Genomic DNA, 57537 nt, shown 5'->3' with positions numbered 1-57537 from the left:
GCATCGGCGCGGAGGCTGAAGACGCCTTCAGCTTGTCGAAGGATTCGACCGGAATGGAATCGACGTAGTCGTACTGACCGGAAACGGCCGCCTCGACGCGGGTATTCGGATCGGGAACCGGCACGAAGCGGATCTCGTCGAGATACTGGTGGCGGGCGCCGCCATAGCCGTCGCTTTCGCCGGAGCGGGGCTTGTAGCCCTCGAAGCGGGCAAGCTGGATATACTGGTCCGCCTTGCGCTCCTTGAGCATGTAGGGACCGGTGCCGACGAATTCCGTCATCGGCTCGGCCTGCTTTTCGGCCGGAACGACGATGGCGGCGGAGTTGTTGAAGGCAAGCAGGGAGACGAGCGGGGCGTAAGGCTGCTTCAGCTTGATGGTGACGGTTGCCGGATCGGCGGCGGCGATCGACTCGATGAAGCCGGCGGCCTGCTTGCCGCGCGAGGCAAGCTTGGTCCAGCGCTGCAGCGACGCCAGCACGTCTTCCGACGTCATGTCGCTGCCGTCATGAAACTTGATGCCGGTGCGCAGCTTGATCGTGTAGGTCTTGCCGTCGGCGCTGATCTCGGGAAGGCTCTCGGCCAGAAGCGGCGTCACCTTCCAGCTCGTGTCGAAGGTGTAGAGGGTCTCGAAGATGTGCTGCGTGACGATGCCCACGAGGTCGGCCGTCGAGACCATCGGGTCGAGCGTCGGCGGCTCGCCGATCGTCGCAACATTGATGACGCCGCCCTTCTCCTGCGCCATGGACAGCGAAGGCGCTGCGATCAGGGCCGTCGCAACGAGGAATGCAAGCTTCAATTTCATTGGAGTCTCCCGTTCTTTGTTCCACAATTATGATATATAAGACTTTATAACAGAATACAGGACGCGCGAACCGTGTCAATGCCGCACCGCCATCCCTGCGGTGGATCTCAAACGCACTGGCAGTGTCGCGATTTCGGGAAATGGGAATGGAGGGGAATGGCCCGGTCGCTGCGGGTTCTCGATGCCCTGTGGCCGGGCACGCGGGCAACGTGCCGGACGGTCGGCGGCAGGCTTCCGCCGTCGCGTCGCCACGGCCCTGGCGTTCGGTCTTCGGAAAGGGAGACGGGTCCATTGCCCGGACACGGGGACGGGTCCCGGACCGGTCGCCGGGAAGTCATGCGGCATCGATGGCGATATCGCGGCCGGCGTCACCGGGTGACCGCACGTCAATCGCCGGAGGCGGATCGAAAGGGCTTGCCTTGCGGTTTATGGCAGCGTTCCGGGCTTCAGCCCGATACCTGCACCGGCGTCTGCGGGAATCCGCCGAAATGCGTGCAGGTGACGGCCGCCGCGTCCCGTCCGGCTTCCAGACATTCCTGCAGCGACTTCCCCTTGAGGCGTGCTGCGATGAATCCGGCGATGAAGGTATCGCCGGCGCCGGTCGTATCGGAGACCTCGACCGGCCTGATGCCGGTTTCGGCGGTAGTGATGCCATCCGTGGCCAGGCTGCCCTGCGATCCTCGGGTGACGACGGCAAGGCGCGCGCCTTCATCGAGAAGCTGCCTGGCGAGCGCACTGGCCGCGCCGGGTTCCGAGCCGGCGGAGGCGAAGGCAATCGCAAGGCCGTCCGCGCCGGGATTGACGGTGATGTCCTGGGAAACGCTGACCCCGGCGGCATGCAGCCTGCGCCTGAGCACGCCGCCGTCGTCGAACCAGCCGATATGAACATGCCGCATGCGAAGCAGGAACTGCACCTCGTCTTCGGCCGGCCGGTAGCCGCGGCAGACGCCGAACTCCTCGAACGCGAAGATGCGGTCGCCGCCCTGGTCGAACTCGATCTCGGTATAGGCCGTCACGCCGTCGCGTATCTGCACATGATCGACCACCAGCCCGTTTTCACGGAAGCAATCCAGCATGCGGGCGCCATCGGCGTCCGGTCCCACCGCACCGAAATAGGCCGTCTTCAAGCCATGTTTTCGCAGATGCACCGCCACGTTCACGGCATTCCCGCCGACAGCCGACAGGCCGACCGGGGGCATGAACCTGTCGATGCAGTTGTCACCGACCGTCGCGACTTTGAATTCAGCCATGATGCTCTTCCAGTTGCAGAAACCGCCGCCGAAACCGGCGGCGGCAATATGAAGCAATCGGGATCAGTATGCGACCCGCTTGTAGTAGCGGCGGGTGACGAGCGGATGGTTGCGCATCACCTCGAGATGGGCGCTGACGCGTTCCAGCACCGTCGCCAGCACGATCGGCGAGACCAGAGCCCTTACCTCCTCGGAAAGCCCCGGCAGCGCGAAGTCCTTGCTGTCGAGGACCGTCAGCTTGTCGGTGTAGTTCGGAGCGAAGCTTTCGACCCGCTCGGCAAGCGGGCGATAGGCATCCTCACCCTTGAAGAGCATGACGCTGACGCCCTTTTCGACCAGCTCCAGCGTGCCGTGGAAAAAGTCCGAGGCATGGACGGGGCGCGTGCGAATCCACTGCATCTCCTCCAGGATGCAGGTGCCGTAGTAGAGCGCCGCCGGCCATACGTTCCCGCCGCCGGTGAAGATGTGGTAATCGGAGCCGGCGATCTTCGCGGCAAAGGTTTCCGCCTGCGGCTCGAAGCTGCGCTTCACCTCCAGAAGCAGTTCCGGCAGCGTCTGCAGTTCGGCGACGACGGCATCGTAACTGGCGATTTCCTTGCGGAACTTCATGACGGAAAGCGCCACGAACAGCGACTGGAGATAGAAGGATTCGCAGGACGTATCGTCCTCGGCGAAGTTGACGAAGACATGGTCGCCGCCCTTGCCGAGCGGGGTTTCCTCGTGGCCGACGAACGTCAGCACGGTCGCGCCGGTCTCCTTCAGCTTGGCGAGCATGGCGACGCTTTCCTTCGTCGTGCCCGAAAGCGAGGGCATGACGACGATCGACCTGGACGTCAGGTTCTTCGAGCCGCTGATGACCAGCTCGGCCGGATAATCGAGGAAGGTCGGAAAGCCCGAATTGCGCTGCAGGAGCTGGAAGGCGGGCTGCATGAGATAGGCGACACCGCCCGTGCCGAGGAAGAAGAGGTTCTCGGCGCCGCCGTTCAGGGCAGACGCGATGACGGTGTCGATCCGCGAGGCGAGCGAGGCGGCCCCCTTCTGGATCTTGAGGAAACGGGCTTCATCGAAGTTGAGCATGGGACATCCCTTTTTCTGCTTGGGGTAGGTATTGATGTTTCCGGGGTGATCTTCCGTCAGGCGGCCAGCGCCTCGGCCGCGTTCCGCAGCCGGACGGCAGCGGCCTCGACCGCCTCGCGGCGCGCCTTGGTCAGGCCGGCATCCTTTCCGCGCCTGGTCTCCAGCGCCTCCAGCATGCGGCGAACCTCCGAAGGCGCGGTTCCGCCGGGCGTCGTGCGGGCCTGCACGGACCTGACCGGATCGAGGCAATCCCGGACGAACCGGGCATCGATCGGCAGTGCGCGGCCAAGCTCTTCCTCGGCGGAGGCATTGATGATCTCCACCGTCATGCCGCCGGCGTCGAGGCCCGCGTCGATCGCCCGCTGCACCGCGCCGCCGACGACATGATGCGCCTCCCGGAAGGACAGGCCATGCGCGCGCACCAGCCCGTCGGCAAGGTCTGTCGCGGTCGAGAAATTCTCGTAGCAGCGCTTCTTCAGCCGCTCGGCATCGGGGGTCGCGGTCTCGAAGACCAGCCGCAGCAGCGCCATTCCATCGATGAAGAGGTCGAGCGACGGCCAGGCCTCGGCTATGCCTTCGCGGACGGAATCGAGGCCGATCGAATAGTTGCTGCCCTTGACGCTGGAAAGCGCGCCCGTCAGGGCGCCGATGCTGCGGCCGGCGGCGGCCCGGAAATATTCGAGCGCCAGCATGTTCTTCTTCTGCGGCATGATGCTGGAGGTTCCGGCCACGCGGTCGGGAAACGTCAGCGCCGAGAATTCATGCGTGCAGAAGACGTACATGTCCTGCGCCACGCGGCTCAGCACCGTCAGGGTGCTGGTGGCCGACCAGAGGAGCTCGGTGACGAAATCGCGCGAACCGACCGCCTCCAGGCAGGGTTCGACGATGCCGTCGAAGCCGAGAAGACCGGCCGTGCGCGGGCGGTCGACCGGAAAGGTCGTGCCGGCGAAGGCGGCCGCGCCGAGGCTGCTCCGGTTGATGCGATCGTAGACCGCGGCGATCTTGTCGTGCTCCCGCGAGAGGGCCGAGGCCACGTTCGTCAGGAAATAACCGAAGGTCATCGGCTGCGCGGGCTGCAGGTGGGTATAGCCCGGCATGATGGTTTCGGCGTGCTTGAGCGCCGTTGCCGCGCAGGCCGCGCGCGCCTTGTCCAGGCTCTCCATCATCCGCAGGCACAGGTTCCGCGCATGCATGCGGTCGAGCGTCGCGCCGATATCGTTGCGGCTGCGGCCGGTATGGATGAACCCGGTATCCTTCGCGCCCGCGATGGCCGAAAGGCGGTTTTCGAAGGCGAAATAACCGTCCTCGAACTGGGGATCGAGATCGATCGCCCCTGCCCCTTCCGCACGGATGCGGGCTATGGCCGCGGCCAGAGATTTCGCCACGGCCCGGTCCACCAGGCCCTTTTCGGCCAGCATGACCAGATGGGCCTCGTTGAGCTGGCACATCGCCTCCAGCGCGGCATCGTCGAATGTTGCCATGCCCGGGCGGTAGATGGCATTCGCGACTTCCTCGGCGGTCCGCTCCGAAAGACGGGAACTGACGGCATTCTTCATGGCTGTACCCTCTGTATTATCCGAATTGCGCTGCACCGGTTGCGGCAACCGGCGCCGGTGATGGCGCAAAAGCGCCGACAAGGTCCGAAAAGTCGTGGCAGGAACCGGACGAAAGCAGCAGTCCGAACAGGTGCTTCGCCTGTGCCTCGCCCAGGAAGCCCGCCGCGCAGGCGGTGAACTTGGCAAACAGGGCATCGTCGCCGAGCGGATTGCCGGCGCTGCCCGGAACGGCTTCGCAGAATGTCTCGACGCACCTGCCGTCCCTGAGGAAAAGCGCGACGCGGGAAGAAACGGATATGCCGCTCGGCCCCTTCGGCAGGTCCGCGTCGGCGACCGTCTCGACCCGTTCCATCATGTCCCGTATGGCGGGATCGGCGAGCGCTTCATCACTGAATTCCCCGATACCCGCCCGGCCGCGCACGGCGGCGACCGCGAGCGAGAACGGCAGGCTGAACTTCGCCTGGACCGGCGTCTCGGGCCGGTCGTAGATCAGGATGCCGGACACCGCCGGATCGATATGGCAGACGATGCGTTCGATATCGGTGCTGGCAAGCCGATGGGCGGCGGCAAGGTCGAGCACGCAGGAAATGGCGCTGTGGGAGGCGGTGCAGCAGGGATAGGCCTTGATGACCATGCCGCCGGCCGAGAACCCGTAGGGCTTGCCGAAACCGCCGACGATGCTTTCAAGGCGCGACAGGTCGCCTTCCTGAAGCGCGACATAGCCTTTCGGGCCGAACAGGCTGCCCGGCGCCGACTGCAATCCGGCCGCGGCGCATTCGGCTGCGAAAATCCCGCCGGAAACCGCCTGGCCGACCTGCAGCGGCTTGGTATCGCTGCCGAAATTGCTGCGGATGCCGGCCGCGAAGGAGGCCGCCATGCCGAGCGCATGGCGCATCTCTTCGACGTTCAGTCCGAGGAGACGCCCGGCCGCGGCGCAAGCGGCGAAGGTGCCGAGCGTTGCCGTCGCATGCCATCCCCGCCGGTAATGGCCGGGGTTCACGAGGCTGCCGATGCGCATCGCCACCTCGGTGCCGGTGAGATAGGCCTGCAGGACGGAGGCCCCCGCAATACCCTGCCGGCTGTCGCCGATGGCGGCGGCGGCGGTCATCGCCGAAACCGTGACATGGGCCATGGCAAGCTCGGTTTCGTCGTCGTCGAAATCGTGCCAATGCCCCGCAAAGCCGTTGACGAGGCCGGCGTCGCGCAGAGGTACCCGCCGATGCGCCCCCCATATCCTGGCCGACCCGACCGATCCGGCGGCATCCGGACAAAGAGCGGCGAGCGCGCTGACGGACGGTTCTGTGGCGGCGGCGAGCGCCACAGCGACGAGATCGGCGAAATGCCGGGCCGCCCTCGCCATCTCGGCTTCGGAAGCGGCAGGAACCGCCCTGCAGGCCATCCCGGCGAAAAGACGTTCCTGCTCCATGAAATGCTGTTCCATCGGTCCGGCTTTCAGGCGTTGGTCAGGTCGATCGGCTTTGCGGCGATGGCCGCAACGTTCGGCTTGCGGGTCGTGGACGCCTGCCTTGCATAGGGCTTGGCGAAATGGTTCTCGAACATCCGCCCCACCCGAGAAATCAGCCAGCACAGCACGAAGTAGATGACGAGGATGAAACCGTAGACGACGAATGCCGGGCTGCCGCCGCGTGAGATCGTCGTCTGTTCGATCAGCACCTGCGCGGAACGCAGCAGTTCATGGACGCCGACCACGGCGCCGAGCGAGGTCGCCTGAACCAAAGACGTCAGCAGGCTGACATAGGGCGGCAGGATGACCGGCATGGCCTGCGGCAGGATGACGAACAGCAGGCCCTTCCAGGAACGCAGGCCGAAGGCGGCCGCCGTTTCCCGCTGGGCCGCCGGCACCGACATCAGGCCCGCGCGGATGATCTGGGCGCCGTTGGCGCCGCCCCAGAGCGAGATGGAAAGCGACGTCGACCAGAAGGGATCGAGCGACAGCCCGATATTCGGCAGTACGAAATAGGTCAGGAGCACCGCCACCATCAGCGGAATGTCGCGCAGCACTTCCACGACGAGATAGAACGGGCGGCTGATGCCTCTGGATTGCTGCGTCAGTCCGAAGGAAAGAAGGATGGCGACGAAGGTGCCGCCGAACGCGACGACCAGCGAAAGAAGCAGCGTCTGGTAAAGGCCTTCCAGCAGAAAGGTTTTGTATTCGATGAGCAGCATGGCCTATCTCCCGGCGAACGGACGGTTGAGACGGCGTTCGAGCCGATGGCCGAGCCCGGAGAGAATGAACACGCAAAGCAGGTAGATGACGCAGATCGAGGCGAACATCTCGACCGTGCGGAACTCGTAGGCGATGCGGTCGACCGCGACGAAGGTCAGCTCGACAAGGCCGATCGCCTGGAGATAGGCGGAGTTCTTGACCGTCGCGACGATGGTGTTCATCGCCGACGGCAGCGCGGCCCGAAGCGCCAGCGGCAGGACGATGAACCATGCATGCTGCCAGCGCTTGAGGCTGAGGGACGCGGAGGCATCCCGGATACCCTGCCCGACCGCGGCAAGCCCGGCACGAAAGCTCTCGATGTGAAAGGCGCTCGCCCAGATGGTGAGCGCCAGCGCGCCGGACCAGAAGATCGACAGCTTGAGCCCGATGCTCGGCAGGCCGTAGAAGATGAAGAAAATCTGCACCAGATAGGGCGTGCCGCGGATGAACTCGACATAGCCGGTCACCAGCAGTTCCAGGGGCCGGATACCGCTCGTGCGCAGAGCCGCGCCGACCACCCCCAGCAGGAGCGACAGGCAGATCGCCACGCCGCTGACGAGCAGCGTCATGCCCAGTCCGTTCATAAGGTCGGGCAGAGCCTTGTAGATATAAACCCAATCCATGTCTCAAACGCCTGTCGACAATCGGTTGAGGATGTCACCGGCGGCGGCGCCGCCGGTGACGCGGAAGCAGCCTCACTTGATTGCCGGGGGCTGCGTCGTGAAACCCTTCAGCATGGCCTGACGAACCAGATCGTTTTCGATGAACTTCCTCGCGGCGGCGTCGTAGAATTTGTCGGCCTTCAGCTTGGTGAGGGCGGCATTCACGAAGGCCTTCAGTTCCGGCTCGTTCTTGCGCAGGCCGATGCCATTGACGCCGAGATCCAGCCCTTCGTCAATGACGCGAAGGGCGGGATAGTTGCTGGCGAGCGTCCAGATCAGGCCGCCGTCGCCGACGAAGCCGTCACCGCGCGCCTGCTGCAATGCCTGCACGCCGTCCGCCGTCGTGTTGAGCTGCAGCAGCTGCACGTCCGGAATGTTCTCCTTCAGCCATTTCATCTGGGAGCCGCCCTTGACGATGAGGATGGTCTTGCCCGCGAAATCCGAGAGCTTCTGCGCCGGGCTGTCCTTCGGCACGATGACGTTGCTGGTGCCCCAGAAATAGATGTCGGAGAAATCGATGACCTCCTCGCGCGCCGGGAACCTGCCAAGCGTGGCGAGGATGAGATCGATCTTGCCGCCGTTGAGCGACGGTATGCGAGCCTCGCTGGTCACGCAGGTCAGTTCCGCCTTGTCGGGCGAACCGAAGGCATAGGCCGCGATCTGCCTGGCCATTTCGACCTCGATGCCCATCGGCTTGCCGTCGGGGCCGGTCGAGCCGAACGGCGGAGAGTCGCACTTGACGCCGAAGCGCAGCACGCCCGCGCTCTTGATCGCTGCCGGGAGCGGGGGAAGCTCCTGTGCCTGCGCCGGAACCTGAAGGAGAAGGGCAGCAGCGCAGGCCGCCGACGCAAAGACGCGCTGGATAGTCCGATAGAGTGTTTTCATTCGCTTGTTCCCTTTGGCTGGTGTTCGGTTCATGACGCGGACGTTGACCGTCCGACATTCTCGTTGCGCGCGCCGGGCGCGCGAAAAATTCTCCTCAATGCAGGATCTGGCTGAGGAAATTGCGGGTGCGCTCCTCCTTCGGATTGCCGAAGAATTCGCCCGGAGACGCGGATTCGACGATGCGGCCGCGATCCATGAACACGACGCGATCGGCGACCTGCCGGGCAAAGCCCATCTCGTGGGTCACACAGACCATCGTCATGCCGTCGCTGGCAAGTTCGACCATGGTGTCCAGCACTTCCCGGACAAGCTCGGGGTCGAGCGCGGATGTCGGTTCGTCGAACAGCATGATCTCGGGGTTCATGCACAGCGAGCGCGCGATCGCGGCGCGCTGCTGCTGGCCGCCCGAAAGCTGCGAGGGATACTTGCCCGCCTGGTCGGGAATGCGCACGCGCTCCAGATAGCCCATGGCCCGCTCTTCCGCTTCCTTGCGCGGCACGCCTTTGACCCAGCGCGGCGCCAGCACGCAGTTTTCGAGGACGGTCAGATGCGGATAGAGATTGAAGTTCTGGAACACCATGCCGACGTCTTGGCGGACCCGGTCGATGACACGGACATTGTCCGTCAGCAAGGTGCCGTTGACGCGGATCTCGCCCTGCTGATGGACCTCAAGACGGTTGACGCAGCGGATCATCGTCGACTTTCCCGACCCGGAAGGACCGCAGACGACGATCTTCTCGCCGCGCCGGACGCCGAAGTCGATGGAATTGAGCACCTGGAAATGACCGTACCATTTGCTCACCCCGATCATTTCGACACTGAAAGGCGCCTCGCCCGCCGGCGACTGGGCAATCTGAGGTGCGGTCGTCATCATGGTTTTCGGTTCCCTCCTGCGGCCACCCTCGGCGGGCGTCCTGCTTGCGTCTTCACGAAAGACGTCTGACGACTAACAACTATAAAAGCGGAGAGCTGTCAAGCGGCGGCGCCTCAAGAATCTCCGGGCACGATGATGAATCTGCAAATATTCGCGGCCGCCCCGGCCGTTCCCCGGAAGTCCGCATGCCATACATCGGTCTTCCGGCGCCACCGTGGCCTCGCCGGTCAAGGATCTGTTGAATTCAGGCGGTCCGATCACCTCGGGAAGGAGTGCACGAATTCAACGGCGTCGCTTACCGCCTGGCGAAACTGAACGTGAAATACTTGCCGTGGTGATAGTCCTTGGCAAACAGGATCGGCAGGCCCTCGGCCGTGAAGCACGTTTCCGTCACCAGGAGGACAGGCCCGAAATCGGCAAGCTTCCACTGCTTGACCGCGTCGGCGGGCAGAAGCGTCGCCGAGACGCTCGCGGTCGACGCGACGGGGGCCGCGCCCCGCCGGCGCAATATATGCACCAGCGACCCGGACCAGTCGATCGTGTCGATCGCATTGCCCGCCGTTTCCGCCTTGATGACATCGACCGAATAGAGGATGGGCCGCGTGCCTTCGCTGCGAAGCCGCTCGATCCGCAGAACGGGCGTTCCGGCCGCGCATTGCAGGCCGGCCGCGATCTCCTCGTCGGCCGCCATTTCCGTGAGATTGAGGAGCCGCGTCGTCGTGGAGTAACCGAAGCCCTCCACCATGTCCGTGACGCTTTCGAAGGTGGTGATCGGCCGCTCGATATAGAGCGCCGCCCCTGCCATGATGAACCGCCCCCGCCCGTGCTCCGTGCGGATGATGCCGTCCTGCTCCAGGATCTTCAGCGCCTCGCGAAGGGTCGGCCGGGCCACGCCGAATTCCTGCGTCAGCCGCTCCTCGCTCGGCAGCTTGTCGCCGAGTTCGAGCTTCCTCGTCTTGATCAGATCCAGCAAGGCATCCCGCAACTGGGCGACAACCGTGCGTTCCCGCCCCATCATTCTAATCATGACAGCTCCGTGCATCCTGACGACTCCATGGCTAATAGAGCCGGAACAATTCGGCTATCTCCTCCGAGGAGGAGGTTCTTGTCAAAGCCAAAGCAAGCAGCAGCCGCGCCTTCTGCGGATTGAGATCGTCGGCCGGAATGAAGCCGCTGTCGCGGGCGCGCCTGCTTTCGAACGTCCGGCCGCTGCCCCCGCGGGAGGCCTGCACCACGACGAGGCCGTCCTCCTGCACCGCTCTGGCGAGGACGGCTGCGTCGGCATCCCCCGTGTAGCCGGGCGCGAAACCGGCGGAAACCACGCCTCTTGCGCCTGCCCCCACGAAAGCGCGCGCGGCCGCGCCGTCCGACCCGGCGTAACAATAGAGGATATCGACCCGCGGCAGCGCCTCCAGGCCCGCGATGTCGAACCGGTCAGCCGGCGCCCGCCGGCGCACCGTCCTGCGGTAGATCGTGATGGCATCGCCGTCGACGAACCCGAGCGGCCCCTTGTCGGGCGAGCGGAACGTGTCCAGCCGCAGCGTGGAAACCTTGGTGACGTCCCGCGGCGCATGCAGTTCGTCGTTCATCAACACCAGCACGCCCATGTCCCGGCATGCCGGATCGCCCGCCGCGCGCACGGCGTTTGCAAGATTGAGGCCGGCATCGCTGGAAAGCGCGCTCGGCGGCCGCTGCGCGCCCGTGACGACGACCGGCTTCGGCGTCTCGACGGTCAGGGACAGGAAATAGGCCGTCTCCTCCAGCGAGCCCGTGCCATGCAGGACCACGAAGCCGTCGATATCCGGATCGTCCCTTTCCGTCTCGCGTATCAGCCGCAGCAGATCCCGCCATTCCGGATAGTAGATATTGAAACTCGGAACCGCCTTGAACCGGATCGGGAGGATATCCGCCAGTTCGTTCAGCACCGGAAACATCGCCACCACGGCATCGCATTCCAGCGAGCCGTTGGCGCCGTAGTTCAGGATCTCCAGCGGATGGCCGGCGAGCGAACTGATCGTCCCTCCCGTGCCAATGATTGCGATTTTCGGCTTGCGCATGCGGCCTCGTGACAGAGCTGGCGCCATCGATGACGATAGACGTCTGACATCTATAAAGAATATCCGCCGCGACCTCAAGCCGCCAATGCATCCGATGAAGGGCGGAAAGAAATCGCTGGAATTTCAGGGCCACAAGCGGCGGCAGGTAGGGAAAACCCGCCGCGCGGACGGGAGGCGCCGGCATGCCTCGCCATCCGGCTGCCGACCGGAATTCCCGGTCAGGCCGGCTTATGGGCGCAGATTGCAAAGCGGTCCTGCGTCAGGCGGTCGAGGGCACGCAGGAACGGCATCCTGCGCGCCTGCGCCCAGTGAATGTCGAAGAGCTGGCGGTCGACGGTGATATTCTCGAAACCGGCCTGTCGGAGCAGCGCCACGACCGCCTCCGCCGGCATCTGTTCGGAAAAATAGACCCTTGAGCGTATGCTTTGGTGACGCGCCATCATCTCCGGCTTCATGTGGCTTGCGGGCGCCTTGCCGGTCGCTTTCGTCCAGAATTTCTGAAGACCCTTCACCCAGGTCTCCTTGCCCATGTTGCCGTCCAGGATCAGGACCTTGCCGCCCGGCCTCAGGACGGAGAACCATTCACGAAAGGCGGCCGGCGGATCGACCAGCGTCCACACGAGATGCCGGTTCGTGATGACGTCGTAGCTCTCCCTCGGTTCCATCGTGTTTTCCGCATCGCCGGAAATGAAGCGGATGTCGGTGCCGCGCTTCCGGGCCTTGGCGCGCGCCTGCGCCAGCATCGCATCCGACCAGTCGAGGCCGGTCACCCTGAAGCCGACATCGTTCATCAGGTGCGAGACCACCGCCGTGCCGCAGGCGAGATCCAGCGCGGCACGTCCCTGCCCCTCGCCGAGGTGCTTCCTGATCAGCCTTTGCCAGCCCTTGCGCTCGGCTTCCGAAAAAATTTCATGGCCGACGCTCTCGTCGAACGTCGCCGCTCTTTCGGACCAGAAGTCACGGATTTCGTCACGGATAGAATAGTTGGTGTTCATCGAGTTCATTGCTGGCGCCCCGGGCATTCCGTTAGTTTGGAAAAGCTCTAAAACATAAATCTTGATTCACAAAATCATATTTCATATGCCTGCGGACATTATCAGACATCGGGGGAGTTTCCAGATGAATCTCTTGAGAATGCTCGCAGGATCTGCGGTTGCAATGGCAAGCCTTTTGCCGCTTTCGGCTCTGGCGGAGCCCTTCACCGTGAAGGACGTGGCGGGCCGGAACGTGACCTTCGAAAAGCCGGTGGAGCGGGTCATCCTCGGAGAAGGCCGCATGCTCTATGCCGTCGCCCCGATCGAGAAGGACGATCCTTTCTCAAAGATCGTCGGCTGGCGCAACGATCTGTGGACCACCGATAAGGATGGTTTCAACGCCTATGTCGAGAAGTTCCCGAAGGGCAAGGAGCTCCCCTTCCTCGGCAACCTGACGGATGGCACGCTGCAGACCGAAACGGTGGTCAAGCTCGATCCAGACGTACTGCTCCTGCCGATAGGCAACAAGGCCGCCGCCGACGAGGTCAAGCTCGAGACGATGCTCGACGGCATCGGCGTCAAGATCGTCTATATCGACTTCCGGGAGCACATCCTCGCCAATACCGAGCCGAGCCTGAAGATCCTCGGCAAGATCTTCGGCCACGAGGACCGCGCCGAGGCCGTCGCCGCCTACTGGAAGCGGCAGATGGCGCGCGTGACCGACAAGCTCGGCCAGGCCAATCCGAAGAAGCCGAACGTCTTCATGTACCGCGCCGCCGGCCTCGTGGAGTGCTGCGGCACCTTCGGACCCGACAATTTCGGCCTGATGGTGGAATGGGCCGGCGGCCATAACCTCGGCTCGGATTTCCTGCCCGGCTACACGGGCTCGATCAATGCCGAGCAGGTCGTCGCCTCCAATCCCGACATCGTCGTCGTCACCGGCTCCAACTGGAGCCAGACGAAGGACGCCAGGAACTACGTCAATGTCGGCCCGGCAGCCGGGGCCACCCTCGCCGATAGCCGCAAGGTGCTCAACACCCTCGTCGAAGCCCCCGCGTTCACCGGCTCGAAGGCTGTTGCCAGCGGCAATGTCCATGCCATCTGGCACCAGTTCTACACCAGCCCCTATCAGTTCGTTGCCGTGCAGCAGATGGCCAAGTGGTTCCATCCGGACCTCTTCGCCGATCTCGATCCGGATGCCACCTTCAAGGAATTCCACGAGAAATTCCTGCCGGTCGCATACCAGCCCGGCTACTGGGTCGACGCCCAGGCGGGGCAGTAGACCGGGATGGCCGAGCTTGCCGTGACCCAGATCGAAGCCGGGGCCGGGGGAGCACGCTACCGCGCGCTTGCCCGGCGCAAGCTTGCGATCCTTGCCGCCATGACGGCGGCCCTGTGTCTCACCTTCGCCATCGATCTGGCGTGGGGACCGGCCCGGTACGGTCTCGGCGAAGTGGTTTCCGCGCTCCTCGACCCGTCCTCGGTTTCCAGCCAGGTCCGGGCCGTCGTGTGGGACATCCGCATGCCGGTCGCAGTGATGGCGATCGTCGTGGGCGCGGCGCTCTCGGTTGCGGGCGCGCAGATGCAGACGATCCTCGCCAATCCGCTCGCAAGCCCCTTCACGCTCGGCATCTCGGCGGCCGCCAGCTTCGGCGCAGCGCTGGCCATCGTCACCAGCGTGCCGCTTCTTCCGGTCGCCGCCGGCATGCTCGTGCCGGTCAACGCCTTCGTCATGGCGCTGATCGCCACACTCTTCATCCACTTCATTTCCCAGGCCCGCGGCGTCTCGGTGCAGACCGTGGTGCTGCTCGGCATTGCGCTCGTCTTCACCTTCAATGCGCTGCTCGCCTTCGTGCAATATCTGGCGACGGAGCAGGCGCTTTCGGCCGTCGTCTTCTGGACCATGGGAAGCCTCACCAAGGCGACCTGGCCGAAGATCGGCATCACGCTCGCCATCCTGCTGATCTCGCTGCCTCTTTTCGCGCGCAACGCCTGGGCTCTCACCGCCATACGGCTCGGCGAGGACAAGGCCGCTAGCTTCGGGGTGAACGTCCGCCGCATCCGGCTGGAGACCATGCTGGTCATTTCGCTGCTCGCCGCCGTGCCGGTAAGCTTCGTCGGCACGATCGGCTTCGTCGGGCTCGTCGGGCCGCATATCGCGCGGATGATCCTCGGCGAAGACCAGCGCTTCTTCCTGCCGGGATCGATCCTCTCCGGCGCGCTGCTTCTGTCGCTCACGTCGATCGTGTCGAAATCCATCATTCCCGGCGTGGTCTTCCCGATCGGCATCATCACCGCGCTTGTCGGCGTGCCGTTCTTCTTCTCGCTCATCCTCTCGAACAGGGGCCGCTCATGGTAGCGCTTCAGCTGCAGTCGGTCGGCGCCTATCATGGCCGCCGGCTCTTCGTCGAGGACGTCACGACGCCGGTGATGAAATCCGGCGAGGTGGTCGCGGTGATCGGCCCCAACGCGGCTGGCAAATCGACGCTCTTCAAGCGCATCACCGGAATCCTGAAAGGCCCGGGCCAGGTCCTGATCGACGGAGCGAAGACCAGGAACGCCATCAGCTACATGCCGCAGGACACCTCTGCCAACGCCGTCCTCACCGTCTACGAATCCATCCTGCTTGCCCGCAAGCAGGGGCAATCCTGGGCCGTCAGCGACGGCGACCTCACCTTCATCGACCAGATCATGAAGGCGCTGAACATCGATGCGATCGCGTTCCGCGATCTCGGCGCGCTCTCGGGCGGCCAGCGGCAGCTCGTCTCGATCGCCCAGGCGCTGGTGCGCGAGCCGGAAATCATGCTGATGGACGAGCCGACGAGCGCGCTCGACCTTCATCGCCAGGTGGAGGTGCTGGACTTCATGCAGCGGCAGGCGCGCAACAAGGGCATGATCGTGCTGATCGCCATCCACGATCTCAACCAGGCGCTGCGCTTCGCCGACAAGGTTCTGGTCATCCAGAACGGTCGCATGCGCGCCTGCGGCGCGCCCCGCGACGTGGTCACCGTCGAAATGCTGCGCGACGTCTACAAGATCCACGCCCGGATCGAGAAATGCTCCATGGACCACGACCACGTCATCGTCGACGGCACGGCGCACTAGGTGTGTAGTCCTGCGATTTCGATGAAGCCGACGATCGCTGCCAGCGACGTGCCCTTCAGGAAGCTGCATCAGGAAACGAACCGTCGCTGACAGCGACAGCTTGAAAGCCTGCGGCATGATCACTCGATCACCCGCCCGCATGCAGGCCGAGCACCTGCGCAGCCTCACTCTGGCCCCGCGGAATGGCCTGGATCGCGCTCCGCCGGATCTCTCCGAAGAGGGCCGAAGTGTGCGCGGTCAGGACGACGGCGACCGCCACTCCCCAGGCGGGCAGATCGAAACCGAGCAGCGGCGTTCCCTGAAACAACCCGATCCAGCAGATCGCCGGCATCCGGAGCCAGAGAGACAACGAGACCCGCATCAGGGCAACGACCGGGCCGAAGACGATGTCGCCGGTAAATCCGACGACCGTCAGGAACAGCGTCCACAGGAGACTCTGTAAATGAGATGGATTCGCCCCGTGCACCGGGTCTGCCTTGCAGACAGGCGTCAGCAAGGCAGATCCGGTGGATGATGGAATCCGCAGCTGCGGGCCGCTTCCGCGACTGCGACGATATCGGTCGCGTCGCCCTGGACCGGTGCACGTTCCTTGCCTGGGACCGCAAGATCCAGCCGCCCGAGAAAGCTGCCCCCGCCCATGATCAGGACCCGCGTCATGCCCGCACCGCCATATCCTCGGAGGTCAGGGTGAACGCCGCCTGGTAAACGAGGCTGGCGGGCACATTGGATGCGCTGGGCACGCATATCCTCAAGATGGCGGAGCGCTACAGCATCGAACCCGCGGCGGGGCGCGTGGCGAGCACCAGGGCCGCCAGAAGCCCGACCCTGGATCATATCGGCTCATTGCCCGATTGATTGCGCAGGCAATGGGCGCGGCACGCCTTGCCGGACCGGTCTACCAGCTGCCGCCGTGCCTGCGCTTCATGAAGACGCAGAGATAGGCGATGGACTTCGCGATCTCGCCGGACCATTGCCCGCCGTAACGGGTGAACAGTTCCGAGAATTCCTGAAGGTCGGCCCTCGTCTTGGACGGGTCGAGCATGTGTTCCCGATGCCTGACATAGTCCCTCAAGGCCGCCTGCTCTGTCGGCGAGGTCGCGCCGGTATCCACGATGGAAAGGTCGACCAGATCGAAACCGGCCTTCTCGAATACCGCCAGACGCCTCGAGAGGGACATGCGGACGTCATCCGCCCCGGTGGTCGCGCCGTCACTTTCCTGCGGCCTCTCCCGGTCGTGGTGATGGATGAATTCGGCGAGCAGGCCGTCCGGCTTGAGGATACGCCGGGTTTCCGCCAGCAGGGCCATGGGCCTGCGGACGGAGAGCGAGATCGCCGTCATCGTCACCGCATCGAAGTGACCGGAGGCGAACCCCGTCCCTGCGCCGTCGCCGACAACGAAGCGCGCGCCGCTTGCGAGCGCGTTGCCGACGCAGGACGCGACATCGATGAACTCCTCATCGATGTCGAGGCCGGTCACGTCGCTGAAGTAGTTCGCCAGCACCACGGTCGAAAGACCCGTGAAGCAGCCGATGTCGAGCACCCGCGCATCCGGCGCGGCGCCGCAGGTCTGAAGGCTGCGGGCAAGGGCGCCGACGGCGCGCCCGCCTCCGGGCAGCCCGTCGGGATTCCCGACATATGCCCGGAACCGGTGAGGCGTATGGCCGCGCAAGGTCTCGACGGGCTGGCGCGCGATCGGCATGCTGAAGAGATCGAGCGCCGCGATCGCATTCGCGATGTCGCGTTCCGCCGTTCCCTCGGCCGTGGCCGGTTTTCCGATGCCAGCGACCAGGAGATAGGGATGGCGATGAGATGCCAGCGCACCGATCAGCTCCCGTCGCTCCGCCATCGCCTCGACCAGTTCCTGCATCTTCGGCACGGCGTGCAGGATGTCGCGCGCCAGCCGCGCCGCCGCGCTGTCGTCGAAATGGAACTGCGGCAGCCGCCTGATGGCGGTGACCGTCAGGCCGGCGGCATCATAGACCGCAACGATGTCGCGCAGGCCGTCGGGCATCCACCCGAGACCGAACACCTCCCGCTCCTTCTGGCGCAGGGCCGGCGGCACGTCGGCATCGTAGACATAGTGGCAATCGACCAGCAGGCCGCCGGGCTTGAGGCAGCCTGCCACCGTCCGGTAAACGTCTTCCGGACGCTTGAAGAAAGCCGCGCTGCCGCCGCATACGACGACGTCGGCATCGCAGGCCGCGGCCTCTATCGAAGCGCCTTCGGCACAGGCGAACATGGCGCCGGAAGCCTCCAGCCGCGCGGCCTCGCGCGCCACCTCGATCACCGCCGGATCGTGGTCCACACCGATCACCTCGGCCTGAGGAAATGCCCGCGCGAGCTGGCGGGTCACCCAGCCGGTATGGCAGCCGAGATCGATGATCCTGCCGGCGCCCTCGGGAAGGACCGCCAGGATCGCTTCCATCATAGCCTCGCCGCCCGGCAGAACATTCTTCTGCTTCAGGGCCGCCACGACGGAACCGTAATAGTCTTGGGGAGAGAGGGTTTTCATGGGTTGCACACCTCGCAATCGGGACGTTTGGAAACGGAGCGCAGCTCGGCCCGACCTGTCCGCGGATCGAACCACCAACGCTTGCCGCGCAGTGCATTAGGATGCGTGAAGCGCTGGCAGGCGATCTGCGAGATCACCAGGCCGGCAATCGGGGCCTTGTCGGCAGGCAGATCGGAAGCCGGGACCTCGCCGTCGCCGGCCGCGTCGGTCGCAGAACTGCAGAACGGACAGGGATCGTCCGGCCCCGCAACCAATGGCCCCACGACGCTCCGGGCGCCAACCGGTCCGACATACAGATAGGGAGGAGGCTCCGGCAGGGCCGCGTGACAGGCGGCGACGAGCCGCCGGCCGAGCCGCGCGTCGTCGACCGCGAAGATCAGGAAGGGGCGACGCACATGGGCCATGACCAGCCGCACCGCCTCCAGCTCCTCCGCAGCTTCGGGCAAGGTGACGACCGAAGCGGAAAACCGTGACGCCAGATAGCTGGCGAGCCTGTCGGCCTTCGGCTCCCCGATGTCTTCCGCCGCAGCCCAGGAGAGCCGCTTCAGGTTGCCGTCGTCGATGCGGCCGTTGTCCACCAGGAAGAAATGCCGGGCGCCTGCCGCGGCGAGCCGGGCCGCGATGCCGGAACCCAGGCCGCCGCATCCGACGATCACGAAATCCGTCTCCTCCAGGCCAGTCCCGCCGCGCGGCGCGGCGCGGAAATCCGACAGGAAAACAACGTTCCGGTTGGTCGAGGCCGCGGTTCTCGCCGGTTTCCTCAACACCTCCGCGCCTTCCGGAGAGGCGCGGAGGGTTGCTCCGGGGACTGCAGACTCACCCCGGACAACGTCATCGGCGCCGAGGGGAAAGCACCGGACGGATGGATCGCGTGGCAGGCCGGAACGTTTCCGGCCCGCCCCCTGCATGGGTCGGGCGCCGGCTCCAGGCTGGCCCCGGCCGCCGACTTTCGATCGCGTGTTGCAATCCTCTTTCATCGCATCGGCCCTCCCTATTGATCTCGTTCAACCGGCAACGGGGTCGCCGGAACCGGCGAAAACCCCGATCGCCTGGATATGGCGGCCATAGTCCTTGACGCCCGGCTGGCAGCCGGCCCGGCGCATCACATGGAGCCTGCCGTCGTACCAAAGGCTCAAGGCCCGGCTGCTGCGGTCCAGCTCGCGGCGACCCAGTCTCGGATCGACGGGCTGTTTGCCGCGCAGGAGCATCTGCCCGGTGGCCCAGGCCTGATGATCGAGCACGCGCTGGCGCTCGGCATAATGCGCCTGGCGCCGCGCCGGGGGCTCGTGCTCGAGCAGCCGGTCGACCAGAGCCAGAATTCCGGCGCTCCAGGAAGGGATGGCGGCGATGTCCCGGAGGTCAGGAAGGACATCGCCGCCCAGACGCCCGATTCCTTCTCGGGCAATGTCGATGAGCGGAATCTGACGCGCGGCATACGCAATAATAAGGGCTGTTTCCCGCGCGCATTGCTCAGATCGCGCCCTGAAGGGCAGGCATGCCATGCGAACGGCGCACTCCCAGGGAATGGTGTAGGCCGTGTGCAGGATGCTCTCGAGCGTCTGCAAATCATTCTTGTCGGGCGCCACGTATTGAAATTCCCCCGGCAGGGGCGCCGCCGCCGAGGTGACGTTCAGCCCGAGCAGGATATGTCCCGCCTCGTGCAGCAGTTGGGCAGCGGTGGCCGCATGGTCGCCATCGTCGAGCCTTTCCGTGGAGAAGACGACAACCAGGCTGCCCGGCAGCCCGTTGAAGCTGTAAAGGCAGCCCGATGGATCGTGGCGGAGACCGACATGCAGCGTGTGAAGGCTCGCGACCAGCAGATCGCAACCTTTCGGGTCGACCTCCGCCGCGAGCGCAAGGGCCTTGTCGAGATGATCGGCGATCCGGTCGAGGTCGGCCTCGCCCGGCCGCAGATAGTCGCGCCCCAAATAGTCCGGCAGGCTCCGGGCGACGCACCGCGGCATCACCCTGCTTCCCATCAGCCTGTTGATGTCGACAAGGCCCATGCCGCAGGCAAGCTGCCGGTCCGGCCTGCGTTCCGTCGCAAGATCGCCGGCCACCAGGTCAGGCCGCAGATAATGGTCGAGAACATGCGCATTGGCGCCGTGGGCAAGCCATTCCAGCCCAAGCTGCAGCCCGTCCATCCAGGCCGCCAGGGCGGAGGACCGGTAGGGATCGCATTTCACTGGCAGGATGCCGGGGCCTGGCGGCAGTTCGTCGGCATGCCGGTATCCGCCCTCGGCCAGGTCCGGAAAATGGCCGGCGAGCGCCTCCACTCTTCCACGGCAGCCGGGACGTTCGTAAACGGCTGCGAGCGTGCGGGCGTAACGGTCCCGCCGCCTCGACAGGCTGCGGCCGACAACCGTTTCCAGCAAGGCCGCGCTGGAAAGGAGCGGGTTGCACCGGAGAAGCATCCGCGCCTGATCCGGCAATTGGTCGATATGGGAAGCAGACATCGAAGGCTTCCTTCTCTCCCGGCTCGGGGAGTTTTCAAAGATGACCGTTGGGGCGCGTCAGCGCCGCAGTGAATCCGCCACCCGGCAAGGGGCGGCCATCAGGGAACGGGTCTGGGCCTACGCTTGAGAACGGAACCGTTTCGGCCGACGAAAGGCGGGTGTCTGCGAAAGGTGGGAGGCGGCCCGTATTTCCGCAGCGTCGACTTGGTCATGGCCGTCTCCCATCGCCGTGTATCCGGCTGTAACCCGAGATCGTTTGCTGGGAGGAGATTGCCGGCAACCCGTCAGTGGCTCGCCAGCACCGCGTCAAAATTCCGTGAAAAGATTCGTGAATTGGACAAAGTCCCCGCAGGGACTCGCCAAAAAAGTGTGAGCGGTTCTCGCAATCCGCTCACACTTTTCGTTATGGATCAGGGACTTTCAGCCGCGCCGGACAGGCGCGGCGGATCAAAGCGCCAATGCGGCGGCAACCGCCTCGCGTACGTCGGGCAGGCCCGAACCGAAGAAATAGGTCATGTCGAGGGCGTCTTCACCATCGGCGTTCATGCAGTCGGCGGTCAGGCTCCTTATCCCCGGTGCGACGGCCGTATCCAGGCGCGACGCCGCCTGGAGGATCGACTTGACGTTCGGACCGGAAAGCCGCGAGTTCGCATTGTGCCTGCTCTTGTACGCCCGCTGGATCAGGGCGCAGATCCCTCCCACCTGCGCCGATGCGCCGGACGTTCCGCCAAAGCCGGTGTAATAACCGCCGCCGATGCCCGGATTGGCTCCGAACGGCACGACCGCGGACCAGGGATCGGCCCCCTTGTCATAACCGAATGCCCCGGAGAGATCGGTCGTCAGCAGGGAGAAATGCGAATACTGGTATTCCCGGATCGCAAACGCCCGATAGTCGTGTTGCGCCGCGAAGGGCGAAAGCCGGTTGACGCGCAATTGATGGCGGTTGAAGACCTCCCCGTCATCGGACGGCGAGACGAGGGTCAGCCCCTCGCCATAGTTGCTGTAGCCCGAGCGGAAACCTTCGACCGTGACGGCTCCCACCGAGATGATGCCATTGTTGTCGGCGGAAAGGCTGGCCGGATAGATGAGCTGGCTTTCGCCGCTGTTTCCCGCCGCGCAGACGATCGGGATATGCTGGCTGATGCCGAGGATGAGCTGCTTCAGGATATGCCACACGCGATCCGGGTTGGAGCCCTTCTGCGGCGCCTTGGGCTCCAGCTCGGCGGCACCCTGGTCGGCGAACGCGATGCGCGTAAAGAGATCGGCCGCGTCCTGGTTCTTCCAGCGTTCGAGATCGGCTTTCAGCTCGTTCTTGGGCAGCACCCGGCTGCGTTCCGGGTCCGGCAGGCCCCGGGGCAGGACGATGACATCGGCCCGCTGATGGTAGGCATAGAGGAACGCGGCGATGAACTGCCGGGCGTCGTCCTCGAAGGAGGTCCGGATGGAAATGAGCCGCGAGAAGGGATCGACCCCGAAATAAGGGAGCGTATTGCGGTTGCCGCCCGGGCAAGGCGCCTCGCCGTCGGTGAAGAATGCGCCTTCCGGCGGCAAGGACGGTCCCTCCTCGCCTGCCGCCGCCGCCGGTTCCCCGACGATCAGGCCGGCGCAGCAGGTGCCGTGCGAGGCAAACAGCGACTCCGGATAATACAGACGACGGACCACGCCTTCGGACGCCGCATATTCGGCGACGATATCGCTGAGATATTCCCTGTCGTCGTTGGACAGGCCGAGATTGCCGAGGGGAGCGATGTTCAGGCCGGCGAAGAACGCCTGCTTCTCTTCGAGATCGAAGGAGGTGGTCGTATCGAGAATGTCGGCGACGCGCGCGCCGTAACGATGGGTCGTCAGGTCTATCGAGGCTTGCCGGTCGAGCCGCGTCGCCAGATTGGGATGGTCCAGCGACACCCCGACGTCGATCAGCGCGACACGCGCGGGGCGGATCGGACCGGCCGCGGCGATCGTATCCCAGACGGTTCCGCCGATGGCGGGATCGGGAACCTGGCGGGCTGCGCTCTCGTCCTCGGGCGGCAGAGCGATCGGGGGTGGACCGTAATTGGCGTCGATGACCCCCAGGGCGCTCAGATGCCACAGGTAATAGTAGTTCGCCGGCGTCGCCTGCGGCGTTTCCAGTTCGTCAGACATGATGACCTCCTTGATCTCGGAAGAATGAAACCGGCCTCAAACCCATTCGTCGTGAACCGCCAGGAACAGCGGCCCGAAAGCGTCGTGCAGGTAGGGCGCGAAGCGCCGGGCCAGGTCGCGGCCGGCCTGCGTATCGCTCGGATAGTGCAATCCCGCCCATTCCCGGTTTTCAGCCACGTTCTGGGCGATCCGGGCAAGTTCGTCCGTCGCCGGATGTTCGGGCAGGATCGTCGCAAAGGCGAAGGCGATCGAGAAGCACTGGAAGGCATGGTTGCTGGGATAGGCCTCGTGCACCGGCACGGCCAGCAGCGGGCGCAGCAGCGGTTCGAACTGGTTCGGCCGAAGCCTGTTGAACTGGCTCTTGTAAAGCAGTCCCACATATTCGCAGGCGGTCAGGATGGCCTGGAACAACCCCTCCGTCTGCTCGAACCCGCCGAGGTCCTCTATGTAGAGCGCACGGGTGAATTCCGAAACCGAGATCGTCGCCTCCAGCTGGATATCCGGCAGCCGCCTCGCCCGCTCCCGGTCGCGGCGCTGCATGGAAAGCAGAACCGCCGTTTCCAGCCGCGTGTAATCCGGACCGGGCGGCGGCACGATGTCGAGCATCTCCCAGGTGAAGCGCCTTGCCGCCGTGAAGGCGTTCCGTGACGGCTGCTGGTGCAGCCGGCGCAGCTCGAACGCCGGAATGAGCTGCGACACGCCGAGGCTCGCGCCGTCCAGTGTCGACTTGTTCTTATTCTTGTTTTTGTTTTTGTTTTTGTTCTTATTCTTGTTCAGGGAAACCTTGTTGAGCGCCGATTTGTTCGCCACGCTCTTGTTGAGAACCGAGGCTGCCGCCATCGCCACCCTCATCGGCCCCGCCTGCGGAGGAGCGTCCTCGTCAGGCGCGGCAGCCGGCGGCGGCGGGGTATCCGCAATCACCGGGGGCACCGGAGGCGGCTCGGCCAATCTCGGCTCGCAGGGCAGAACCGTGTCCGGCTCAACCCTGAACTTGTATGTGTTCAGAAATGATACAATTTTTGATTGCATATCGGGAGTCGCTTCCACTTCCATATCCCAGCCTCCTGCAATGAAGTATCGTGAATTGCTCCTGCGTCAGCGGAACCTGGCGCCGGCCTTGAGCAGCCCGTCGATCAGGTGCTGGCCACCCCCCGTGTCGAGCAGGGGATAACCGCTGCCGCGAAACGCATTGATGGAAAATCCGTTCTCGACCGTTTCCAGCCGTTCCAGGTAATGGCGTGCGGTATCCAGATTGCCGGCATGGGCATGGCTGGAAACGAGGTAGCGCAGCAGGCTGTTGAAGTTCGGCCTCGCGCGCAACGCGTCCTCGCCTGAAGATATCGCTGCGGCATGGTCGCCCGCCAGCCCCGCGCTGATGCATTTCGTCGTGTCGAAATAATACTTGTGGGGACTGTAGACCCCCAGTTCCTGGACCCACCGGGTCATCGCGATCGCCTTGTCCGGCTGCCCCGCATAGCAATGCAGCATGGAATAGAGATCCCAGCCCAGCGGCAGGGCCGGATTGAGGCGGATCGATTTCTCGAACAGGCCGGCCGCATAGTCGTATTCGCGGAACAGGAAGGAATGCACATGCCCGACCAGGGCAAGCGAAACGGAATTATGGGGATCGAGTTCGAGGGCCTTGCGCGCATAGGCTTCGGCCTCCTCGATCACATGCGCATCGAGCGCGCTGAAGCGCTGGCCGACCTGGAAGGTCCGGATGAAGGACAGCCAGGCGAAAGCGGAAGGCCGCGGCTGGTACTCGATCTGCTCTTGCAGGCGCCGTTCCGCGTTTTCGAGATCGCCGCGCGACAGCCGGAAGATCGCGTTGACGGCGTCTATGAGCATGCCGCCGCGCACGACCCGCTCGTCGCCCATGCTCACCTCGCGGAACATCGACAACTGGTCGACGGCCTGGCTGATAAGGGCGGCCGAAACCCCGAACTCGGCGCGCTCGATCTGCGGGCGGCCGATCGTGCGGCTGCCCAGCCACAATATCCGGCTGTCGAGCAGGTTCTTGATCGCCAGTTCGATCAGGACGGTGCTGCCGTCGAAGGTCAGCCGCAACTGGAGGCAGAGGGGAAGGCCCGCCTTCCGGTCCTGTCCGCCCGTAGGCAGCGGATCGAAGGAGAGATCGGTGATGCCGATCCCCAACCCGTCGAAAATCGCCTTGGCGAGCAGGTTCTGGAACCTCAGCGCGGCAATCTGGCCGCCCTCACCGGCCCCGATGACGATCGGCGGCTGCAAGGCGACGGTCCATTGCACGTCGTCGGAGGAGGGAGGCTTGCCCGAACCGCCCCCCGCCGCCTTGGCCGGCATTCCCGCATGGCGTCCGTTCGGGCCACCCGTCACCGGCAGAAGGGCGGACTGCCTGTTGATGTCGCGGCTGGGCTCCTGCCTTGGCTCGAAGGCATCCTGCACCCGCCCTTCCTCGATGCGCCGGTCCCAGTTCTGCCTTTCGAGGGTCAGCCAGTCCTCGAACTCGGGATCGCGGATATCGATCCCTTCAAGCAGCTCGTCCGTGATCTGGTCCGCCAGACGTTCCGATCGGAGCATCAGATCCGTGTCGAGCTCAATCCTGTCCATGTCCAGCCAGACAGTGTTCTTGTCCGCGACGAGCAGGTCGCGGGCAGAACCAAGCGATTTATGGATGTCCAGGAGGGCCTGCCTCAGGCTCGCGGCCGCCTGGTCCTCGGAGCGATCGCTCCACAGCTTGTCCCTGAGCCAGACCCGGGAGCGCGAGCCGCGCGCCGAAAGGGCAAGCATGGCGAGGATCGCCTGGGCCTTCTGGGATTTGGGCGCAACAGGCCTTCCCCTGCCGTCGACAAGACTGAACGGGCCAAGCAGGTACATCCGGAATGCGACATGACTTTCATCCATGCGATCCACCGGCCCCGCTCTCGTTGTGCCCAGTGTGCCAATCCGGCGGCTCCCCGACCCGCCCTTTGACAGGTAATCTGACACAAACGCCGTTCCTGGCAAGCACGCGGCAGGCGCATCGAAGCTTCGGCGCATGCTAACGTTGTAGCTCTCGGAAAGCTGCAGCATCAATAGATCATCCCCTCGACACCCTGCGAGAGCAGGGCCCTGAAGCCCCAAGCATCCGACCGGATACATAAGGACAGCCTAACTTATTGAATCTCTCCGGAAATCGATTCCGACCTCCAGGCTGCTGCTGTAGCGCGCCATTGTCAAAGCAGCGTCAAAGCAGCGTCAATTGCCGCGTCAGGAGAGAATGAACAAAGGCTGCATCGCCTCCGCAGCCGAAGCCTGCAATTTCCGCAACGGAGACGGGAGTGCCCATACAGGGCCTATACAGAGCCCATACCGGGCATGCGCGGCAATCGGTCCGGGCCGAGTTTGCGCCCGCGCAAAGACAGCCGTCGTTTTCTTCCGCATAGCACGGCGATGAAAGAAGATGCCGCCATTCCCCGCCGCTATGCCAGCCTGCGGGAGTTCGTCGCCCACCTCGAAAGCAGGGGGCGGCTGAAGCGGATATGCGAGCCCGTATCGCTGGTGCACGAGATCACCGAGATCCATCGCCGGGTCCTCGCCGATCACGGACCGGCGCTGATCTTCGAAAAGCCGGTCGATGCATCCGGCAATATTCACCCCATGCCGCTGCTGGCGAACCTCTTCGGCACGCGCGAACGCATAGAATGGGGTCTTGGGCTCAAGGCCGGCGGCATTTCCGGGCTTGCGGCCTTCCTGGGCGAACTGCGCGAACCCCGTCCGCCGAAATCGGTTCGCGACGCATGGCTGAAGCTCCCGCACCTGAAGGCCGCGCTGGCGCTGAACCCCCGGACGGTGTCGCATGCGCCCTGCCAGGAGATCGTGTGGCAGGACGCGGATATCGACCTCGACCGGCTGCCGATCCAGTCCTGCTGGCCGGGCGAGCCCGCCCCCCTCGTCACCTGGCCGCTGGTGATCACCCACGCGCCGGACGACCCGACGGACATCAATGTCGGGGTCTACCGGATGCAGAAACTCGGCAGGGACCGACTGATCATGCGGTGGCTCGCCCACCGGGGCGGCGCGAGACATCACAGGATGTGGCAGGCGCTCGGCCGCGACATGCCGGTGGCGGTGGTCATCGGCGCCGACCCGGCCACCATCCTCGCCGCCGTGATGCCGCTGCCCGACACCATGAGCGAACTCGCCTTTTCCGGGGTCCTCAAGGGCCGGCGGCAGGAAACCGCAACCGCGCTGTCGGTTCAGCTTCCCATTCCGGCCGAGGCGGAAATCGTCCTCGAAGGCATGGTTTCCGCCACCGAGACCGCCGAGGAAGGGCCTTACGGCGATCACACGGGGTATTACAACGCCGTCGAGACCTTTCCCGTCGTCTCCCTCTCGGCGATCACGACGCGCCGCGATCCCCTCTATCTCTCGACCTATACCGGCCGGCCTCCCGACGAGCCCTCACGGCTCGGCGAGGCGATGAACGAGCTCTACATTCCGCTCGCCAAACGGCAGTTTCCCGAGATCCGCGACCTCTGGCTTCCGCCGGAGGCCTGCTCCTACAGGGCCATGGTCGTTTCGATCGACAAGCGCTATCCGGGCCATGCGCGCCGCATCATGATGGGCCTTTGGTCCACCTTGCCCCAGTTCAGCTACACGAAGCTCATCATCGTGGTGGACCCCGATATCGACGTGAGGAACTGGCCCGACGTGATCTGGGCGCTGTCCACCCGCTTCGATGCCGGCCGCGACGCCCTGATCGTGGACGGGACCCCCATCGACTATCTCGACTTCGCCTCGCCGCAATCCGGGCTCGGCGGCAAGCTCGGCCTCGACGCGACGACCAAGCTCGGCCCCGAAACCGATCGCGAATGGGGCCACGTTCTCCGCATGTCTCCCGAGGTCGTCGAAAAGGTCGACCGGATATGGGCCTCGCTCGGCCTCGGAGAGGCTTCGCCATGAAGGCGCGGCGGAAGGCAACCCGCGCCGGAACGTTTCCGGTGCTTCACCATGAAGGAGCAGAGCATGAATGAAATCAGTCCGGACAAGACGGTTGCCGCGATCGCCGCGGAACTGCCGGGTGCGGCGGAACTCTTCCGACGCCACGACATCAGCTTCTGCTGCGGCGGGAACGTTCCGCTTGCGCAGGCCGCCGAGGAGGCGGGACTTTCGCTCGATAACCTGATCGCCGACCTCGAAACCCTCGAAGCGTCGGCCGGACGAAACGCGCCAGACGAGACATCGGCGCTGATCGCCCATATCCTCAGGAGATATCATGCGACACACCGCGAGGAGCTCGGCTGGCTCATTCCCCTGGCGCAGAAGGTGGAACGGGTGCACGGCGCCCATCCTTCCGCACCGATCGGGCTTTCCGAGACGTTGACGAGGCTGCGCGACGAACTCGAAAGCCATATGCTGAAGGAGGAGCAGGTGCTCTTTCCGATGATGCAGCGGGGCGGCAGCCCGATGATCGTCCATCCGATCACCGAGATGCGGCACGAACACGACGACGAGGCCCAGCACCTGCAGGCGATCGAGCACGTCACCCACGGCCTTGCCCTGCCGCAGGGGGCGTGCGGCTCCTGGACCGCGCTCTACACGGGACTGCGCAAGTTCACCGACGACCTCGTCGTCCATATGCACCTCGAAAACGCGGTTCTGTTTCCGCGGTTCGAGAAAACCTCGCAACCGGCGGGCTGACACGGGGTTCGGGGGGTGGGCCGGCGGGAATTGACCGGCCGGGTTCCGTCCCACCTCCCAGGCCCACATACCGGCCCCACATACCGGAAAGGGAAGAGCCATGCGCATCGAACGCGACCCCAATGGAGATTTCATCCTGGAATCCGGAGAGCTCGCCGGACGGTTCGGGCTGTCGGGCGAGGAATTCAGGCGGAAAATCCGGCAGGGTCTCGTCGCGAGTTCGGTCGAGCGCGGCGAAGGCGAGGATGCCGGAACGTGCCGGCTGAGTGTCCGGATCGGAAACCGCATGTGGCGCGCCATCCTGACCACGGAGGGCGAGGTCGGAAACGAATCCGTGGCGGTTCTTCGCGGAAGACCTTTGCCGCGGCCCTGACGGTCGGCGCGAGGCCGGTCGCCCGTCATGCCCCCGTATCCACGTCCCCATATCCACGTCAATGAGGAGACGAGCATGTCCGCAAATGCAAACCTGAAGGCGCATGACCTGGCCGAACTCGAAGGTAACCATGAGGCCCTGATGGCGCTTTGCCTCGCGCTGGAGGAGATCGCATTCTCCCTTCCCCAGGAGGTGGATCGCGACGCCTGCCTCAACGCATCGCAGGTCATGGTTCCGCTCCTGCGGCAGACCCATCGGATGGAGGAACGGATACTGTTCCCGGATTTCGACAGGAACGCCGGCTCGCATTTCGCCGCGACGCTGATCGAACAGCTGAAGGCCGAGCACCGCTGCGACGTGCTGGCTTGCGAGGAGGTCGCGCAGACCCTCAAGGCGCTCGCCGAAAATGCCGGCCCGCCGCAGGCGGGCTCCGTCCGCTACATGCTGCAGGGGTTCCTGGAAAGCGTTCGCAGGCACGTCCTCTCCGAGAAACTCATCATAGAAACGCTTCTGATCGCCGAAGCCGAGGGACGCGAGATACTCGCGTAACCGGAACCTCTCCCACGCCGCAGGCCCAGCATTGAAGCTTGGGGCAAAAGGTCCAGGCAAGCGGGATGCTTCCCGCCTACTCATGCCGAGCGGAAAGGCCGCGTCAGCCGCCTCCCGTCATGCCGCGGCAAGGGGGTGAAGCTCCCCGGCGCGATCACGCCCCTCCCCGGTCCGGAACGCGCCGAGCTGCGTCCTCAGCTTCTCCGTCTGTCCGGCGAGAGATTGGGTCGCGGCATTCGTCTGCTCCACCATCGAGGCATTCTGCTGGGTTATCTGGTCGAGCTGGCCGATTGTCGACGTGATTTCCGCAAGCGCGACCGACTGCTCCCTTGATGACTGCACGATCGCCCCGACCTGCCGGTTGATCATCTGCACATGCTGCTCGATGCCGTGCAGCGCTTCTCCGGCCTGTCCGACGAGGCCGACGCCACCTGCGACATCCCGCGAGGCCTGTTCGACCAGCCCCTTGATCTCGCGGGCGGCCATTGCAGAGCGCTGGGCAAGCTCGCGCACTTCCTGCGCGACGACGGCAAAACCCTTGCCCGCCTCTCCGGCCCTGGCCGCCTCCACGCCCGCGTTGAGCGCCAGCAGATTGGTCTGGAAGGCAATCTCGTCGATGACGCCGATGATCTGGCCGATCTGGTGAGAGGACCTGGCGATCTCCTGCATGGCGGCAACCGTGTCGGAAACGATCCTCGCCGCGTCGGACGTATCGGAATTGGCCGTGCCGACCGAGCGTTTCGCTTCCTCCGCACCCGCGGCGGACATTTTCACCGCGGTCGCCACCTCTTCCAGCGCTGCCGCCGCCTCCTCCAGGGCGGCCGCCTGGCCTGCGGTCCTGCGGGCAAGGTCATCGGCCGCGACATGCAGGTCGGCGCAGGCGTCATCGATCGACTGGGCATTGTTCCCGGCAAGGAATACGAGGTTTTCCAGCGTCTCCGTCGAGCGGTTGTAGGTCAGGCGAAGCGGCTCGAGCCCGGAGGCGAGTTCCTGCCCGATGCGATAGCGCAGGTTGCCGCCTGCAAGCTCCCGCAGTCCGCGATCCAGCGCATGCAGGGCGTGCTCGAGTTCGCGCGAGCGCGCTGCCCGTTCCTGCTCGACGATCTCCGCCTCCTTCTGTCTTTCCGCCGCGCGCCGAAAATCCTCTTCACGCTCAAGCGCCGCCCTTTTCCGGGCCGCTTCGATCGCATGGCGCACCGCAAGCGCCAGGGCGCCGATCTCGTCCCTGGAGTTGACGGCGACGGAGACCTCGTCGGCCTCGCCCCCGGCAAGCTGCTCGACCGCTCCCGTCAATTGCTTCAGCGGGCGCACCACGCCGAAGCCGATCGAGACCGACAGGGTCACCGCCACGCCGATCGCGAGCCCCAGGACGACGCCCGCGACGATGAGGGTCCGCAGCTCGTGCTGCGCCCGGGCCGCAGCCTCCGCACGAAGCGCTTCCAGCACCTTCTCCTCGATGACGTGCAGCGCGTTGATGCGCTCGGTCGCCGCTCCGTGCCACCGGGCCGCGTCCCAGCCGGAAAGATCCGCCGCGGCACCCGAGGCAAGCAGGCTCCGGCGCATCGACGCGAGTACCATATCCCGGTCCGGGCGGACGTCCTCCACTTCTGTTGCAAAGGCGGGATGGGCGGTCTTGAATTCGTCGAGGAGAATCGCCTGCCCGCCATAAAGCGAGGAGAGTCTCAGGATCTTGGCGGCATCGATATGACCCGAGGCGATTGCGGCATTGCCGAGCGCCCGTTCCTGGCCGGCGAATTCCTTGGCCCTTGAAAGCTGGTTATAGGCTGCGATCCTGCCGGTCAGCTCGCCGATCGCATCCTGCGCGACCAGCGCGCGCGAGGCGCCGAGAAGCCGGTCGATCAGGCGGGTATAGAAGAGGGCGCTTTCGTCCGAGGTCACGGCCTCTTCATCGACCTGCCGGCGAAATCCCGTAAGGCCCGCGAATTCCTCTCGGGATATGCCGGCCTGCGCGCCTTCCCCCGCGACGACGGTCGAGACCCACCGGTCGACATCGATGCGCGTTCGTTTCAGGCGATCCGGAATATCGGGGTTCCTCCGTCCAAGCAGGGTCGCGGTCTCGCCGCGTTCCGTCTGCAACTGGTGGATGGCTTCGGCTATGTTCGAGATATGTTCGGCGACACCGACAAGCCGCTCCGCATCGCGGTAGGCGGCGAGGCTTCCGTCGAGCCTGTCATAGGAAAGCCATGCGACCAGAAGCAGCGGCAGGCAGACGGAAAGCAGGATTCTCTTCGTGATCGCGACATCGGACAAACGCATGAACGGCAACTCCGGGAATGTCGGCGTCATGCCATGATGCCGCAATTCATTCCCGGCCGACCGGTCTTATGCGGAACCCGGCCACCGCCTTCTTTGCCGGACCGCAAACAACGGCAGGATTCCCGCGTCTGTGAAACCGGGTAAATTTCAAATCTTCCCGCCGCGACAATCACCGGTCTTTGAGCTGGCGCAAACACGAACGCCGCGCCGGCCGATAGTCTGCACCGGCATTTCAGCAGGATGTAAGACCATGGAATTTCCGCGCGCGCTCGCCATTCCCCTGAACTATATGCCGCTTGCGGCGATCGAACGCGTGACGGGCATGCTGTTCCGCCGGGTGATGAAGGAACATCCCGGCCTGTTCGAGCGGCTGGGCGAGCATCGGGCAAAACGCTTCGCCTTCCTGCCGAGCGACCTTCCGCTCGTTTTCGAGGTCGAGCCCGGACAGCCGGCGATCCATGTCATCCGCAGGGATTCCGGCCGGCGGCCGGCGGATGCCTCGGTGGAAGGCCCTCTTTTCATGCTGCTGGCGCTCCTTGAGGGGCGCTGCGATGCGGATGCACTGTTCTTCTCGCGCAACCTCTCGGTCACCGGAGACATGGAGGCCATGCTCGCGATGCGCAATGCGCTCGATGGCGCCGACATAGACCTGCCGCGCGACCTGTCCACCCTTGCCGGTCCGCTCGCGCCGCTTTTCGGCAAGGTGGCCGAGGATATCCGCCGCCGTGCGCTTGCCGATGAGGTTTCCCCATGGAGCTGATCTGTCCTGCGGGCACGCCGGCCGCGTTTCGCGAGGCGGTCGATGCCGGCGCCGATGCCGTCTATTGCGGATTTCGCGACGAGACCAATGCCCGCAATTTCCCCGGCCTCAATTTCAGCCGCGAGGAGTTGCGGGACGCCATCGCCTATGCCCGCCGTCATGGCACCCAGACCTTCGTGGCGCTGAACACATTCATGCGGGCCGGAGACGAGGATCTCTGGTATCGGGGTGCCGCGGATGCCGTGTCGCTCGGCGCCGACGCGCTGATACTGGCCGATTTCGGCCTCATGGCGCATGTCGCCGAACGTTATCCCGGACAGAGGCTGCACGTATCGGTCCAGGCCTCCGCCTCGAACGTCGATGCGATCAATTTCCTCGTCGATGCCTTCGGCGCCAAACGCGTCGTGCTGCCGCGGACGCTCACCATCGCCGACATCGCCCGGATCGCGCCCCGGATTCGCTGCGAAATCGAGGTCTTCGTGTTCGGCGGCCTCTGCGTCATGGCCGAGGGACGCTGCTCGCTGTCCTCCTATGCGACCGGCAAGTCGCCGAACATGAACGGCGTCTGCTCGCCTGCAAGCCATGTCCGCTACCGTCAGGAAGGCAACGAACTCGTTTCCGAACTCGGGGACTACACGATCAACCGCTTCCCGGCGGGCGAGGCCGCAGGCTACCCGACCCTTTGCAAGGGACGCTTCGATATCGCCGACAGTCCGGCCTACGCTTTCGAGGACCCGGTCTCGCTCGACGTGATGGGAGAAATCGACGCGCTTGCGGCTGCGGGCGTCAGCGCCCTGAAGATCGAGGGCCGCCAGCGCGGCAAGGCCTATGTCGCCGAAGTGGTGTCGACCTTGAAAAAGGCATTGTCGGCGGACCCGGCCAGGCGCGCCGCGCTGCTTGCCCGCCTGCGCAGCCTGAGCGAGGGCCAGAAGACCACGTCCGGCGCCTACGAGAAACGCTGGAGATGAACATGAGCCGAAACGCTTCCGTCGCCCTCACCATGGGGCCGGTCTACTATCTGTGGGACGGGCCGAAGTGGCGCGATTTCCATTTCCGCATAGCCGACGAGTCGCCATTCGATCGTGTGGTCATCGGAGAGACCGTCTGTTCCAAGCGCCAGCATTTCATCGAACCGCATATCGCCGAAGTGATCGAACGGCTGGAGGCCGCCGGAAAGACCGTCGTGCTCTCGACGCTCGCCCTCGTGACGCTCGAACGGGAAAGTCGCCAGATGCGGGAGCTGATCGCGGGAAGCGACCATCCGGTCGAGGCGAACGATCTTTCCGCGCTCGGCCTGCTGGGCGGCAAGCCGCACAGCGTCGGGCCGCTCGTCAACGTCTACAATGCGCCGACCGCGAGACTGCTGGCAAGCCGCGGCGCGGAAACCATCTGTCTTCCGCCGGAACTGCCGTTCTCCTCCGTCGAGCGGATCGTCGCCGACGGCCCCGACGTGAATTTCGAGGTCTTCGCCTTCGGCCGGATGCCGCTTGCGATTTCGGCGCGTTGCGCCCATGCCCGCTCCAAAGGCAAGATCAAGGACAATTGCCAGTTCGTCTGCGGCGAGGAGCCCGACGGGTTGCCGGTCAACACGCTCGACCGTCAGTCCTTCCTCGTCCTGAACGGTGTGCAGACGGTGTCTCACACCTGCCAGGCATTGCCGGGCGAACTGGCCGAGCTTGCCGGCTGCGGCATCGCGGCGATCCGGCTCTCGCCGCAGGATTGCGACATGGTGGCGGTCGCCGAACTCTACCGCGCCGTGCTGGACGGCAGGCTGGATGCCGCCGACGCCATCCAGGGGCTGGGCGACATCTATCCCGCAGCTCCCCTGTCCAACGGCTTTCACCATGCCCGCGAAGGGGCGGCATGGGTCGCCCGCGCCCGCGACACGGCCCTCGGAGCCCGTCTGGACTGACCGGCAACGGGCACGGCACGGGCAGCGTCGAAGCACCTGCCGGATTCGCCGCCGTGATTGCGCTGCAGCAAGCAGCCCCGGCCGCTTCGGCGTAAATTCGATCATATGACATGGATACGGCCGGAAAGGCCCGTGTCCCCTCTCGAAGATGGAGTTCGAAAATGGGTTCGTTCAGTGCATGGCATTGGTTGATCGTGCTGGCGATCGTCATGCTGCTTTTCGGCCGCGGCAAGATCCCGCAGCTGATGGGCGATGTCGCGCAAGGCATCAGGGCGTTCAAGAAAGGCGTCGAGGACGAAGAGACTATCGCCCGCTCCGACAAGGCGCTCGACGGCAGGGCCGATTCCTGACCGGGACCATCCCGGCATAGGCCTCCCCCTTGCGCGGTCCCCTTCAAGGGGAACGCGACCGCGCATCGATCACAAAGGCGTCTCTCCCCGAACTTCCGTCGTATTTCGAAGCTGTCGAAAAACACATATATAAACGAAACTGCTTTGACTGCGCGTAGAGCGCCGACGGAACGGAAGTCGCCCGACCATGCAACTGACGCTTTTCTCCGATTACGGGATGCGGCTCATGATGATGGCTGCCGCCCATGAGGACCGGCTTGTCACGATCGAGGAAACCGCGCGGGTCTACGGCATCTCCCGCGCCCACCTGATGAAGGTCGCCCGGCTGCTCGTCGGAAAGGGGTTCCTCAGGGCCGTACGCGGCAGGACCGGCGGCCTTGCGCTCGCCCGTCCGCCGGAAGCAATCCGCATCGGCGACCTTGTCCGCGCCACGGAGCCGGATTTTGCGATGGTCGAATGCTTCAAGACCGGCAATGCCTGCCGGATCACCCCGTCCTGCCGCCTGCGGGGCATCCTGGGTGACGCGGTTTTGGCCTTCCTCGATGTCCTGGATCGCCATACGTTGCAGGATCTGGTGCTCAAACCCGAGGATTTCGGCATCAGGCAGGCGGCCTGAGCCCCAGGACGGGGACGATTCCGCAGCGACCCCGCATCGCGACCGTTTCCCGGCCGCCCGCTCGGCTTCCTCCCGAAAAACCAGTCCGCGCCCTCTGACGGACGCCAATGCCTGCCACCTCTTACCCCTAAAAAGATGCATATGTTATAGTTGATTTAGCGCAAAGAGTATTCCTCCGGGTGCCCTAAAGCTCTGCTCGCAACTCAAAGAAGACCGAGCAGATGCCACAGAGATCGCCCTTTCCGCAGCACCTTTTGATCCTGCTCGCCTGGTTTGCGGCCTTCTTCGTCGCTCTGATGTTCGCCCCGCAAAGCCATGCCGCCGGGCAGCTTCCGGACTTTCTCGGCAAGGTCCAGCCGGGCGAACTCTTTCAGGGGGCGGACCGATTCGGAGCGGTCGCGGGAGATCCGCCAATCGTTCCGGTCTTCGGCGGTGAAAAACTGCTTGGCTACGCCTATCTCAATTCCGATTTCACCAGTTCGGTCGGTTATTCCGGCAAGCCCATCCGCATCGTCGTCGGCATCGATCCGAAAGGCGTCATACGGGGCTTCAAGCTTGTCGATCACAAGGAGCCGATCGTTCTCATCGGCATACCCGAGAAGAAGGTGGTCGCATCGCTGAACGCCATGATCGGCAAGGACATGGGACGGGTTGCTTCCGGCGCGGAACGGCCGCCGCAGGTCGATATCGTCAGCGGCGCCACCGTGACCGTCCTGGTGATGGGCGACAGCGTGGTGCGCTCCGCGGTCCAGCTCATCCGCAGCAACCGGCTGAACGCGGATGGCGGCCGCATCGCCGCCGCGGCTCCCGAAGTCAGGAAGGTCGATACGAGCAAGACCGGGGTGAGCGACTGGCAGACACTTCTCGGCGACGGCTCGATCCGCAGCCTGCGCCTGACGGTCGCGGAAGTGTCGGAAGCGTTCCGGCAGTCCGGGCAGGCTGTTGCCGCCGGGAAGCCGGAAACCCAGAATCCCGAAGATCATTTCATCGACCTCTTCATGGCCCCCGTCAGCGTCCCGTCGATCGGCAGGACGCTTCTGGGAGACGAGGGCTATCAGCGCCTGACGGCAAAGCTCAAACCCGGACAGTCGGCGGTCATCGTGGCTGGCGACGGCGCCTATTCCTTCAAGGGGTCGGGTTATGTGCGCGGCGGCATCTTCGACCGGATCGAACTCCTGCAGAACGGCCAGGGCCTTCGCTTCAGGGATCGCGACCACACGAGGCTCGCGGCCTTTGCCGCGCCGGACGCGCCGCACCTGCGGGAGATCGCGCTCTTCATCGTGCCGGGCGAGTTCGCATTCGATGTCACCGAGCCATGGGAACTGCAGCTTCTCGTGCAGCGCAGTGCCGGCGGCCGTGAGAAATCCGTCCTCCCCTACAACCTCGGCTATTCCCTTCCCTCCTCCTATGTGACGGTCGAAAGCAGCCCGGCGGCAACGCCGCCCAATGCGGCCGCCGCCAGTACCAGCGCCGGTTCCACGGCTTCGACAGCGCCGCTGCTGGAAGGCCAGCCCCTCTGGATCAGCATCTGGCAGATGAACCGCGTGTCAATCGGCATCACGGTCGCGGCCGTGCTCGTGCTGACGGTGATCTTCTTCTTTCAGGACTGGCTGGTCCGGCGGCCGAAACTGTTTGCCTGGGTCCGCAACGGCTATCTGCTTTTCGTCCTCGTCTGGCTCGGCTGGTATGCCAATGCCCAGCTATCGGTCGTCAACGTCCTGACGTTCGCCAACGCCCTCGTCACCGGCTTCAACTGGGAATTCTTCCTTGCCGCCCCGCTCATCTTCATCCTGTGGGCCTCGATCGCCGCCGCGCTGCTCTTCTGGGGGCGCGGGCCGTTCTGCGGCTGGTTGTGCCCGTTCGGCGCGCTCCAGGAACTGAGCAACAAGATCGCACAGCGCCTGAAGGTGCCGCAGCTCCAGTTGCCCTGGGGGCTGCATGAAAGGCTCTGGCCGGTCAAATACATCATCTTCCTCGGACTTTTCGGCCTGTCTTTCTATTCGATGGCGCTTGCCGAGACCGCCGCGGAGATCGAGCCCTTCAAGACGGCGATCATCCTGAAATTCGCCCGCGAATGGCCCTTCGTCCTCTTTGCCGTCACGCTGCTGGTCGCCGGCCTTTTCATCGAGCGCTTCTATTGCCGCTATCTCTGCCCGCTCGGCGCCGCGCTCGCCATACCCGGCCGCATCCGCATGTTCGAATGGCTGAAGCGGTGGCCGGAATGCGGCTCGCCCTGCCATCGCTGCGCCAAGGAATGTCCCGTGCAGGCCATTCATCCCGAAGGGCAGATCAACGTCAACGAGTGCATCTACTGCATGCACTGCCAGGAACTCTACCAGGACGACCAGCGCTGTCCGCACATGATCGAGGTGCGGAAAAAGCGGGAGAAATTCATGAGGCTGTCTTCGCCCGCCTCCCGCGGCGAAGCGCCCCCAAAAACACAGGTCACCTACAAGGGTGCACCAATCACCAGCTCTGACGCCGTGCCGGATCAGCCGGCGTGACGGGACCAACCAAGGAGAGACCAAGATGTCTGACGAACACAGCCAACCGCGTCTGAACAGACGCCAGATACTGGGGACGACCGCAATGGCCGCGGTCGCCGGCGCGGCCGGCGTTGGCGGCACGCTCACGCTTTCCGGCGCGACCGCAACGACAGCCCTGGCACAGAAGGCCGGCGGCCAGTCGTTCGAGGTGAAGCCCGGCGAGCTGGACGAATATTATGTGTTTTTCTCCAGCGGCCAGACGGGCGAGGTGCGCATTGTCGGCCTCCCCTCCATGCGCGAACTGATGCGCGTGCCGGTCTTCAACCGCTGCAGCGCCACCGGCTGGGGCCTCACCAACGAAAGCCGCAAGGTCCTCACCGAAGGCCTGCTGCCGGAAACCGTCGAGTTCCTGAAGGACCAGGGCGGCACCTATCTTAACGGCGACCTCCACCACCCGCATCCGTCCTTCACGGACGGCACCTATGACGGGCGCTACCTCTTCGCAAACGACAAGGCCAATACGCGCGTGTGCCGTATTCGCCTCGACGTCATGAAATGCGACAAGATCATCCAGCTTCCCAACCAGCACACGGTTCACGGGCTGCGCGTCCAGAAGTACCCGAAGACCGGCTATGTCTTCGCCAACGGCGAGGACCGCGTCCCCATTCCGAACGACGGCAAGGTTCTCGACGATCCGAAGCAGTATCACGCCATCTTCACGGCCATCGACGGCGAAACCATGAAGATCGCCTGGCAGGTCATGGTGGACGGCAATCTCGACAACGTCGATGCCGATTACCAGGGCAAGTATTGCTTCGCCACCTGCTACAATTCCGAGGAGGGCATCAATCTCGAACAGATGATGGCCAAGGAGCAGGACTGGATCGTCGTGTTCGACCTGAAGCGGATCGAGGATGCCGTCGCCAAGGGCGATTACAAGGAGATGAACGGTGTGCCCGTGATCGACGGGCGCCACGGCTCTCCCTACACGCGGTACATTCCGGTCTCCAACAGCCCGCACGGCATGAACACCGCCCCGGACGGCATCCATCTCGTCGCCAACGGCAAGCTGTCGCCGACCGTAACGGTGTTCGACGTGCGCAAGTTCGACGACCTTTTTGCCGACAAGATCAAGCCGCGCGACACGGTCGTCGCGGAACCGGAACTGGGCCTCGGCCCGTTGCACACGGCCTATGACGGCAAGGGCAACGCCTACACGACGCTGTTCATCGACAGCCAGATCTGCAAATGGAACATCGAGGATGCCAAGCGCGCCTACAAGGGCGAAAAGGTCGATCCGATCCGCCAGAAGCTCGACGTCCAGTATCAGCCCGGCCACAATCACACGTCCATGGGACAGACCAGGGACGCCGACGGCAAATGGCTGATCTCGCTGAACAAGTTCTCCAAGGACCGCTATCTCAACGTCGGCCCGCTGAAACCCGAGAACGATCAGCTTATCGACATCTCCGGCGACCAGATGGTGCTTGTCCACGACAACCCGACATTTGCGGAACCGCATGACGCGACGATCGTCCACGCATCCAAGATCAATCCGATCAGCATCTGGAAGCGCGACGACCCGTTCTTCGCCGACGCGGTCAAGCAGGCGAAAGCCGACGGTGTCGACCTTCTCCTCGATTCCACCGTCATCCGCGACGGCAACAAGGTCCGTGTCTACATGACGTCGGCAGCCCCGGCCTTCGGCCTGGAAACCTTCACGGTCAAGGAAGGCGACGAGGTCACGGTCTATGTGACGAATATCGACGAGGTCGAAGACCTCACCCACGGTTTCGCCATCGTCAACTACGGCATCAACATGGAGATCGGTCCGCAGGCGACATCGTCCGTGACGTTCAAGGCCAGAAAGCCGGGTGTCTACTGGTATTATTGCTCGTGGTTCTGCCATGCCATGCACATGGAGATGAAGGGCCGCATGTTCGTCGAGCCGAAGACGGCATGATGCGGCCAGGATCGATCATGACGACAATCGGGATGGCGGCCTTCTGGGCCGCCCTTCCAGCCATGGCCGATGCGGAAAACCGCACCGTTTCGCCGCAAGGCGGGCAATCGCTGCAGGCGGTCATCGATACGGCCGGTGCCGGCGATCTCCTTACCCTGAAGGCGGGCGATTATGCAGGCCCCATCGTGATCCGCAAACCCCTGACGCTTGCGGGCGAGGCCGGAGCGAGCGTTATCGGCGACGGCAAGGGCAGCGTGATCACCATCGACGCGGCCGGCGTGACCGTGCGCAACCTCGCCATCAGCGGGTCCGGCAGCGATCTGACCGCGCTCGACTCGGGCGTGCTTGCGACGGAAGCGGCCGCAGGCACGACCGTCGAGGGCAATGTGATCACCGGCAACCTCTTCGGCATCTACCTGCACGGCGCCGCCGGCTCCGTCGCACGGGGAAACGAGATCGTCGGAATGCGGGGCGAACGTCTCAGCGAGGCCGGCAACGGCGTTTCGGTCTGGAACGCGCCCGGCGCGCAGGTGCTGGACAACGTGATCAGCTACGGGCGCGATGGCATCGCCACCATGGCCAGCAAGCGCAACGTCTTCAGCCGCAACCGGTTCAGCGACCTGCGCTTCGGCATCCACTACATGTACACCAACGACAGCGAGGTCAGCGACAACATCTCGACCGGCAATTCCGTCGGCTACGCGATCATGTTTTCCAACCGTCTGAAAATCACCGGCAACGTGTCGGACGGCGACCGCGACCACGGCCTGCTTCTCAACTATGCGAACGGCTCGGTCATCACGGGCAATTCGGTCTTCGGGCGCCTGCAGCCGGCGAGCCGCTGGCTGCTCGGCGGGAACCGCAACGCCGATCCCGACATGCCGAAGGCCGAAGAGAACGCATCGGCGGACGGGGATGCCGCGGGACTGCGTCCCGGCCCGGAAAAATGCGTCTTCATCTACAACGCCAACAAGAACCGCTTCACCGACAATCTCTTCGAGGGATGCGCGATCGGCATCCATTTCACGGCGGGTTCCGAGGCCAATGCCATCAGCGGCAACGCCTTCATCAACAATCGAAACCAGGTCAAATATGTCGGCACGCGCTACATGGACTGGTCGAAGGACGGACGGGGCAACTACTGGAGCGACAATCCCGCCTTCGACCTCGACGGCGACGGCATCGCCGACAACCCGTACCGGCCGAACGACCTGATCGACAAGGTCCTCTGGACCGCCCCCCAGGCCAAGCTGCTGACCACCAGCCCGGCCGTCCAGGTCATCCGCTGGGCGCAGGCGCAATTCCCGGCTTTGCTGCCCGGCGGCGTGGTCGACAGCCATCCCTTGATGACGCCGGTCATCGGAAAGAGACGAGCCCAATGACAGCCACGGTGGAACTCACGCGGGTTTCCAAGCGCTATGCCGGGATAGAGGCGACCAGGGACATGTCCTTCGCGCTGAATGCCGGCGAGACGGTCGCCCTGGTCGGCCACAACGGAGCGGGCAAGACCACGCTGATCAAGCTGATGCTCGGCCTCATCCGCCCCACCGGCGGCGCGGTCAGGGTTCTCGGCGAGGACCCGGCGACGGGCGATTTCGCGGTCCGCCAGCGGCTCGGCTACCTGCCCGAGAGCGTTTCCTTTCACATGACCCTCACGGGACGCGAGACGCTCGCCTTCTATGCCCGGCTGAAGCGCGTGACCCATGCCGCCATGGACGCCCTCTTCGAGCGTGTCGGGCTGGCGCCGGAAGCGGCCGACCGCCCGGTGCGCACCTATTCGAAAGGCATGCGCCAGCGCCTCGGCCTTGCACAGGCGCTGCTCGGCGAACCCCGCATCCTGCTGCTCGACGAACCGACCAGCGGGCTTGATCCGGCGCTCAGGCGGAATTTTTACGATCTCATCACCGAGCTTAGCGGCCGGGGGACGACGGTGCTGCTTTCTTCCCATGCCCTGACCGAGCTGGAAGGCCGCGCCGACCGCGTCATCATCGTCAATCGCGGCGTCAAGATTGCGGACGGCACCCTGGACGAGCTGCGCAGGATCGCGCGCCTGCCGACCCGCATCAGCATCAGGCCCGCGAACGACGCTTCGCCGGGGCTTGCGGACGGACGCTGGAACAGGACCGCGCAGGGCCGTTTCGAAGCGGAAGTCGCGCCGGAGGAGAAGATCGCGCTGCTGCACGAGGTGACCGCGAACCCGGCGATGCTCACCGATCTGTCGATCGCCGAGCCCACCCTTGACGATCTCTACGCGCATTTCCTGAACGGGCAGGCAGCACAATGACCAATATCCTCATCATCGCCCGCAAGGAAATCCAGGAAGGACTTCGCAATCGCTGGGTCCTCGCCACGACGCTGCTGCTGGCAACGCTCGCGCTGACGCTGTCATTCCTCGGAAGCGCGCCGACCGGCAGCGTCGGCATCAACCGGCTCGACGTCGTCGTCGTCAGCCTTTCCAGCCTGACGATCTTCCTCGTCCCCCTGATCGCGCTGTTGATCTCGCACGACGCGATCGTCGGCGAAGCCGAACGCGGCACCATGCTGCTGCTGTTGAGCTACCCGCTGAGCCGGAGCGCGGTGATGCTCGGCAAGTTCCTGGGGCATGTCTCCATCCTCGCCTTCGCGACCCTGTTCGGCTACGGCATCGCCGCGCTGGGGCTGAGGCTGACCGGCACAGGCATCGATGCCGGAAGCTGGCAATCCTTCGCACTGATGGTCGCCTCGTCGGTGCTGCTGGGCGCGGTCTTCATCGCCATCGGCTACCTGACCAGCACGCTCGCGAATGAACGCAGCACGGCGGGCGGCATCGCCATCGGCATCTGGCTGTTCTTCGTGCTGATCTACGACATGGCCCTGCTCGGCGCGCTGGTCGCCGGCCAGGGGCAGAGCATGCCGGGAGGACTGCTCGACCTGCTTCTGGTCGCCAATCCGACCGACGCCTATCGCCTGCTCAATCTCAGCTCGGGCGGCGCGAGCGCCCTTTCCGGCATGGGCGGCATTGCAGGCCATACACGGCTTTCCACGCCCGTTCTGGTCGGTGCGCTGGGACTATGGACCCTCGTCCCGCTCGCCGTCGCCAACTTTATCTTCGCCAGGAGGGAAGTATGAGACTCGCCATCGCCACGGTTATCGCCCTGTCCTTCCTGCTTGCCGGCTGCGGGAAGGAAGAAAGTGCCGCAGCACCGCCGCCCTCCGCCCTGACGGCAGAGGCGATGGGCCGCTATTGCGGGATGAACGTCCTTGAACATCCCGGCCCCAAGGGGCAGATCATGCTGCAACAGGTGCTCGAACCGATCTGGTTCTCTTCCGCACGCGACGCCATCGCCTTCACCATGTTGCCGGAAGAGCCGAAGGATATCGCCGCCATCTACGTGTCCGACATGAGCAAGGCGCCGAACTGGGATCATCCGGGGGCGGAGAACTGGGTCGACGCGCGCAAGGCCTTCTTCGTGATCGGCAGTTCCGCGCGCGGCGGCATGGGGGTCGAAGAAGCCGTGCCGTTCTCCGCCGAGAACGATGCGCGCACATTCGCCTGGAAGAACGGCGGGCGTGTCGTCGGCTTCTCCGACGTGCCGAAGGAATACATCCTCGGCGCCGGCACGGAGCCCCCCTCTGCGGGTTCTTCGGAAACCAGCGACGACGACGGGGAAGGACATCATCATGGCTAAGCTGTTCACCCGTCGTCGCACCATCTGCATCCTGGCCGCCGCGGCGGGCCTTCCGCTCATTCCCCCCACGGCGCTGGCGAGGCGGATCGCGGAGCCGGTCGTCTGGAACGGCCAGGCGCTCGGCGCCCCGGCGACCCTCATACTGAACCACGACGACCCGGCGGCAGCCGGGCAACTGGTCAACCGTGTCGTCGCCGAAGTCTCCCGGCTGGAGGCCATATTCAGCCTCTACAGGAGCGATTCCGTCCTGCTGGAGCTGAACAGGGCCGGCGCGCTGGCTGCGCCGCCTTCCGAACTCGTCACGCTGCTGGAGCGATCCGGCGCGATCTGGGAGGCCAGCAACGGCGCCTTCGACCCGACGATACAGCCGCTCTGGACACTTTATGCACGGCATTTCTCAAGCGCCAACGCCGATCCCGCAGGCCCGGCAAGCGACGAACTGCAGGCCGCCCTTTCCCGCGTCGGCTTCGCCGGTGTCCGCTTCAACCGGGACCGCATCGCGTTCGCGCGACCGCAGATGGCCCTCAGTCTCAACGGCATTGCGCAAGGATACATCACCGACAGGATCGTCGACATGCTTCGGGACGCCGGCATAGGCAGCAGCCTCCTCAGCATGGGGGAAAGCCGCGCCATCGGCGCGGCAGCCAGCGGCCAACCCTGGCGGGTCGGCCTTGCCGAGACGGAAGCCGGGGCGGTGCCTGATACGATCATCGGCATCATCGACAGGGCCGTTTCGACATCCAGCGCCTCCGGCTTCCATTTCGATCCCTCCGGCCGTTTCGGACATATTCTCGATCCGCTGCGCGGCAGTGCGCCGCCCCGCTATCGACGCATGTCGGTGATTGTTCCGGATGCGACGGCTGCCGATGCGCTCTCGACGGCCTTCAGCCTCATGGACCCGGCGGAAATCCGGCGTTTTCTCAAAAACCATCCGGATATCACGGTGGACATGGTCGAAATCTCCGGCACGCATTCCCGGCTCGGCGCGGCGATCTAGGCACAACGGGACGCGCCGCCACCATGGACTGTGGGCGGCTCACCCTGCCCGCCGACGAACAGGACTCCCAGGCTGACGAGAGGACTATCGAAAACCGACCGTCCTATCGAATTCCAACTGCTTTCGTCATCATCCTTCCCGCGCGGCAATCCCGTGCCGCAGCCTTGCGGAAACCCTCGCCCGTTCCAGGTCTGGCAGCCCCGGCTTCACCCTTTCCGCCAGCCCCGGCGACACGGCCTCGCGGCCCGCAAACCGTTGGAAATCGGCGCTCCCGGCGCATGACGGCGGCAATCAGCCGGGCAGTGTTTTCGTCAAAGATCGGTCGCGTCGTCGATCCTTGCGACGCTCCTCTCCGAAGCCCGCGCGTCAAAAGCGCGGCCGGCGGGGAACCCAAAATGTCATCTATCTTACATTTTAGTCTGGAATATCGCGCCTGCAATTTCTCTCGCCGCACAGAGAGCCTCCCTTGCAGCCAACGAGGACAAAAATGTCACTTTTATTACATTTTAGCCCAAGAGCCGTACGCGGTTCGATCACCCGGAAGACAAGCCTTCTGCTTTGCAGTGCCGCCCTGCTTGGAACCATGGCGGCGCCAGCCCTTGCCGCAGACGCGGCAGCCGGCGATCAGAACGGCACGGTGCGCATTCTTTCGTTCAATACCTGGCGTGAATATTTCAACAGCTCCCGCGGGGCCGATGCGAGCGCCATGTCCGACTTCCTGATCAAGGGCGACTACGACGTCATCGCCCTTCAGGAACTGTGTTACATCAGCGACTGCGCCTATGTGGACGACATCCAGACCGTGCTCGAAAATGCCGGCCAGGGCAGCTACCAGGGAACCCGTTCCGGAGAGGACGGGGTCGTCAGCCGCCTTTCGGGAACCGGCGGGGAATATGTCTGGGGCGATTATTTCAGCGGCCAGGTGTCCTATTTCACCACCGACGCCCAGTCCGGCATCCCCGAGACGTCCTTCGTGTCGGCGCATTTCGACTGGCGCGACGAACCGGGAACCTATCGCATCAGCGAGGCGCAGACGCTGAACGCATGGGCGGCGAAGCAATCCAACCCGATCCTGATGATGGGCGATTTCAACGCCGGCGACGTCTCGGAACGCGGTCTCCATACCGCCGAGCAGCAGGCCTATCTCTTCGCCCGCACCATCGTCGACAGCGGCAGCTCGGACCTCTGGCGCAACCTTGCGGCCGAATACACGCCGGAAGGCAGGTCGGAGGAATATCAGGCCTATGTCAAATCGATGCAGGTGATCGACGGCAACGGCCAGGCGCATTACCGGAACGTGATCCAGACCTATTTCGACACCCACCGGTCCGAATATTCGGGCATCACCAGCATCTCGCAGATGAGCTGGCGGCAATGGGAAGAAATCATCGCCAAGGACATGGCCTCAAACGGCCTCACCTTCGAGGACGAGACGTTTCCCGTCGCCAGCAACCAGCCGCAGACGATGAACATCCTGAAGAAACAGTTCATGCTTCTGACGTCCGACTCGACGCGGGAGAAATATGAGCCGCACACCGGTCGCGACGGCAGCACGAGTTGGCCCTTGACCGACGGGGAGAACACAGCCACCAGCTGGGACTACTCCGCCATCGACCATTTCCTCGCCTCGCGCCCCTTTGGCAAGTGGTGGAAGGTCGTCGACGATCCCAACGATCCCTATCTCGGGGGTCTGAAGGACACGGCCTATGCGAACGACGGCACGACGCCCCTCTCCGATCACGAACTCGTCGCTCACGAAGTGCGCTGGACCGGCCCCGTCCTGGAGGACTATGCCGGCGACGACAACAAGAAGACCGTCATCTGGAGCGCGGAGGCCAATACCTTCGAGGAGAGCGGCGGCGTCTTCTACCTGACGCGCAACAACATGCGCACCGACGTCACCCTCGGTCAGATTTCCGATGAAAACGGCATGCCGATCCTCGACTGGCTGTCCGACGCGGAAAAGAAGACCCGGCTCGATTGCAAGAGCACGGACCCGCGGCTGCAGGCGGCAATCCGGGAATACTGCATCGACGATCATTCGTTCATCGGCGAGACGTTGGTCACCGACAAGGGCACGGTCGTCGTCGACGAGGATGCCGCCCTCGGCGGCGCGAGTGCCGCCGTGCGTCTCGATGACGGCACGCTGCGGATCGACGGCACGCAGATGACCTCGCTTGTGCGCAATGTCGTGCTGGAAGCCGCCGGCGGCACGCTGGATATCGCCGACGCAGCCAACAGCGTCACCGCGCCGGGTGTCATCTCCGGCACGGGCGCCCTCACCAAATCGGGTGCGGGCGCGCTGAACCTGACGGGGAGCAATACCTATACCGGCGCGACGACGGTCGCCGCAGGCGCCCTCTTCGTCAACGGTTCGATCGCCTCGTCCAGCCTGACGACCGTCGAGGACGGCGCGCTGCTCGGCGGCAACGGCGTGACCGGCGACCTGCGTGTGGCCGACGGCGGAACGCTGGCCCCCGGCAACTCGATCGGCACGTTGACCGTCAGGGGCGATGTCACGTTCGACACCGGCTCCATCTTCCAGGTGGAGGTCGATGCGGACGGCAATTCCGACAAGCTGATCGCCTCCGGTTCGGTCGAGATCGACGGCGGCACGCTGGCAACGGTTGCCGCCAACGGCAACTACAAGGCCAATACAAGCTACACCGTCATCACCTCCGGCGACGGCGTCACCGGCACGTTCGACGACGTCAGCACCAACATGGCCTTCCTCACCCCGTCCTTCATCGCGGACGGCAACAACCTGGTGCTCAACGTCACGCGCAACGATATCGCTTTCGCGGACGTCGCCACCACGAACAACCGCAGGTCGGTCGCCTCCGCGATCCAGGCATTCGGTCCCGGCGACATCTACAACGCGGTCGTCGGCCTCGACGCCGGGACGGCGGACGAGACCTATCGCCGGCTTTCGGGCGAACTCTATCCCTCCATTGCAGGAGCGCTTGCGGAAAACAGCCATTTCTATCGCGACGCGGTCTCGGCCCGCCTCTTCGGCGGCGCGGACCTCATGGGCGGCGGAAACGGCAACGAAACGGGCCGGGCCAATATCTGGAGCCAGGCCTATGGCAGCTACGGGAAGACCGAGGGGAACGGCGTCGACAGCCTGAGCCGGAGCACAGGCGGCTTCTATTTCGGTGTCGATACCCTGCTTGCCGAAAACGTCATGGTCGGCGCCATGGCCGGCTACGGGCACACGTCCTTCTCCCTTTCGGGGCAGTCCGACTCCGCAGATGCCGATGACTATGTATTCGGCCTCTACGGCGCCGCGCGGATGGATGCATTCCGCTTCACCTTCGGGGGCAGCTATGGCCTCAGCGAGATCGACGGCAAGCGCAGGATTGATGTCGCCTCGCTCTCCGACACGCTGACGAGCGGCTACAACGGTTCGACAGGCCAAATCTTCGGAGAGGCCGCCTACACCGTCAAGCTCGATCGCGGGATGATCGAACCCTTCATCGGCCTCGCCCAGGTGCATGTGTCGACGGACCGCTTTTCGGAAACCGGCGGAGTGGGCGCCCTTTCCGTGCGCGGGAGCAGCATGGACGTCACCTACATGGATCTCGGCATCCGCGGCTCGACGGCATTCGATGTGGACGGCCGCTCGATCACGCTCAACGGCCAGATCGGCTGGCGCCACGCCTATGGCGACGTGACGCCGGAAACGGCCATGAAGCTTGCCGACAGCGCCTCGTTCCGCACCTCCGGCGCGCCCATCAACGAGGATTCGGTACTTGCCAGCGCAGGCATCAACTTCAGTCTTTCGGACAACGCCAGTGTCTATGTGAACTATGTGGGCCAGTTCGCCGACGAAAGTTCCAGCAACGGCGTCAACGCCGGACTGAAGGTCCGTTTCTGACAGTTCAGCACAGGAGGATGGCAGACAGCCGTGCGCCATCCTCCGCACCGTTTATATTTCCTCCGTTTCCGGCCGGAGACCTTCCTCCCGCACGCCCCTTTGCGATAGAACGCTTCAAGAGGGACCAACTCGGCCAGGCCGGAATGCAAGCCAAGCATGGATAAGAAGACACGCCGCCAGCAAAGCCTGATGCGGTATCTCGAACAAAACCGCTACATGTCGCTCGATGAGATCGCCGACCGATTCTCCGTAACGACCCAGACGGCCCGCCGCGACATTCAGGAACTGGAGCTTGCAGGCAAGGTGCGGCGCCTGCATGGAGGGGCGACGATCGCCTTTTCCGTCGACCCGGTAACCTATCGCTCCCGCCGTATCGAGAATGCCGACGCCAAGGAGCGGATCGCCCGTCACGCCGTGCGCAGGATCAGGGACGGCACGACCATTTTTCTCGACACGGGAACAACCTGCGAGGCGGTCGCCCGCGAGCTCGTCAATCACAAGGGCCTGCGTGTCGTCACCTACAGCCTCCGGGTCGCCAACATCCTGAGCGAGGGGACGGATTTTACGGTCGCCGTGCCCGGCGGCTTCGTGCGCCCGATCGATGGCGGCGTCTTCAATCAGAACACGGCCGGCTTCATTCGCCTTTTCAAGTTTGAAATGGCCATCATCTCCGTCAGCAGCATCGATCTGGCCGGCGACATATGCGACGACGACCAGGCCGAGGTGGAGGCCGTCAAGGCCGCCATGCAGCAATCCGAACACACCCTGCTGGCCGTCGACAGCAGCAAGTTCGGCCGCCGTGCGCTGGTTCACCTCGCCAATCTGCGCGATATCGACGAACTGGTCTGCGAGAAGCTTCCGGACGAACCGTACCGCTCCATGATAGAGAATACCGGCATCTCGTTCTTCACGCCGGACGAAACGCCCGGCCATGGAATGACGGCAAGGTGAGATTGCAGCCACCTCCTCGTCCCGACATCGGCCGGCGATCCCCGGCCGACGCAGCCTCCTCCGGGAAAGGGCCCGTCAGGGCAAAAAACAAGGCCAGGAATTGCTCGTGCGCAGCGTCGGCCACCGGTCTTCCCCCTGCCGCAAATGCCCTTTCCAAGTCGCCGTAGAAGCCGATCCTGTTTTTCGGCATGCCATCCCCCCACGCATCCGCCTCCGGCGCGCAGAAAATAGTAGTCTTCGACCATCGTCCGAAATAGCAGGGACGCAACGCCCGGCCATCGCCGCAGGGTTGCAGCCAGTCCCGCGTCCTCGCAGAACAGCCGCTCCATCGGAATGTCCAGGCATTCGGCGATTTCCGGCGGCCAGTCTTCCGGCATGCTTCGTCGCGATGAGGCGCAGCAGATGAGCACGCAGGAAGCCGGCATAGCTGGTGGCGGAAAGGGCGGCGTCGACAAGAAACCTCCGTGATCCAGTCCAGGAGATAGGGACGTTCGGCCAGGACATGATCCCAGGCTCCGTCCGCTCTCAGGCTCCAGGACGATCCCTCGCGTTGAAACACATTGGCATCCAGCATCAGCAGCCAGAGATCCGGCAGCGGTTCGACCAGATAGGATGCGTCCGGAGACGATGGATCACCGCCCCGGTACGCGTTGCGCGGCGGGCGATCCGAATTGCCGAACGGGGTCTCCCAATGCAGCGCATCGGCCGGAGGCCGAAGCCCGCAGTCCGCCATCGCCGTCATGGCTTCGGCCGTCGACATGCCCCGCATCCCCGGACTGACGACGACGGATGGATATTTCTCGCCACCAGCCTCTCCACCGGCCTCATCGCTGGTGACCAGACGGGCCGCACGGCCGGAGGCGTCCGTCAGCCATTTCGAATGGTGCCGGGGTTCGGGACCAAAGCAGTCGTGATTGCCGAATGTGGCGAAGAAACGCAGGCCGTGCCGCTCACGCCAGGTATCCAGAATGGTCCGCAATGCGCCCACGGCGCCCAACTGTCCGTCGTCGGAATAGTCGCCGAGCAGGATGACATCGCGGATGCCCCGCCGGACGATATCATCGAGAATGGCGAGGAAGGCGGCGTGGCTTTCGTTGAATACCCTCGTCGAGGCCATCGTGTCGGCCAGCGTGCGCAACGACAGGCCGCCCGCTTTCCCCTCCACCGTGCCATACCCGCCATGGAGGTCGTGCAGGTGAACATCCGCAACGATGGCAATCTGCATCAGGCCGCGGCCCCGTGCAGTTCGCGACGCGCCGCATCGAACAGGTCGGGACGGTCGAGATTGATGTAGTCGACACCGGCGGAGGCGATCTCGCGATGAACCGCCATGTCGTCGCCGCCATAATAGACCATCACCTCCAGGCCGGCCTTGCGGCTCGCTTCGATGATCCCCGGACGGCGCATCTGCGCCGGCGTGATTTCGATGATCGAGGCGTGGTGCACGGCGGCGGCAAGAGAGGGCGACTTGGCGATATCGAGCGTCATCATCTTGCGAAACTCCGGCGCGATCCGCTGCAGGCCAAGGCGCATCTCTTCGGAGAACGAGAAGAAGAACGTGTCACGCGTCATGCCCAGGTCACGGACCAATGCCGCAACCTTTGCCGGATCGCAATATTTCAGCTCGACATAGACGCCGCAGCGTCCGCGCAAATGTTCGAGATAGGCGTCGAGGCGAGGCACGACCGCTCCCTGGAAGGCTCCGTCGAACCAGCCGCCGGCATCCAGCGCGTCGATCTCGGGGGAGAGGGAGTGTCCGAAAGGCCCCGTGCCGTTCGTCGTCCGGTCCAGTGCCTCGTCGTGGAAAACATAGAGCACGCCATCGGCGCTTTCACGCACGTCCAGTTCGATATAGTCGGCCCCTTGCTGGAGAGCCAGATCCGCGGCGGCAAAGGTGTTCTCCGGCGCGAAGTGGTTGGCGCCGCGGTGGGATACGATTTCAGTCATTGGAAGTCCTGTCAGTACATGGGCTCGAGCTGGTTGGCCGGAGCGCGGGAATGGCATGAGAGATCGGAATTGAGGCCGGCGATGCGTTTGCCGGAGGCGTCGAAGACAAGCGTCAGATCCGGCCGGCAGGCCAGCCCAACGGTGCTGCCGGGAGCATGCCGGACAGCCTCTCCGTGCTCCAGGGCGTGGATGGTGCCGGCCGGCGTGTCGAGCGTGTAGAAGACTTCCCGGCCCATGGGTTCGACCACGGTCACCTCTCCCTGCAACCGCGCTTCGCCAGGCGGCACAAGCGCGATATCTTCGGGTCGAAGCCCGAACGTGACCTCGCCGTCGCATGCCGAGGTCAGTTCGAACGAAGCTCCGCCGACCCGCAATTGCCGCCCGTTTGTCCGGCCTTTCAGAAGGTTCATCGGCGGCGTGCCGATGAACCCGGCCACGAACAGGTCGTTCGGGCGGCGATAGAGATCGTCCGGCGTGCCGATCTGCGCGATCGCGCCATTGTTCATGCAGATGATCCGGTCTGCCATGGTGATCGCCTCGATCTGGTCGTGGGTGACGATCAGCGTCGTGATGCCAAGACGCTTTTGTATGCTTTTCAGCTCGGCGCGCATTGCGATGCGCAAGGTCGCATCGAGATTGGAGAGAGGCTCGTCGAGCAGCAGGATATTCGGCTCCTTGACCAGGGCGCGGGCAAGCGCGACGCGCTGCTGCTGGCCGCCGGACAATTGTGACGGACGCCGGCCGAGAAGTGCGCCAATCTGCACGAGGCCGGCCGCCGCCTCGACGCGACGCGCAACCTCGTCACGCTGCATGTTCTTGAAGCGCAGCGGGAAGGCTATGTTCTGGCGAACGTTCAGGTTGGGATAAAGGGCGTAGGACTGGAAAACGATGCCGACATTTCGATCCCGGGCATCGATGCGATTGACGTTGTGTCCGTCGAACGCGATCTGTCCGCTGGTCGGCGCATACAGCCCGGCGAGAAGGAAGAGCGTGGTCGATTTCCCGCAACCGGACGGACCGAGGATCGCGACGAACTCGCCATCCTCTATGGTCAAGTTCATCGGCCGCAGAACCTGGGTTTCGCCCCAGCTCTTGGTGACGTTGTCGAGGCTGATCTTGGCCATTGGGTTATCCTTTGATCCCGCCGAAGCTCATCTGGGTGATGTACTTCTGCGTGAAGATGTAGAGGATGAGCACGGGCAGCAGATAGACGATGCCGACGGCGGCGATCATGCCGTAGTCGGCGCCCATGTTGTCCTGTGCGACGAAGAAGAGATAGAGGCTCATCGTCATCCGGCTCTTGTCGATGAGCAAGGTCTGGACGAAAACGTATTCCTCCCAGCCCCGCAGGAAGGTGAATGTCGCAACCGCGATGAGGCCGCTTCTCACCTGCGGCAGAACCACCATTCTGAACGCCTGGGAGCGTGTGGCGCCGTCCGTCACGGCGCTCATCTCAATGTCCCAGGGCACGTTGTCGAAAAAGCCCTTGAGGACGAAGATCGCGAAAGGCAGTTCCAGCGCGCTCATGACCAGCACGACGCCGAAAAGACTGTTGAGCAGGCCCATGTAGTGGAGCTGCACGAAAATCGCGACAGTCAGCGCCAGGGCCGGAAACGCATGCAGCAGAAGCAGGCCACGCAGGAAGTTCTCGCGGCCGACGAAGGAAAAGCGCGAAAGCGCATAGGCGGCCGGCGTGGCGACGGCGGTGACGATGACCGTCTGCGAAACGGCGAAGAGCAGCGAGCTGCCCATCGATGTCCATATCGACGGCATCAGGTCCATCCGGGACGTGCCGGTCCCGGCGATGTCCCTGTTCCAGAGGAAACGGTAGTTTTCGAGCGTCAGGTGCGGCATCACGAAGACGAATGACAGCAGGGCGATCACGGCCCCCAGCGCCATCCAGAGCAGGGCGGGATTAAGCACGCGGTTCGCCGAAAACGCTATCGCGACGGCTGCAAAATAAGCGAGGGCGGCAATCGCACCGCTGCGCCACAGGACCAGCCTGCCGAGGTTCTCATCGCTCGTCGTCAGCGACTTCATCAGCAGCCAGAGGTATGGCAGCAGGATGGGCACCGAAACGACAGTCAGGAATAAGACAATCGTGGAGAGGAAGCCGACCCGGTTGAGGACGCCGCGCCGCTGAAGGCGCAACCAGTCGGGGGCGGCCGAAACGGGATGGATGACGGTCATCACAGCACCTCGATTTTCGGAGGAGCGAAGGTGGAGCGCATGTTGCTGACGCGCCACTGGAAGAAGGTGACTGCGACGCCGATCACCATCAGGCCGAGCGCAAGCGCCGCTCCATAGGCATAGGCGCCGTTCTCGAAGGCGCGGCGATAGATGTAGAGCGCATAAGGCGTTGAATCATAGACAGGTCCGCCGCCCGTAATCAGCAATATGTATTCGTAGGTCGTCATCAGCGACAGCGCCTGATACAGCGTGATGAACCGGACCGGAGAGGAAAGCGCCGGCACGACCGCATGACGAAGCACGCCCCATTCGCTTGCCCCGTCCACCCGCGCGGCGTTGGCAAGGTGCGAGGGAATGGAACGGATCGACGAGGTCAGGATGACCATGGCGAACGAGGCTCCGACGATGCCATTGGCGAGCATCACCAGGAACAGGGGAAAATCGTTTCGCAGGTTGACCGCCGGCAGGCCGAATGCGCCCCCGACTTGGTTGAGAAGGCCGGAAGGCGTCGGTTCGGCAATCCATATCCAGAGGATGCCGTACAGCACCGCCGGGCTCATGCGCGGCAACAGCCACAGGCCACGGAAGAAGTTGCCGAGCCGCTCGGGGATGGCGGTGGAAGCCACCGCGAGCAGGGCGCCGAGCCCGACATTGAAGATGAACAGCGTCGCCGTGACATAGACCAGCGTCGTTAGCAGCACCATCGGCAACCGACCGTCGCGTTGGAAGATGCGCCGGAAATTCTCGACCGTGATTTCGCCGACCCTGAGATTGGCCCCCATGTCGGTAAATGCGATGACCGTGTTGACGACGATCGGCGCGAGAAAGAAAGCCGTCAGCAGCGCAATCGCCGGCGCAAGATAGAGCATCGGCCGGGCCGGCCGGTGCGTTCGAAGCTGGAATTGGGACATAGCGGGATACCGGTGAAAAGACGATACCGCCCGGCTGAGGGCCGGGCGACACGATGCGTGTGTGGTCTCAGTTGCCGACGGCTTCGCGGATTTCGACGTCGGAACCGAACTGAAGCTCGAGTTCGTCGGCGATGAAATCCACGGCCTGAGCGGCCGTCATCTTGCCGGTCTCCACGGCCTGCAGGCCGCTGAACAGGACCTTGTTGTAGCTGCCGAACTGGGTATGGTTCGGCACGAACCGGGCATGCGCCATCATCGGCGACGCCGCGGAGAGGACCCAGTTGTCCTTGTATCTCGGCATGGCCGTCTGGGCATTGCTGATCGCCGTGTGATAAGAGCTTACCGCGTGCTCGTTGTTGAAATACGGCAGCGTGGCGACGGCGACGAGATCAGCGGCGATGTCGGCATTCTTGCTCTTCGGATTGATCGTATAAAGCAGCGGATGCGAGAGGTTGGCAGGTTTGCCGCCCTTTTCCGCCGCAGGAGCCGGTATCCAGCCGATCTTCCGGAAATAGCCTTCCCTGTCGGCGGGCCAGGTCGCACCGTTCTTTTCGCCGACCTGCCAGGCGACAGCCCAGACGCCCTGGTGGAAGACAAAAGCTTTTTCCTGCTTGAACGCACCCTGGATGGCGTCCCAGCTCATCGCCGTGTTGTCCACGGGGGTGACGCCTTCCCTGGCGTTACGCTCGTACCAGCCAAGCGCCTTTTCCATCTCCGCCTTCGGGAACACCAGCTTGCCGGTCTTTTCATCCATGAACTTGACGCCGTAGGACTGGAAAACCATCAGGTAATCGATGCCGACATTCGGGCGATGCAGCATGCCGTACTGCGCTCCCCCTGCCTTGACGACCTCCTTCGACAGCGCAGTCAGGTCATCCAGCGTGAATTCGCCGGCTTCGACCTTGGCCGGAAGCCCCTCGATAAAGGCTTCGTCCTTGCCGATTTTGCGCAGCATATCCTTGTTGTAGAAGAACATGCGGATTTCGGCGTCCTGCGGAATGCCGTAGATCTTGCCGTCGGTGGCTTTCGCCGAATTCCACAGAACCGGCAGGATATCGCCGTAGACCCATGGAGCCGATGCGATCCTGTCGTCCATCGCCATGGCGTAGCCGTCCTGAGCGAACTTGCCGATCCACTCATGCGGCAGCACGTAAATATCCGGCCCCTGCCCGACCGAGAACGCCTTCAGCGTGTCGAGCGCCAGATCGTCCCAGCCCTGCTTGGTGCTGCTGTTGGCTTCGATGACGATACGCTTGTCGACGCCGGTGGCCTTGAACTGGGCGTTCATGACATTCGCGGCGGCTTCGATGTTCGTGACGCGCGCCGGGGCGCTGCGATCGGCCAGCGTCCATAGCTTGATCTTGATGTCTTCGGCATGCGCCGCGCCCGAAAGCAGGGCAGACACGGCGACCGTGGCGAGAAAAGCGAGAGGCTTGTTCATGGGCAATCCGTTCTGGTTGGGACTATTTAATTAATTAAGTTGCTTAATTAACAGGAATGTGACATCCGGCTGAATAATGCGGAGGATGCGGTTTGACATCGATAAGAGACGGCGCGCTTCAAGGCATAGGCAGCACCCAGGCTGCCATGCTCCGTTATCTCCGGCGAAAAGGATCGGCCTCGCGGGCGGAAATCGCTGAGCTTTGCGGAATCACGCCCGCCGCCGTCAGCATGATGACGCGGGATCTTCTGGAGCGCGGCGTGATCACCGAGGGCGCGAGACGACAGGGCGTACGCGGCGCTCCGCATATCGATCTGACATTGCAGAAATCGATCGGATATGCGCTTGGCATTCATGCGAACCGCTATTCCGTTACGCTGACCTTGCTCGATTTCAGCGGCGAACTGGTTGGAGAGCGGCAGTTGAGAGGCACATACGGCGCCTTTTCCGATGCCCGGGCCGCGATCCGGGTCGGCGTCGAGGAATTGCTCGCGGCCGCGGCGCTGAACAAGACCATGCTGATCGGCGCGGGTGTCGCGATGCCTACCCGTTTCAGCCGGGAAGCCTTGCCGCTTGACCTCGCGGAAGAGGTCATTTCCTGGGCCGGATCGGATTTGACGGCCTCCCTGCAGGACGCGCTGGGATGCCCGGTCGTCATCGAAAACGATGCCAACGCTGCGGCGATGGGCGAACTGACCGTCGGAAACAGCGCAAGGCATGAGAATTTTGCATATCTCTATCTTTCCGAAGGCATAGGCGGCGCGGTCATCATCGAAAACAGGCTGTATCGCGGCAATCTGGGCAATGCCGGCGAGATCGGCGCCCTGCGTCCCAGAGGCACGCCGCGGCCTTCCTTCGACGATCTGGCGAAATGGTGTGCAGATCGCGCGGGCAACATTCCGGCCGGACGGGCGCCCGAAGACTGGGACACCTATCTCCGCGATCATTCCGCCGTCCTCGACGCATGGCTCGACCGCGCCGGGCCGGAGCTTGCCCGGCTTGCTTTCATCGTCAGCGCCGTCCTGGCGCCTGCCGTGATCTATCTCGGTGGAACGCTTCCGCAGAGCGTTCGCGAACGCATGGTGAAATGGCTCGATTTCTCCAGCTCCGATCCGTTCGACGGAGCCCGCGTCGTGCAGCCCGGCATCTTGCTGCCCGATGTCAACGCAACGGACTCCGTCGCCTTCGGCGCCGCGGCGATGATCCTCCATGGCCTGGGAGATGGACCGGCCAGGAACACATGACACCGCTCGGGACCGGCAGCCTATAGCCGAGGCGTCGACATTCCATCTTGGCGATCGCCGGCGGCGAGGCCGGCCTCGTCGGGAATTCGGCGACACGATCCTGCCCGAGCGCCTGACATCGGCAATTTGCGGCAAGCCCGAAACGCCCATCCGTCCGGGTGCGGAAACCGGATAAAATAATCTATAATTCTAGTAGAAAAAGAATAACTGGTCTTTCTCTCCCGGTCGGCCTGCCTAAGCTATCCGTCGTGATCTCCTTGAAACAGCGCAGGACCGCATCATGACCGTAGAATTCATCAGCGCCAGCTATGCGAACGACTCGACCGATCTCGCCCCGAAGCCCGGCGCGCCGGTCGATCCCGCCTATTTCACGCGTTATTCGCGGACCCTGGACGAGGCCGGATTCAACTACACGCTGCTGCCCTATCATTCCTCCTCCTTCGATCCCTTCACGCTGGGGGCGACCGTCATCGCTCACACGAAATCCATCAGCCCCATAATCGCGCTTCGTCCGAACACCGTGTATCCGACCGTTGCGGCCAAGGCCCTGGCCACGCTGGACCAGCTGAGCGGCGGTCGCGTCGTGGTTCACTTCATCGCCGGGGGCGATCCCGTCGAGCAGGCGCGCGAGGGGGATTTCCTCACCAAGGAAGAGCGCTACGAGCGTACCGAGGAATATATCCGCATCCTGCGGCGTGCCTGGCAATCGTCCGAACCTTTCGATTTCGACGGAAAATACTACCAGTTCAAGGGCTTCAGCAACGCGGTCCTGCCGGTGAACGGAACCA

The 57537-nt window shown here is 64.1% G+C and carries 51 protein-coding genes (2 of these 51 only partly in view); 25 read left to right on the top strand and 26 right to left on the bottom strand.

What is annotated here, in order from left to right; all coding sequences use genetic code 11:
* From ACFFP0_RS05350 to ACFFP0_RS05295, 12 genes are all read right to left on the bottom strand, one after another.
* Positions 1–802 carry the 5' portion of an ABC transporter substrate-binding protein gene (locus ACFFP0_RS05350; protein WP_377257373.1) on the bottom strand. It extends 725 nt beyond the left edge of the window, so the window shows 802 of its 1527 coding nt (coding positions 1–802); the start codon lies at positions 800–802; the stop codon falls past the left edge of the window.
* A 446-nt stretch (positions 803–1248) separates the two neighbouring features.
* Positions 1249–2052 (bottom strand): PfkB family carbohydrate kinase, encoded by an 804-nt coding sequence (locus ACFFP0_RS05345; RefSeq protein ID WP_377257370.1) that lies wholly within the window; start codon positions 2050–2052, stop codon positions 1249–1251.
* A gap of 63 nt (positions 2053–2115) precedes the next feature.
* The gene (locus ACFFP0_RS05340; protein ID WP_377257367.1) at positions 2116–3129 is read right to left on the bottom strand and encodes an SIS domain-containing protein; all 1014 of its coding nucleotides are present in this window, start codon (positions 3127–3129) and stop codon (positions 2116–2118) included.
* Positions 3130–3185: 56 nt separating this feature from the next.
* Positions 3186–4685 carry an argininosuccinate lyase gene (argH, locus tag ACFFP0_RS05335; RefSeq protein WP_377257364.1) on the bottom strand — a complete coding sequence of 500 codons (1500 nt, stop codon included), beginning with the start codon at positions 4683–4685 and terminating at the stop codon, positions 3186–3188.
* Between the two features lie 16 nt (positions 4686–4701).
* On the bottom strand, positions 4702–6126 hold the full coding sequence (locus tag ACFFP0_RS05330) for an MmgE/PrpD family protein (RefSeq protein ID WP_377257361.1): 1425 nt from the start codon (positions 6124–6126) through the stop codon (positions 4702–4704).
* Between the two features lie 11 nt (positions 6127–6137).
* Positions 6138–6872: an amino acid ABC transporter permease gene (locus ACFFP0_RS05325; protein WP_377257358.1), complete on the bottom strand. Its 735-nt coding sequence runs from the start codon at positions 6870–6872 to the stop codon at positions 6138–6140.
* 3 nt (positions 6873–6875) lie between these two features.
* Positions 6876–7535 carry an amino acid ABC transporter permease gene (locus tag ACFFP0_RS05320; protein ID WP_377257355.1) on the bottom strand — a complete coding sequence of 220 codons (660 nt, stop codon included), beginning with the start codon at positions 7533–7535 and terminating at the stop codon, positions 6876–6878.
* A 72-nt stretch (positions 7536–7607) separates the two neighbouring features.
* Positions 7608–8459, bottom strand: a complete 852-nt coding sequence (locus ACFFP0_RS05315) for a transporter substrate-binding domain-containing protein (protein ID WP_377257352.1) — start codon at positions 8457–8459, stop codon at positions 7608–7610.
* A gap of 94 nt (positions 8460–8553) precedes the next feature.
* Entirely contained in the window at positions 8554–9333 is a 780-nt protein-coding gene (locus tag ACFFP0_RS05310) for an amino acid ABC transporter ATP-binding protein (RefSeq protein ID WP_377257349.1), read from the bottom strand.
* A 295-nt stretch (positions 9334–9628) separates the two neighbouring features.
* Positions 9629–10360 carry a GntR family transcriptional regulator gene (locus tag ACFFP0_RS05305; RefSeq protein WP_377257346.1) on the bottom strand — a complete coding sequence of 244 codons (732 nt, stop codon included), beginning with the start codon at positions 10358–10360 and terminating at the stop codon, positions 9629–9631.
* 31 nt (positions 10361–10391) lie between these two features.
* Positions 10392–11390 carry an asparaginase gene (locus tag ACFFP0_RS05300; RefSeq protein WP_377257344.1) on the bottom strand — a complete coding sequence of 333 codons (999 nt, stop codon included), beginning with the start codon at positions 11388–11390 and terminating at the stop codon, positions 10392–10394.
* A gap of 218 nt (positions 11391–11608) precedes the next feature.
* A complete protein-coding gene (locus tag ACFFP0_RS05295) occupies positions 11609–12394 on the bottom strand; it encodes a class I SAM-dependent methyltransferase (protein ID WP_377257341.1) in 786 nt (261 codons plus the stop codon).
* 115 nt (positions 12395–12509) lie between these two features.
* Here ACFFP0_RS05295 and ACFFP0_RS05290 point away from each other — a divergent pair, with 115 nt between their 5' ends.
* From ACFFP0_RS05290 to ACFFP0_RS05280, 3 genes are read left to right on the top strand one after another with little or no spacing between them, the layout of a single operon-like run.
* A complete protein-coding gene (locus tag ACFFP0_RS05290; RefSeq protein WP_377257338.1) occupies positions 12510–13646 on the top strand; it encodes an ABC transporter substrate-binding protein in 1137 nt (378 codons plus the stop codon).
* Between the two features lie 6 nt (positions 13647–13652).
* Positions 13653–14723 (top strand): FecCD family ABC transporter permease, encoded by a 1071-nt coding sequence (locus ACFFP0_RS05285; RefSeq protein ID WP_377257335.1) that lies wholly within the window; start codon positions 13653–13655, stop codon positions 14721–14723.
* The gene (locus ACFFP0_RS05280; RefSeq protein WP_377257332.1) at positions 14717–15469 is read left to right on the top strand and encodes an ABC transporter ATP-binding protein; all 753 of its coding nucleotides are present in this window, start codon (positions 14717–14719) and stop codon (positions 15467–15469) included. Before ACFFP0_RS05285 ends, ACFFP0_RS05280 begins: the two co-directional genes overlap by 7 nt.
* 127 nt (positions 15470–15596) lie before the next feature.
* On the opposite strand, the gene ACFFP0_RS05275 is transcribed toward ACFFP0_RS05280, so the two are convergent.
* Positions 15597–15965 (bottom strand): ABC transporter permease family protein, encoded by a 369-nt coding sequence (locus ACFFP0_RS05275; RefSeq protein ID WP_377257329.1) that lies wholly within the window; start codon positions 15963–15965, stop codon positions 15597–15599.
* A 14-nt stretch (positions 15966–15979) separates the two neighbouring features.
* Between ACFFP0_RS05275 and ACFFP0_RS05270 the strand changes: the two genes are divergently transcribed.
* Both ACFFP0_RS05270 and ACFFP0_RS05265 read left to right on the top strand, forming a co-directional pair.
* Positions 15980–16174 carry a hypothetical protein gene (locus ACFFP0_RS05270; RefSeq protein ID WP_377257327.1) on the top strand — a complete coding sequence of 65 codons (195 nt, stop codon included), beginning with the start codon at positions 15980–15982 and terminating at the stop codon, positions 16172–16174.
* Positions 16175–16192: 18 nt separating this feature from the next.
* On the top strand, positions 16193–16324 hold the full coding sequence (locus ACFFP0_RS05265) for a hypothetical protein (RefSeq protein WP_377257324.1): 132 nt from the start codon (positions 16193–16195) through the stop codon (positions 16322–16324).
* A gap of 40 nt (positions 16325–16364) precedes the next feature.
* On the opposite strand, the gene ACFFP0_RS05260 is transcribed toward ACFFP0_RS05265, so the two are convergent.
* From ACFFP0_RS05260 to ACFFP0_RS05235, 6 genes are all read right to left on the bottom strand, one after another.
* Positions 16365–17981: a methyltransferase domain-containing protein gene (locus tag ACFFP0_RS05260; RefSeq protein ID WP_377257321.1), complete on the bottom strand. Its 1617-nt coding sequence runs from the start codon at positions 17979–17981 to the stop codon at positions 16365–16367.
* Positions 17978–18748, bottom strand: coding sequence for a ThiF family adenylyltransferase (locus tag ACFFP0_RS05255; protein WP_377257318.1), 771 nt, complete (start codon positions 18746–18748; stop codon positions 17978–17980). Before ACFFP0_RS05255 ends, ACFFP0_RS05260 begins: the two co-directional genes overlap by 4 nt.
* Positions 18749–18985: 237 nt before the next feature.
* Positions 18986–20437 (bottom strand): aKG-HExxH-type peptide beta-hydroxylase, encoded by a 1452-nt coding sequence (locus ACFFP0_RS05250; protein ID WP_377257315.1) that lies wholly within the window; start codon positions 20435–20437, stop codon positions 18986–18988.
* 447 nt (positions 20438–20884) lie between these two features.
* On the bottom strand, positions 20885–22579 hold the full coding sequence (locus tag ACFFP0_RS05245) for a S8 family serine peptidase (RefSeq protein WP_377257312.1): 1695 nt from the start codon (positions 22577–22579) through the stop codon (positions 20885–20887).
* Positions 22580–22615: 36 nt separating this feature from the next.
* Positions 22616–23632, bottom strand: a complete 1017-nt coding sequence (locus ACFFP0_RS05240) for a phosphatase PAP2 family protein (protein ID WP_377257309.1) — start codon at positions 23630–23632, stop codon at positions 22616–22618.
* Between the two features lie 42 nt (positions 23633–23674).
* Positions 23675–25627: an AfsR/SARP family transcriptional regulator gene (locus tag ACFFP0_RS05235; RefSeq protein ID WP_377257306.1), complete on the bottom strand. Its 1953-nt coding sequence runs from the start codon at positions 25625–25627 to the stop codon at positions 23675–23677.
* Between the two features lie 360 nt (positions 25628–25987).
* Here ACFFP0_RS05235 and ACFFP0_RS05230 point away from each other — a divergent pair, with 360 nt between their 5' ends.
* The 4 genes from ACFFP0_RS05230 (at position 25988) to ACFFP0_RS05215 (ending at position 29159) form a co-directional block, all read left to right on the top strand.
* A complete protein-coding gene (locus ACFFP0_RS05230) occupies positions 25988–27499 on the top strand; it encodes a UbiD family decarboxylase (RefSeq protein WP_377257303.1) in 1512 nt (503 codons plus the stop codon).
* A gap of 63 nt (positions 27500–27562) precedes the next feature.
* A complete protein-coding gene (ric, locus tag ACFFP0_RS05225; protein WP_377257301.1) occupies positions 27563–28237 on the top strand; it encodes an iron-sulfur cluster repair di-iron protein in 675 nt (224 codons plus the stop codon).
* A gap of 100 nt (positions 28238–28337) precedes the next feature.
* Positions 28338–28610, top strand: coding sequence for a DUF6522 family protein (locus tag ACFFP0_RS05220; protein ID WP_377257298.1), 273 nt, complete (start codon positions 28338–28340; stop codon positions 28608–28610).
* Positions 28611–28685: 75 nt separating this feature from the next.
* Positions 28686–29159 (top strand): hemerythrin domain-containing protein, encoded by a 474-nt coding sequence (locus tag ACFFP0_RS05215; RefSeq protein WP_377257296.1) that lies wholly within the window; start codon positions 28686–28688, stop codon positions 29157–29159.
* Between the two features lie 117 nt (positions 29160–29276).
* On the opposite strand, the gene ACFFP0_RS05210 is transcribed toward ACFFP0_RS05215, so the two are convergent.
* Positions 29277–31436 carry a methyl-accepting chemotaxis protein gene (locus tag ACFFP0_RS05210; RefSeq protein ID WP_377257294.1) on the bottom strand — a complete coding sequence of 720 codons (2160 nt, stop codon included), beginning with the start codon at positions 31434–31436 and terminating at the stop codon, positions 29277–29279.
* Between the two features lie 250 nt (positions 31437–31686).
* Between ACFFP0_RS05210 and ubiT the strand changes: the two genes are divergently transcribed.
* From ubiT to ACFFP0_RS05140, 14 genes are all read left to right on the top strand, one after another.
* The gene (ubiT, locus tag ACFFP0_RS05205) at positions 31687–32196 is read left to right on the top strand and encodes a ubiquinone anaerobic biosynthesis accessory factor UbiT (protein WP_377257291.1); all 510 of its coding nucleotides are present in this window, start codon (positions 31687–31689) and stop codon (positions 32194–32196) included.
* Positions 32187–33164, top strand: a complete 978-nt coding sequence (gene ubiU / locus ACFFP0_RS05200; protein ID WP_377257288.1) for a ubiquinone anaerobic biosynthesis protein UbiU — start codon at positions 32187–32189, stop codon at positions 33162–33164. Before ubiT ends, ubiU begins: the two co-directional genes overlap by 10 nt.
* A 2-nt stretch (positions 33165–33166) precedes the next feature.
* Positions 33167–34108 carry a ubiquinone anaerobic biosynthesis protein UbiV gene (gene ubiV, locus ACFFP0_RS05195; RefSeq protein ID WP_377257285.1) on the top strand — a complete coding sequence of 314 codons (942 nt, stop codon included), beginning with the start codon at positions 33167–33169 and terminating at the stop codon, positions 34106–34108.
* Between the two features lie 161 nt (positions 34109–34269).
* On the top strand, positions 34270–34458 hold the full coding sequence (locus tag ACFFP0_RS05190; protein ID WP_377257282.1) for a twin-arginine translocase TatA/TatE family subunit: 189 nt from the start codon (positions 34270–34272) through the stop codon (positions 34456–34458).
* A 187-nt stretch (positions 34459–34645) separates the two neighbouring features.
* Positions 34646–35074 carry an Rrf2 family transcriptional regulator gene (locus ACFFP0_RS05185; protein ID WP_377257279.1) on the top strand — a complete coding sequence of 143 codons (429 nt, stop codon included), beginning with the start codon at positions 34646–34648 and terminating at the stop codon, positions 35072–35074.
* Positions 35075–35370: 296 nt separating this feature from the next.
* Positions 35371–37578 carry a 4Fe-4S binding protein gene (locus ACFFP0_RS05180; RefSeq protein ID WP_377257396.1) on the top strand — a complete coding sequence of 736 codons (2208 nt, stop codon included), beginning with the start codon at positions 35371–35373 and terminating at the stop codon, positions 37576–37578.
* Between the two features lie 25 nt (positions 37579–37603).
* Positions 37604–39523, top strand: coding sequence for a TAT-dependent nitrous-oxide reductase (gene nosZ, locus ACFFP0_RS05175; RefSeq protein ID WP_377257276.1), 1920 nt, complete (start codon positions 37604–37606; stop codon positions 39521–39523).
* On the top strand, positions 39520–40905 hold the full coding sequence (locus ACFFP0_RS05170) for a nitrous oxide reductase family maturation protein NosD (RefSeq protein WP_377257273.1): 1386 nt from the start codon (positions 39520–39522) through the stop codon (positions 40903–40905). The genes nosZ and ACFFP0_RS05170 overlap by 4 nt, the downstream gene beginning before the upstream one ends.
* Positions 40902–41807 (top strand): ABC transporter ATP-binding protein, encoded by a 906-nt coding sequence (locus ACFFP0_RS05165; protein WP_377257271.1) that lies wholly within the window; start codon positions 40902–40904, stop codon positions 41805–41807. Before ACFFP0_RS05170 ends, ACFFP0_RS05165 begins: the two co-directional genes overlap by 4 nt.
* On the top strand, positions 41804–42631 hold the full coding sequence (locus tag ACFFP0_RS05160; RefSeq protein ID WP_377257268.1) for an ABC transporter permease: 828 nt from the start codon (positions 41804–41806) through the stop codon (positions 42629–42631). Before ACFFP0_RS05165 ends, ACFFP0_RS05160 begins: the two co-directional genes overlap by 4 nt.
* Positions 42628–43191, top strand: a complete 564-nt coding sequence (locus ACFFP0_RS05155) for a nitrous oxide reductase accessory protein NosL (protein WP_377257266.1) — start codon at positions 42628–42630, stop codon at positions 43189–43191. Before ACFFP0_RS05160 ends, ACFFP0_RS05155 begins: the two co-directional genes overlap by 4 nt.
* Positions 43184–44188, top strand: coding sequence for an FAD:protein FMN transferase (locus tag ACFFP0_RS05150; protein ID WP_377257263.1), 1005 nt, complete (start codon positions 43184–43186; stop codon positions 44186–44188). Before ACFFP0_RS05155 ends, ACFFP0_RS05150 begins: the two co-directional genes overlap by 8 nt.
* Before the next feature lie 583 nt (positions 44189–44771).
* Positions 44772–48065, top strand: coding sequence for an autotransporter domain-containing protein (locus ACFFP0_RS05145; RefSeq protein WP_377257260.1), 3294 nt, complete (start codon positions 44772–44774; stop codon positions 48063–48065).
* Between the two features lie 156 nt (positions 48066–48221).
* Positions 48222–49016, top strand: a complete 795-nt coding sequence (locus ACFFP0_RS05140; protein WP_377257257.1) for a DeoR/GlpR family DNA-binding transcription regulator — start codon at positions 48222–48224, stop codon at positions 49014–49016.
* Here ACFFP0_RS05140 and ACFFP0_RS05135 read toward each other — a convergent pair.
* The 6 genes from ACFFP0_RS05135 to ACFFP0_RS05110 form a co-directional block, all read right to left on the bottom strand.
* Entirely contained in the window at positions 48973–50241 is a 1269-nt protein-coding gene (locus ACFFP0_RS05135) for a metallophosphoesterase (RefSeq protein ID WP_377257254.1), read from the bottom strand. The two genes, ACFFP0_RS05140 and ACFFP0_RS05135, sit on opposite strands and share 44 nt — an antisense overlap.
* Positions 50241–50963, bottom strand: a complete 723-nt coding sequence (ugpQ, locus tag ACFFP0_RS05130; protein ID WP_377257251.1) for a glycerophosphodiester phosphodiesterase — start codon at positions 50961–50963, stop codon at positions 50241–50243. The genes ACFFP0_RS05135 and ugpQ overlap by 1 nt, the downstream gene beginning before the upstream one ends.
* A gap of 11 nt (positions 50964–50974) precedes the next feature.
* Entirely contained in the window at positions 50975–52087 is a 1113-nt protein-coding gene (locus ACFFP0_RS05125) for an ABC transporter ATP-binding protein (RefSeq protein ID WP_377257248.1), read from the bottom strand.
* A gap of 4 nt (positions 52088–52091) precedes the next feature.
* A complete protein-coding gene (locus ACFFP0_RS05120; RefSeq protein ID WP_377257245.1) occupies positions 52092–53153 on the bottom strand; it encodes a carbohydrate ABC transporter permease in 1062 nt (353 codons plus the stop codon).
* Positions 53153–54064: a carbohydrate ABC transporter permease gene (locus tag ACFFP0_RS05115; RefSeq protein ID WP_377257242.1), complete on the bottom strand. Its 912-nt coding sequence runs from the start codon at positions 54062–54064 to the stop codon at positions 53153–53155. The genes ACFFP0_RS05120 and ACFFP0_RS05115 overlap by 1 nt, the downstream gene beginning before the upstream one ends.
* Positions 54065–54131: 67 nt before the next feature.
* The gene (locus tag ACFFP0_RS05110) at positions 54132–55505 is read right to left on the bottom strand and encodes an ABC transporter substrate-binding protein (RefSeq protein WP_377257239.1); all 1374 of its coding nucleotides are present in this window, start codon (positions 55503–55505) and stop codon (positions 54132–54134) included.
* 92 nt (positions 55506–55597) lie between these two features.
* Between ACFFP0_RS05110 and ACFFP0_RS05105 the strand changes: the two genes are divergently transcribed.
* Together ACFFP0_RS05105 and ACFFP0_RS05100 are read left to right on the top strand one after the other, a co-directional pair.
* Positions 55598–56749: an ROK family transcriptional regulator gene (locus tag ACFFP0_RS05105; RefSeq protein ID WP_377257236.1), complete on the top strand. Its 1152-nt coding sequence runs from the start codon at positions 55598–55600 to the stop codon at positions 56747–56749.
* Between the two features lie 280 nt (positions 56750–57029).
* Positions 57030–57537, top strand: partial view of an LLM class flavin-dependent oxidoreductase gene (locus ACFFP0_RS05100; RefSeq protein WP_377257233.1) — the start only. Its footprint extends 593 nt past the window's final position; the window shows 508 of its 1101 coding nt (coding positions 1–508); its start codon is at positions 57030–57032; its stop codon lies beyond the right edge, outside the window.

This window comes from Neorhizobium puerariae (assembly GCF_042429745.1).
Lineage (GTDB): Bacteria > Pseudomonadota > Alphaproteobacteria > Rhizobiales > Rhizobiaceae > Neorhizobium > Neorhizobium puerariae.
This window is presented reverse-complemented; position numbering and strand designations above follow the sequence as displayed.

Coding starts and splice junctions, on each gene's coding strand:
- ACFFP0_RS05345 (WP_377257370.1), bottom strand. CDS start 2,052: ATGGCTGAATTCAAAGTCGCGACGGTCGGTGACAACTGCATCGACAGG.
- ACFFP0_RS05340 (WP_377257367.1), bottom strand. CDS start 3,129: ATGCTCAACTTCGATGAAGCCCGTTTCCTCAAGATCCAGAAGGGGGCC.
- argH (WP_377257364.1), bottom strand. CDS start 4,685: ATGAAGAATGCCGTCAGTTCCCGTCTTTCGGAGCGGACCGCCGAGGAA.
- ACFFP0_RS05330 (WP_377257361.1), bottom strand. CDS start 6,126: ATGGAACAGCATTTCATGGAGCAGGAACGTCTTTTCGCCGGGATGGCC.
- ACFFP0_RS05325 (WP_377257358.1), bottom strand. CDS start 6,872: ATGCTGCTCATCGAATACAAAACCTTTCTGCTGGAAGGCCTTTACCAG.
- ACFFP0_RS05320 (WP_377257355.1), bottom strand. CDS start 7,535: ATGGATTGGGTTTATATCTACAAGGCTCTGCCCGACCTTATGAACGGA.
- ACFFP0_RS05315 (WP_377257352.1), bottom strand. CDS start 8,459: ATGAAAACACTCTATCGGACTATCCAGCGCGTCTTTGCGTCGGCGGCC.
- ACFFP0_RS05310 (WP_377257349.1), bottom strand. CDS start 9,333: ATGATGACGACCGCACCTCAGATTGCCCAGTCGCCGGCGGGCGAGGCG.
- ACFFP0_RS05305 (WP_377257346.1), bottom strand. CDS start 10,360: ATGATTAGAATGATGGGGCGGGAACGCACGGTTGTCGCCCAGTTGCGG.
- ACFFP0_RS05300 (WP_377257344.1), bottom strand. CDS start 11,390: ATGCGCAAGCCGAAAATCGCAATCATTGGCACGGGAGGGACGATCAGT.
- ACFFP0_RS05295 (WP_377257341.1), bottom strand. CDS start 12,394: ATGAACTCGATGAACACCAACTATTCTATCCGTGACGAAATCCGTGAC.
- ACFFP0_RS05290 (WP_377257338.1), top strand. CDS start 12,510: ATGAATCTCTTGAGAATGCTCGCAGGATCTGCGGTTGCAATGGCAAGC.
- ACFFP0_RS05285 (WP_377257335.1), top strand. CDS start 13,653: ATGGCCGAGCTTGCCGTGACCCAGATCGAAGCCGGGGCCGGGGGAGCA.
- ACFFP0_RS05280 (WP_377257332.1), top strand. CDS start 14,717: ATGGTAGCGCTTCAGCTGCAGTCGGTCGGCGCCTATCATGGCCGCCGG.
- ACFFP0_RS05270 (WP_377257327.1), top strand. CDS start 15,980: ATGATGGAATCCGCAGCTGCGGGCCGCTTCCGCGACTGCGACGATATC.
- ACFFP0_RS05260 (WP_377257321.1), bottom strand. CDS start 17,981: ATGAAAACCCTCTCTCCCCAAGACTATTACGGTTCCGTCGTGGCGGCC.
- ACFFP0_RS05250 (WP_377257315.1), bottom strand. CDS start 20,437: ATGTCTGCTTCCCATATCGACCAATTGCCGGATCAGGCGCGGATGCTT.
- ACFFP0_RS05245 (WP_377257312.1), bottom strand. CDS start 22,579: ATGTCTGACGAACTGGAAACGCCGCAGGCGACGCCGGCGAACTACTAT.
- ACFFP0_RS05240 (WP_377257309.1), bottom strand. CDS start 23,632: ATGGAAGTGGAAGCGACTCCCGATATGCAATCAAAAATTGTATCATTT.
- ACFFP0_RS05235 (WP_377257306.1), bottom strand. CDS start 25,627: ATGCTGCAGCTTTCCGAGAGCTACAACGTTAGCATGCGCCGAAGCTTC.
- ACFFP0_RS05230 (WP_377257303.1), top strand. CDS start 25,988: ATGAAAGAAGATGCCGCCATTCCCCGCCGCTATGCCAGCCTGCGGGAG.
- ric (WP_377257301.1), top strand. CDS start 27,563: ATGAATGAAATCAGTCCGGACAAGACGGTTGCCGCGATCGCCGCGGAA.
- ACFFP0_RS05220 (WP_377257298.1), top strand. CDS start 28,338: ATGCGCATCGAACGCGACCCCAATGGAGATTTCATCCTGGAATCCGGA.
- ACFFP0_RS05215 (WP_377257296.1), top strand. CDS start 28,686: ATGTCCGCAAATGCAAACCTGAAGGCGCATGACCTGGCCGAACTCGAA.
- ACFFP0_RS05210 (WP_377257294.1), bottom strand. CDS start 31,436: ATGCGTTTGTCCGATGTCGCGATCACGAAGAGAATCCTGCTTTCCGTC.
- ubiT (WP_377257291.1), top strand. CDS start 31,687: ATGGAATTTCCGCGCGCGCTCGCCATTCCCCTGAACTATATGCCGCTT.
- ubiU (WP_377257288.1), top strand. CDS start 32,187: ATGGAGCTGATCTGTCCTGCGGGCACGCCGGCCGCGTTTCGCGAGGCG.
- ubiV (WP_377257285.1), top strand. CDS start 33,167: ATGAGCCGAAACGCTTCCGTCGCCCTCACCATGGGGCCGGTCTACTAT.
- ACFFP0_RS05190 (WP_377257282.1), top strand. CDS start 34,270: ATGGGTTCGTTCAGTGCATGGCATTGGTTGATCGTGCTGGCGATCGTC.
- ACFFP0_RS05185 (WP_377257279.1), top strand. CDS start 34,646: ATGCAACTGACGCTTTTCTCCGATTACGGGATGCGGCTCATGATGATG.
- ACFFP0_RS05180 (WP_377257396.1), top strand. CDS start 35,371: ATGTTCGCCCCGCAAAGCCATGCCGCCGGGCAGCTTCCGGACTTTCTC.
- nosZ (WP_377257276.1), top strand. CDS start 37,604: ATGTCTGACGAACACAGCCAACCGCGTCTGAACAGACGCCAGATACTG.
- ACFFP0_RS05170 (WP_377257273.1), top strand. CDS start 39,520: ATGATGCGGCCAGGATCGATCATGACGACAATCGGGATGGCGGCCTTC.
- ACFFP0_RS05165 (WP_377257271.1), top strand. CDS start 40,902: ATGACAGCCACGGTGGAACTCACGCGGGTTTCCAAGCGCTATGCCGGG.
- ACFFP0_RS05160 (WP_377257268.1), top strand. CDS start 41,804: ATGACCAATATCCTCATCATCGCCCGCAAGGAAATCCAGGAAGGACTT.
- ACFFP0_RS05155 (WP_377257266.1), top strand. CDS start 42,628: ATGAGACTCGCCATCGCCACGGTTATCGCCCTGTCCTTCCTGCTTGCC.
- ACFFP0_RS05150 (WP_377257263.1), top strand. CDS start 43,184: ATGGCTAAGCTGTTCACCCGTCGTCGCACCATCTGCATCCTGGCCGCC.
- ACFFP0_RS05145 (WP_377257260.1), top strand. CDS start 44,772: ATGGCGGCGCCAGCCCTTGCCGCAGACGCGGCAGCCGGCGATCAGAAC.
- ACFFP0_RS05140 (WP_377257257.1), top strand. CDS start 48,222: ATGGATAAGAAGACACGCCGCCAGCAAAGCCTGATGCGGTATCTCGAA.
- ACFFP0_RS05135 (WP_377257254.1), bottom strand. CDS start 50,241: ATGCAGATTGCCATCGTTGCGGATGTTCACCTGCACGACCTCCATGGC.
- ugpQ (WP_377257251.1), bottom strand. CDS start 50,963: ATGACTGAAATCGTATCCCACCGCGGCGCCAACCACTTCGCGCCGGAG.
- ACFFP0_RS05125 (WP_377257248.1), bottom strand. CDS start 52,087: ATGGCCAAGATCAGCCTCGACAACGTCACCAAGAGCTGGGGCGAAACC.
- ACFFP0_RS05120 (WP_377257245.1), bottom strand. CDS start 53,153: ATGACCGTCATCCATCCCGTTTCGGCCGCCCCCGACTGGTTGCGCCTT.
- ACFFP0_RS05115 (WP_377257242.1), bottom strand. CDS start 54,064: ATGTCCCAATTCCAGCTTCGAACGCACCGGCCGGCCCGGCCGATGCTC.
- ACFFP0_RS05110 (WP_377257239.1), bottom strand. CDS start 55,505: ATGAACAAGCCTCTCGCTTTTCTCGCCACGGTCGCCGTGTCTGCCCTG.